General features: G+C 47.8%; 49 protein-coding genes (1 of these 49 cut by a window edge). 30 read left to right on the top strand and 19 right to left on the bottom strand.

Annotated elements, in window-relative coordinates; all coding sequences use genetic code 11:
• The 5 genes from RN22_RS14720 to htpX form a co-directional block, all read right to left on the bottom strand.
• Positions 1–1,274, bottom strand: the 5' portion of a protein-coding gene (locus RN22_RS14720) for a DUF1501 domain-containing protein (RefSeq protein WP_046305494.1). Its footprint begins 31 nt before the window's first position; only the first 1,274 of its 1,305 coding nucleotides appear in the window; its start codon is at positions 1,272–1,274; its stop codon lies beyond the left edge, outside the window.
• Positions 1,271–2,797 (bottom strand): DUF1800 family protein, encoded by a 1,527-nt coding sequence (locus RN22_RS14725; protein ID WP_046305495.1) that lies wholly within the window; start codon positions 2,795–2,797, stop codon positions 1,271–1,273. Before RN22_RS14725 ends, RN22_RS14720 begins: the two co-directional genes overlap by 4 nt.
• 410 nt (positions 2,798–3,207) lie before the next feature.
• Positions 3,208–5,517, bottom strand: coding sequence for a penicillin acylase family protein (locus RN22_RS14730; protein WP_046305496.1), 2,310 nt, complete (start codon positions 5,515–5,517; stop codon positions 3,208–3,210).
• Between the two features lie 183 nt (positions 5,518–5,700).
• Positions 5,701–6,018: a VOC family protein gene (locus tag RN22_RS14735; RefSeq protein WP_046305497.1), complete on the bottom strand. Its 318-nt coding sequence runs from the start codon at positions 6,016–6,018 to the stop codon at positions 5,701–5,703.
• A gap of 158 nt (positions 6,019–6,176) precedes the next feature.
• Entirely contained in the window at positions 6,177–7,058 is an 882-nt protein-coding gene (gene htpX / locus RN22_RS14740; protein WP_046305498.1) for a protease HtpX, read from the bottom strand.
• Between the two features lie 535 nt (positions 7,059–7,593).
• Here htpX and RN22_RS25160 point away from each other — a divergent pair.
• Positions 7,594–7,770, top strand: coding sequence for a hypothetical protein (locus RN22_RS25160; protein WP_002535055.1), 177 nt, complete (start codon positions 7,594–7,596; stop codon positions 7,768–7,770).
• Positions 7,771–7,821: 51 nt separating this feature from the next.
• Here the strand turns inward: RN22_RS25160 and bioD are convergent, their stop codons facing one another.
• Genes bioD through bioB form a run of 4 tightly spaced genes read right to left on the bottom strand, consistent with a single transcriptional unit; the run spans position 7,822 to position 11,541 of the window.
• Positions 7,822–8,502, bottom strand: a complete 681-nt coding sequence (gene bioD / locus RN22_RS14750) for a dethiobiotin synthase (protein WP_046305499.1) — start codon at positions 8,500–8,502, stop codon at positions 7,822–7,824.
• Positions 8,495–9,310, bottom strand: coding sequence for a malonyl-ACP O-methyltransferase BioC (gene bioC / locus RN22_RS14755; protein WP_046305500.1), 816 nt, complete (start codon positions 9,308–9,310; stop codon positions 8,495–8,497). The genes bioD and bioC overlap by 8 nt, the downstream gene beginning before the upstream one ends.
• A complete protein-coding gene (gene bioF / locus RN22_RS14760) occupies positions 9,307–10,473 on the bottom strand; it encodes an 8-amino-7-oxononanoate synthase (protein ID WP_046305501.1) in 1,167 nt (388 codons plus the stop codon). The genes bioC and bioF overlap by 4 nt, the downstream gene beginning before the upstream one ends.
• Positions 10,474–10,488: 15 nt before the next feature.
• Positions 10,489–11,541, bottom strand: a complete 1,053-nt coding sequence (gene bioB, locus RN22_RS14765) for a biotin synthase BioB (protein WP_002535049.1) — start codon at positions 11,539–11,541, stop codon at positions 10,489–10,491.
• A 108-nt stretch (positions 11,542–11,649) separates the two neighbouring features.
• Here bioB and bioA point away from each other — a divergent pair, with 108 nt between their 5' ends.
• From bioA to RN22_RS14805, 8 genes are all read left to right on the top strand, one after another.
• Positions 11,650–12,930 carry an adenosylmethionine--8-amino-7-oxononanoate transaminase gene (bioA, locus tag RN22_RS14770; protein WP_046305502.1) on the top strand — a complete coding sequence of 427 codons (1,281 nt, stop codon included), beginning with the start codon at positions 11,650–11,652 and terminating at the stop codon, positions 12,928–12,930.
• Positions 12,931–12,992: 62 nt separating this feature from the next.
• On the top strand, positions 12,993–13,544 hold the full coding sequence (locus tag RN22_RS14775) for an LON peptidase substrate-binding domain-containing protein (protein WP_046305503.1): 552 nt from the start codon (positions 12,993–12,995) through the stop codon (positions 13,542–13,544).
• Positions 13,545–13,612: 68 nt separating this feature from the next.
• Complete coding sequence (locus RN22_RS14780) at positions 13,613–14,245, top strand: sigma-70 family RNA polymerase sigma factor (protein WP_002535045.1); 633 nt, start codon at positions 13,613–13,615, stop codon at positions 14,243–14,245.
• Positions 14,238–14,912 (top strand): ChrR family anti-sigma-E factor, encoded by a 675-nt coding sequence (locus RN22_RS14785; RefSeq protein WP_046305504.1) that lies wholly within the window; start codon positions 14,238–14,240, stop codon positions 14,910–14,912. The genes RN22_RS14780 and RN22_RS14785 overlap by 8 nt, the downstream gene beginning before the upstream one ends.
• 319 nt (positions 14,913–15,231) lie before the next feature.
• Positions 15,232–16,470 carry a serine/threonine transporter SstT gene (gene sstT, locus RN22_RS14790; RefSeq protein WP_046305505.1) on the top strand — a complete coding sequence of 413 codons (1,239 nt, stop codon included), beginning with the start codon at positions 15,232–15,234 and terminating at the stop codon, positions 16,468–16,470.
• A gap of 248 nt (positions 16,471–16,718) precedes the next feature.
• Positions 16,719–17,267 carry an ECF-type riboflavin transporter substrate-binding protein gene (locus tag RN22_RS14795; RefSeq protein ID WP_046305506.1) on the top strand — a complete coding sequence of 183 codons (549 nt, stop codon included), beginning with the start codon at positions 16,719–16,721 and terminating at the stop codon, positions 17,265–17,267.
• A gap of 8 nt (positions 17,268–17,275) precedes the next feature.
• Positions 17,276–18,970 (top strand): ABC transporter ATP-binding protein, encoded by a 1,695-nt coding sequence (locus tag RN22_RS14800; RefSeq protein WP_046305507.1) that lies wholly within the window; start codon positions 17,276–17,278, stop codon positions 18,968–18,970.
• A complete protein-coding gene (locus RN22_RS14805; protein WP_002535039.1) occupies positions 18,967–19,806 on the top strand; it encodes an energy-coupling factor transporter transmembrane protein EcfT in 840 nt (279 codons plus the stop codon). The genes RN22_RS14800 and RN22_RS14805 overlap by 4 nt, the downstream gene beginning before the upstream one ends.
• Before the next feature lie 221 nt (positions 19,807–20,027).
• Here the strand turns inward: RN22_RS14805 and RN22_RS14810 are convergent, their stop codons facing one another.
• On the bottom strand, positions 20,028–21,242 hold the full coding sequence (locus tag RN22_RS14810; protein ID WP_002535038.1) for an ROK family transcriptional regulator: 1,215 nt from the start codon (positions 21,240–21,242) through the stop codon (positions 20,028–20,030).
• 260 nt (positions 21,243–21,502) lie between these two features.
• On the opposite strand from RN22_RS14810, the gene queE reads away from it, so the two are divergent.
• Positions 21,503–22,165, top strand: coding sequence for a 7-carboxy-7-deazaguanine synthase QueE (gene queE / locus RN22_RS14815; protein WP_046305508.1), 663 nt, complete (start codon positions 21,503–21,505; stop codon positions 22,163–22,165).
• A gap of 99 nt (positions 22,166–22,264) precedes the next feature.
• Here queE and queD read toward each other — a convergent pair whose 3' ends face one another.
• Complete coding sequence (gene queD, locus RN22_RS14820; protein ID WP_002535034.1) at positions 22,265–22,627, bottom strand: 6-carboxytetrahydropterin synthase QueD; 363 nt, start codon at positions 22,625–22,627, stop codon at positions 22,265–22,267.
• Positions 22,628–22,853: 226 nt separating this feature from the next.
• On the opposite strand from queD, the gene RN22_RS14825 reads away from it, so the two are divergent.
• The 3 genes from RN22_RS14825 to RN22_RS14835 all read left to right on the top strand — a co-directional run bounded on the left by RN22_RS14825 (position 22,854) and on the right by RN22_RS14835 (position 27,599).
• Positions 22,854–24,458 (top strand): methyl-accepting chemotaxis protein, encoded by a 1,605-nt coding sequence (locus RN22_RS14825; RefSeq protein WP_046305509.1) that lies wholly within the window; start codon positions 22,854–22,856, stop codon positions 24,456–24,458.
• Positions 24,459–24,685: 227 nt separating this feature from the next.
• Positions 24,686–26,086, top strand: a complete 1,401-nt coding sequence (gene asnS / locus RN22_RS14830) for an asparagine--tRNA ligase (RefSeq protein ID WP_046305533.1) — start codon at positions 24,686–24,688, stop codon at positions 26,084–26,086.
• A gap of 319 nt (positions 26,087–26,405) precedes the next feature.
• A complete protein-coding gene (locus RN22_RS14835) occupies positions 26,406–27,599 on the top strand; it encodes an amino acid aminotransferase (RefSeq protein WP_046305510.1) in 1,194 nt (397 codons plus the stop codon).
• A gap of 63 nt (positions 27,600–27,662) precedes the next feature.
• On the opposite strand, the gene folE is transcribed toward RN22_RS14835, so the two are convergent.
• Positions 27,663–28,316, bottom strand: coding sequence for a GTP cyclohydrolase I FolE (gene folE / locus RN22_RS14840; RefSeq protein ID WP_002535026.1), 654 nt, complete (start codon positions 28,314–28,316; stop codon positions 27,663–27,665).
• A 367-nt stretch (positions 28,317–28,683) separates the two neighbouring features.
• Between folE and moeA the strand changes: the two genes are divergently transcribed.
• The 8 genes from moeA to RN22_RS14880 all read left to right on the top strand — a co-directional run bounded on the left by moeA (position 28,684) and on the right by RN22_RS14880 (position 36,915).
• Entirely contained in the window at positions 28,684–29,919 is a 1,236-nt protein-coding gene (gene moeA / locus RN22_RS14845; RefSeq protein ID WP_046305534.1) for a molybdopterin molybdotransferase MoeA, read from the top strand.
• A 7-nt stretch (positions 29,920–29,926) separates the two neighbouring features.
• Entirely contained in the window at positions 29,927–30,676 is a 750-nt protein-coding gene (moeB, locus tag RN22_RS14850; protein WP_046305511.1) for a molybdopterin-synthase adenylyltransferase MoeB, read from the top strand.
• 156 nt (positions 30,677–30,832) lie between these two features.
• Positions 30,833–32,452: a bifunctional diguanylate cyclase/phosphodiesterase gene (locus RN22_RS14855; RefSeq protein ID WP_046305512.1), complete on the top strand. Its 1,620-nt coding sequence runs from the start codon at positions 30,833–30,835 to the stop codon at positions 32,450–32,452.
• Between the two features lie 201 nt (positions 32,453–32,653).
• Positions 32,654–33,475 carry a phosphate ABC transporter substrate-binding protein gene (locus tag RN22_RS14860; RefSeq protein ID WP_046305513.1) on the top strand — a complete coding sequence of 274 codons (822 nt, stop codon included), beginning with the start codon at positions 32,654–32,656 and terminating at the stop codon, positions 33,473–33,475.
• A gap of 91 nt (positions 33,476–33,566) precedes the next feature.
• Entirely contained in the window at positions 33,567–34,478 is a 912-nt protein-coding gene (pstC, locus tag RN22_RS14865; protein WP_046305514.1) for a phosphate ABC transporter permease subunit PstC, read from the top strand.
• Positions 34,479–34,483: 5 nt separating this feature from the next.
• Complete coding sequence (gene pstA / locus RN22_RS14870) at positions 34,484–35,329, top strand: phosphate ABC transporter permease PstA (protein ID WP_046305535.1); 846 nt, start codon at positions 34,484–34,486, stop codon at positions 35,327–35,329.
• 35 nt (positions 35,330–35,364) lie between these two features.
• Positions 35,365–36,129 (top strand): phosphate ABC transporter ATP-binding protein PstB, encoded by a 765-nt coding sequence (pstB, locus tag RN22_RS14875; RefSeq protein ID WP_231590907.1) that lies wholly within the window; start codon positions 35,365–35,367, stop codon positions 36,127–36,129.
• 339 nt (positions 36,130–36,468) lie between these two features.
• Positions 36,469–36,915, top strand: a complete 447-nt coding sequence (locus tag RN22_RS14880; RefSeq protein WP_002535015.1) for an META domain-containing protein — start codon at positions 36,469–36,471, stop codon at positions 36,913–36,915.
• Between the two features lie 40 nt (positions 36,916–36,955).
• Here the strand turns inward: RN22_RS14880 and RN22_RS14885 are convergent, their stop codons facing one another.
• Positions 36,956–38,521 (bottom strand): CHASE domain-containing protein, encoded by a 1,566-nt coding sequence (locus RN22_RS14885; protein WP_231590905.1) that lies wholly within the window; start codon positions 38,519–38,521, stop codon positions 36,956–36,958.
• Between the two features lie 201 nt (positions 38,522–38,722).
• Entirely contained in the window at positions 38,723–40,993 is a 2,271-nt protein-coding gene (gene metE, locus RN22_RS14890; protein ID WP_046305517.1) for a 5-methyltetrahydropteroyltriglutamate--homocysteine S-methyltransferase, read from the bottom strand.
• 106 nt (positions 40,994–41,099) lie between these two features.
• On the opposite strand from metE, the gene metR reads away from it, so the two are divergent.
• A complete protein-coding gene (metR, locus tag RN22_RS14895) occupies positions 41,100–42,011 on the top strand; it encodes an HTH-type transcriptional regulator MetR (RefSeq protein WP_002535010.1) in 912 nt (303 codons plus the stop codon).
• A gap of 25 nt (positions 42,012–42,036) precedes the next feature.
• On the opposite strand, the gene RN22_RS14900 is transcribed toward metR, so the two are convergent.
• Both RN22_RS14900 and RN22_RS14905 read right to left on the bottom strand, forming a co-directional pair.
• Positions 42,037–42,231: a DUF4250 domain-containing protein gene (locus RN22_RS14900; RefSeq protein ID WP_002535009.1), complete on the bottom strand. Its 195-nt coding sequence runs from the start codon at positions 42,229–42,231 to the stop codon at positions 42,037–42,039.
• A gap of 131 nt (positions 42,232–42,362) precedes the next feature.
• Entirely contained in the window at positions 42,363–43,037 is a 675-nt protein-coding gene (locus RN22_RS14905; RefSeq protein ID WP_046305518.1) for a hypothetical protein, read from the bottom strand.
• Positions 43,038–43,331: 294 nt separating this feature from the next.
• Here RN22_RS14905 and RN22_RS14910 point away from each other — a divergent pair, with 294 nt between their 5' ends.
• Positions 43,332–44,504 (top strand): diguanylate cyclase, encoded by a 1,173-nt coding sequence (locus tag RN22_RS14910; RefSeq protein WP_046305519.1) that lies wholly within the window; start codon positions 43,332–43,334, stop codon positions 44,502–44,504.
• Positions 44,505–44,509: 5 nt separating this feature from the next.
• Here RN22_RS14910 and RN22_RS14915 read toward each other — a convergent pair whose 3' ends face one another.
• The gene (locus tag RN22_RS14915; protein WP_046305520.1) at positions 44,510–45,709 is read right to left on the bottom strand and encodes an MFS transporter; all 1,200 of its coding nucleotides are present in this window, start codon (positions 45,707–45,709) and stop codon (positions 44,510–44,512) included.
• 141 nt (positions 45,710–45,850) lie between these two features.
• Here RN22_RS14915 and RN22_RS14920 point away from each other — a divergent pair, with 141 nt between their 5' ends.
• From RN22_RS14920 to RN22_RS14945, 6 genes are all read left to right on the top strand, one after another.
• Positions 45,851–46,720 (top strand): LysR family transcriptional regulator, encoded by an 870-nt coding sequence (locus RN22_RS14920; RefSeq protein WP_002535003.1) that lies wholly within the window; start codon positions 45,851–45,853, stop codon positions 46,718–46,720.
• A gap of 9 nt (positions 46,721–46,729) precedes the next feature.
• Positions 46,730–47,263, top strand: a complete 534-nt coding sequence (locus RN22_RS14925; protein ID WP_046305521.1) for a hypothetical protein — start codon at positions 46,730–46,732, stop codon at positions 47,261–47,263.
• A gap of 163 nt (positions 47,264–47,426) precedes the next feature.
• The gene (locus tag RN22_RS14930; RefSeq protein ID WP_046305522.1) at positions 47,427–48,416 is read left to right on the top strand and encodes a DUF2860 domain-containing protein; all 990 of its coding nucleotides are present in this window, start codon (positions 47,427–47,429) and stop codon (positions 48,414–48,416) included.
• A 1,081-nt stretch (positions 48,417–49,497) separates the two neighbouring features.
• Entirely contained in the window at positions 49,498–51,471 is a 1,974-nt protein-coding gene (locus tag RN22_RS14935; RefSeq protein WP_231590906.1) for an EAL domain-containing protein, read from the top strand.
• Positions 51,472–51,749: 278 nt separating this feature from the next.
• Positions 51,750–52,316 (top strand): porin family protein, encoded by a 567-nt coding sequence (locus RN22_RS14940; RefSeq protein ID WP_052737549.1) that lies wholly within the window; start codon positions 51,750–51,752, stop codon positions 52,314–52,316.
• Positions 52,317–52,551: 235 nt separating this feature from the next.
• Positions 52,552–54,834, top strand: a complete 2,283-nt coding sequence (locus RN22_RS14945) for a YgiQ family radical SAM protein (RefSeq protein ID WP_046305524.1) — start codon at positions 52,552–52,554, stop codon at positions 54,832–54,834.
• Positions 54,835–54,895: 61 nt separating this feature from the next.
• On the opposite strand, the gene RN22_RS25165 is transcribed toward RN22_RS14945, so the two are convergent.
• Positions 54,896–55,051 (bottom strand): hypothetical protein, encoded by a 156-nt coding sequence (locus tag RN22_RS25165; RefSeq protein WP_002534997.1) that lies wholly within the window; start codon positions 55,049–55,051, stop codon positions 54,896–54,898.
• A gap of 334 nt (positions 55,052–55,385) precedes the next feature.
• Between RN22_RS25165 and aqpZ the strand changes: the two genes are divergently transcribed.
• A complete protein-coding gene (gene aqpZ / locus RN22_RS14955) occupies positions 55,386–56,075 on the top strand; it encodes an aquaporin Z (RefSeq protein WP_369700103.1) in 690 nt (229 codons plus the stop codon).
• A gap of 85 nt (positions 56,076–56,160) precedes the next feature.
• Here the strand turns inward: aqpZ and RN22_RS14960 are convergent, their stop codons facing one another.
• Positions 56,161–56,580, bottom strand: a complete 420-nt coding sequence (locus RN22_RS14960) for a VOC family protein (protein ID WP_046305525.1) — start codon at positions 56,578–56,580, stop codon at positions 56,161–56,163.
• Positions 56,581–56,718: the final 138 nt, after the last annotated feature.

The raw sequence follows: 56,718 nt of genomic DNA on the forward strand, positions 1-56,718 counted from the left end.
TTCGGGAACACGGTGGACAATCCCGCATTATTCATTCCCAGCCATTTCACCATGTGCGCAGCATATTGCTCATGGGCGATTTTAGGAATCAAGCGACCTTGACCGTTGTCATCCTGCCCACCGCGGGTGAAGTCTGGGTAAGTGCCGAAGCAAGTCCCCGAAGTAGTGCCACCACCAAACATGAAGTGACCACCACCCCAACCGTGATCGGTTCCCTCACGCGAGTTATCGTGCATCGTGCGGCCAAACTCCGACAAAGTACACGTCAATACGTTATCAGTGAGCCCTTCCTCATCCAATGTGGCATACAGTGCCGCAATCGTCTCAGAAAACTCTCTCATCAGTTCATCCTGGCGACGAACTTGATTGTCATGAGTATCAAAACCACCCAGCGACACATAAAATACCTGGCGGTTATGACCCAATAACTGCGCACCTTCAATCATTTGCTTCACCGCACGCAGCTGCATACCTAGATTGGAGCCCGGAATACGGGTGTCCATAGGGATGGAATCGACAACAGGGCTCATCTGATCCTGCGCGTACATGGCTTGTTTTACCGCTTCGGCATAACCTGCAGTCAGTGGCGAATCATAGTATTGGTTGGCATTGTCTTCGTAACTAGAGCGCATCGCTGCATTTTGAAGCATGTTAAACGACTCAAAACCGTTCTTGTTAACGAAGATCTTGTCAGAATCGTAAGCATCTAACAGGGTATTTGGGCCAGTGTGGAACGCGTTCGGCAAGCCACCATAGCTACGCGACAGTACATCCATTGACATACCCAGCCAACCGTTTTCACTGTAGTCCTGCCCCATCCAACTGTGCTGCCAAACTTCCTGTTGTTTGTTGTGCGCAAACAGGAAAGGAGGAAGCTCTGCGCGGTCTGCTGCTATATCATCCGCAGTAACTGGAGCAAGAAGTGGACCCACATTCAGGGCGATATTCGCTTTGCCTTGGTTAAAGAGGTGCATCAGGGGTGACATCGCTTTGTGCAGACCAAACTGCACACCATTGGCATCCTTGATATTCAAAGGGTTGATCTGGCTACGCGAAACTAATGTGGAGTTACGTGACGACGCGTACTTATTGTAGTTGGTGCTGTCCAGTGGCAGTACCTGGTGGAAAAAATCGTTACCGCCAGCGAGGAAAACGCAAATTAGAGCTTTGTAATCTTCTGCGCCATTCGCTTTTACGCTGAAACTCATTGGAGCGGCAACCGTCGCACCCGCTGCACCCAGAGATTTGATGAAGTGTCTTCTTGTCAGTTTCATGCGCGGTTCTCCTGAACGTGGAAGTATGGTGATGCCAGAGCAATAAACAGTAAACGCTGTACCCATTTGCCCGGGTTCAAGTCCATCCCGTTATAATGTTTACGAAGTTCCTGTTTTAGTCGAGTAGGCATCGCGCCATTGAAAAAGCGTTCTGATGTTTCTTGGATAAAGCCTTCGATATTTTTAGCGGCAATCAATGATTTAAATTCTTCGACATTGATATAAAGCTCTTTAGCTAAAGGCGCGCTTAATTTCTGAAGGTTCAGACGAATAAGACCGTAAATAAAGTTGTGAACATAAATAATATGTGACCAGTCAACGATTTGTAGTTCTGGCGCAACCAAATTATTCTCTTTCACTACGCCTTTAGGTGCATAGTCTGGCAAAAAGAAATTAAATACCGACGGTGAACCCAGTGGATATTGATTACAGGTTTTCAAATAAACCAAATCAGTTTCCACCACTGCACTGCCAGCGCCCGGTTTAACATCCAGGGCTCGATATATAGCCACCAGAGACAACCAAGGCTCACGTACCTTACTCATGGTCGTCGGTGTTGCTGTGTAAACATCAGGGTCTGTCAAAATGGCCCAAACGACCGCTTTTAGGTCACCCGTCACGCCCATACCGTTATCGAGGAACACCTCAGCCACACGGCGAACGTAGTCAGGAGATGGGTTTGAGGTGGTCATTCGTTGAATCAGACCATGACAGATATTAGGTGCAGTCGATGGATGATGAAGCAACATATCCATGACCTGATCCATTTCCTGCTCTGCTGGCATGTCTTTCGGGAAACGATGCCCCAGCACTGATTTTTCACCGCGGTCATGGTCAACAGCGTTATTCACCATCGGCACCATCAGATCCGCATCCGCGTGGTTCCAACCTGTGAAGACGCGTGCCAGTTCTTGAATATCCTTTTCGGTATAACAAGGAATTGGCTTGCCGTTACCATCCAGATAGTAGGTACCGTCCAGATCACGCTCATAAAGTCCGATAGAAAAGAGTTGCATGATCTCGCGGGCGTAGTTTTCATCAGGGCGGCGACCTGAAGCTGGGTCTCCTTTCTTGTTACCGACCATAGACAGGTATTGCCCCATCACCGGTGACACGGATACATCTTTCAGGAGGTCACGGAAGTTACCAAACGCATGTTGGCAAAGAAGATCGTTGTAGTTCGCGATAGCTGGCGCATGGTTGGCCAGATTCGGATCTTGATCCGACGCGACGAAGATTTGTGACAACGCATAGGCGACACGTTGGCGAAGTTGGTCTTTAGAGTAGAATGCGACATCCAGCCAGGCTCTTACACGGGTGGACTTTGAAGGTCTCTTCCCGTAGCCCTGCGCCACAAATTGCTTCTGGCATTGCTCTACGTGGGATGTCGTTGGAAGTGCTACTTGTTCATCAAACCAAGTTTTAGCGCGCTTATTTATTAAAATGTTTGCTTCGCCTTTCTTAGGACCGAAAGTCGCGAGATCCAACCAACGCGAAGCATGTGCAAAAGAATCAAACTGCATATCAAATACCCTCAATTTGCCGAGGCAAACGGACCACTCTCCTTTGAGAGGCTGTCCGACTTTAACACCAGGTGTTATGCAAATGAGAATATTCATACTTTTCTAATCGAAAAATGTTTTGGTCTTAATTCTGGACTACACATTCAGAAAATAAATATTTTCTAAAAAATGAGCCATGCGTTTATTTGATTTTTTACACCAACATGTTCTATGGGGTTTCATTCCCACAACTGGTTGTTGATAACGAATACAATGAATATTATTGATTAAATTCAATTGTTTTTGACGAGAATTAAGTTGTCATTATTTTTTACAGTCAATCAATATTACTTTAATATTCATTTATTTATGTTTGTATTTATCATTAAAAATAGACTAATTAGACATTAATTTTGTCGAATTTCACCGATTCACTGGATCGGAGCCTGAGGTTGAAAAGATATTTGATGGATAGGCGTGGCAGGTAACAGCGGCGTAAATGCATTATTTACATAATTTTCAAAGCCTTCACGATAAAAAGGCGATAATGGATGACCACTTTGCCCTCCTGGAAGCGTCAGAACCCCATTGACTTCATCTCCAGGCTGAACAATAAGACGTTGAGAAGCACCAAAGGCTCTCCCCTGCACCGCAGGCATAAATCGGTCGCCAAACCCTGCCACAGGAGGCATATCTAAAATACCGCCTAAAATCGGGATTTGCTTGCTGAACGGATGCTGCACCTTTAATTGATTAACCTCTCCCCATTTCAATGCTTGCAAAGAGCCATCGGCATGGCCTGTCATTTCAATCATGAGGGCATCACGCATATCCAAGTAGACTTGTGTTAGAAAAGCATTCCAGCTTTCATGACCAGCAGGTAGCCAAGTCGGAGGCTGTTCCATCATCAGTTGCCAAAGTGCTGGTTCAATCTGTCGTTCAATGAGGGAAAGTGAAAGTTGCTGAGATTCAAGCTTGGTTTCAAGGGGGGCAAATAACGCATCAATAAGTGCATCACGGTATTTTCGCACCAAGGTATAACCAACAGAATCTGCACAGGCGCAGTTATTCCATCTGTTAAGCGCAACGATATCTTCCTGAAAAACGCCGGCATCCTGTTCTAGCACTTCAAGCAAGCTTGCATGCCAGCGTTTTAAGAACACGGCCTCATTGTCCAACTGGATGGCGTAGAAATCTTCAATATCGAAAAGATCTTTTTCCATCAATCTTTGTTTTATTTGTGCACTTCTCGCCCCGAGCGCGTATCCACCATTGCCAAAGCGTGGATCCTGCTTGGCACTAACGACACGGCTATTGCCTGTCCAAATTCGATCAGTTTTAGGGTTAATGGAAAAAGGCACATCTGTCGCTTGTTGCCACCAGCGTTGGTCGAATCGCGAAGAGGCTTCCGGCCTCGAGAGCGGTTTGCGTCTATCAGGTAGGGCTCCCGTCGCCTGCCAAGCGATATTGCCGGCAGAGTCCGCCACCACTAGATTCTGTACGGGTATGCCAGTATTTTTGCTGACCCCCACAGCTTCCTGAACCGTTTTTGCCTGTTCCAGTTTCATCAGGTTCAAATTGACGGCATAGTCTCGGTGCGCCACCCAACTCAAGGCATATTTAAGGCCATTTATCACCTTAACTGGCCCATACTGACTTTGCTCAAGTAGGTACTTGTGTTCCCCTTCTTTTAGGGGAATGGTTTCTGTTTCCAGCGTCGTTTTCTCTTTGGGGCTCAACAGATACCAGTCCGCCGTATCCATATATCCATTGGTAAAGCCCCAGGCCACATGACCATTTGTTCCCACCACGACGGCAGGTGCACCCGGTAAACTGACTCCCGTAATTTGGGTTAGGTCATCACCGGACAGGAGATTGATTTGGGTGCGATACCAGATAATGGGCACATTCAAACCGAGGTGCATATCGTCAGAAAGCATGGCTTTGCCATTTCGGGTTAAAGAACCGCGTACCGCCCAGTTATTACTCCCCACCGCCTGCGGCTTTTCTATTGTTACCTTTCCGGCATTTGCCAACAAAGATGGGTTCAAGTCTGGAACAGACAGAGGTCTTATTGCGATGGTTGAGCCATCCAATGCAGCTTGAAACGGCGAAGGTTGAAGAATGAAGCGGGCGATTTCGTCACCAAAATTGTTGTGTAGCGCGTCGATCAGTAGATCCCGTTCAAGGCTTCTTCCCTGCAAGTCCAGATACATACTGAAGATTGCTAATACCGAATCTTCTGGTTTCCATGGCAATGGTTGTGTTTGAGTGACCAGATATTCAAAGGACGGTAGTGAAAGCTGGGCTAATGCATCATTCACGCCATTGGCGTAGGTTTCTAACGTTAGCTGATCTTCTTTTGACAGCTGTTTAAAAGCGGCTTCACTTCGTTTGCGGAACTGATGGAAACGACGGTTTTCATCTATAGGCAATGCCGCCTCTCCAAACAAAGCAGACAATTCCCCTGCTGCGTTTCTTCTGAGCAGATCCATCTGGAAGAAGCGATCTTGCCCATGGGCATATCCAAGCGCATAGGAAGCATCAAGACGGTTCTCGGCGATAATAATAGCAGTGCCCAATTCATCGCGCTGCAGATGAACTGTTTCGCTCACACTGTTTGAAGAGGCAGTACCGGAGAGTGTTGGAAGGCTGAGCGTCAGCGCACCGTAAAACACGGCAGTCGCGAGCAGTGCCAAAACTACAGCACTGTAAGTGACAAATCTAATTGCCTTCAGCATTCGTCTTCCATGAATCCTTAGTTTTTAGAATGTAGTCAACACTGACTGGTTTATTAGACTAATTGAACAGCGTGCAAGCGCATGACTGCCATTTCAACACATTGAGGGCGCTGAAAAAATAACCACCCAAGCAAAAGCGGCCACAAACGTGACCGCCAAGCCGAATTTCTTACAACTTGTCGCTTAACTGTGACTATGTATACCTATCAAGTTTCCTTCACTGTCACGAAGCTTTGCGAAAAAGCCAAAGTTTTCACCAATTGCTGTTTTCGGAACAACGACAGATCCTTCCGTTACACGGCTTAATACATCTTCAATGCTTTCTACCCCAAAGTAGACAGTGGTCGCTGAAGCGCCGGGCTCGCCCAAGATCAATGATCCCGTCGCGCCATAGGCTGTTTCTTTTTCTACGGGGAACCACGCCATTTGCTGCCCGCCCACTTCCTGTTTACTTAGCGTCATACCCAAAGCGGCTTCGTAAAATGCCTTTGCTCTATCCATTTATACCCAAACAACCCAACAGGGTTCATCTTCCTTTCTCCTTCTGTGTTTTCTTGAAATCTAGCTGATGATTATCTTTCTGGCTGAAAAAGAGGGGGATAAAAAAAACGCCCCCTTAAACAAGGAGGCGTTTTTATCAAAGTCAGGACGAATACCTGTTACAGATGATCACCTGTACGCAGTGATGCAATGCGCTTATCCAATGGAGGGTGAGTCATGAACAGTTCGCTCAGCGACTTCTTGCCATTGATACCGAAAGCCATCATAGAACCTTCAAGGCGGCTCTCATGGCTCACTTTCAGGCGCTCCAGCGCTGCAATCATTTTCTCTTTACCTACCAGCTTGGCAGCACCAGCATCCGCTTTGAACTCGCGATGGCGGCTGAACCACATGGTCAGGATGCTTGCCAGCAGGCCAAACACGATTTCCAGAATAGAAGATACGATGAAGTAAGTGATAAAACTGCCGCCACCTTCACCCTCTTCATCACTGTTGTTTACACCACTAATGGCGCCAGCGATAAGGCGGGAAATGAAGATAACGAAGGTGTTCACGACACCTTGCATCAGAGTCATAGTCACCATATCGCCATTTGCGATGTGGCTGACTTCGTGCGCCAGAACTGCTTCTGCTTCATCACGTGTCATGTTTTCCAGCAGGCCGCTGGAAACCGCAACCAGAGAATCATCGCGCTTCGCGCCTGTCGCGAAAGCATTGATGTCGTCCGAGTAATAAACAGCGACAGTTGGCATACCAATGCCTGCTTGCTGTGCCTGACGGCTCACTGTGCTCATCAGCCAGTGCTCAGTTTCGTTACGTGGGTGTTCGATAACTTGGCCGCGCACTGAACGTAGTGCCATAGATTTCGACATCATCAGCGAAATCAGTGAGCCACCAAAACCGAACAATGCTGCCATCACCAATAGTCCAGACAAGCTGCCTGGTTGCAGACCGGTAACGGCATATACGATGTTTAGTACGATGCTGAAGACAAACAGTACAGCAAGGTTTGTCATCAGAAATAATGCGATGCGTTTCATTGCGTCAATATTCTCCGAATCATGAAAGCGTATTACTCAAGCTACCTCAAGTCGCTGATCATAGTGACCTCAGCTAGCTTGGGTATACAGTTCGAATAGTAGGGTCGAAATGTGGAAAAACAAGCCTGTGTAACAATTTAAAACACAAATCACAGAAATTTGTTGTTTTTGTTCTCTTGGTCAGAGGGTTAAAAGAAAAACCATTCACTCTTACGCGGCCTGAAGGCAAAGCATTCATCTATGTCATGTGCTTTGGAATGGGTCAGCTCTGTACACTCTGCTTTGGATTGACATCTCCATCACTCGTTATTTGCGAGGGAGCACAGTTTAAAACGCAAGTTCTTGCAAACATACGCCGTATGCTATTTTTTAAGCGTGCGTAAAACAGGTAACAGATAGAGGATGTTCGACTAGGGTATTAGACTTTTGTCGAGTTGTATTTGTCGCCAGAGAGGAATAACGTACGCATAAGGATGAAATGCCAAAAGGCATACATTGTGGCCCAGCAGGGACGCGATTCTAAGGAGAGAGAATCATGGCTGACAAAGAAAACTATCGTATGGCAATCGATATCCTTTGCTGTCACTTGGGAATGAGCTTCGACGAAGCTTGTGCCGAGTTGGGGCTTGCCGACGATGAGAATCAAAAGCTCAAAGAAGTGTCCGATGTTCAGCAATCGCTGATGGGCTTGCTGCCGGAAGATAGCAAATAAACACAAAACCAAGTTCCAAAAAAGCCAGCTTTAAGCTGGCTTTTCTTTTGGTTACAACCCCAGTGGTGCGATGTCGATGTAACCACTCAAGTCACGCGACTTGATAGATGGCATGTAAGGAATCTCACCCAGCTTAGGCACTTTCAAGTGATGTTCCAGCGTCTTAACGATATCGCCGTAGTGCTCTGTTCCCGGGTTAACGCGGTTCGCGACCCAACCAACGATTTCCATGCCATCTCGCCGAATCGCTTCAGCGGTAAGATAAGCGTGATTTAAACAACCCAACTTAATACCAACAACTAGAATCACGGGTAGCTTCTCACCCACAACCCAGTCTGCCAGCGTAGTGTCATAAGTAACAGGCACTCGCCAGCCGCCAGCACCTTCTACCAATGTGAATTCCGATCTCGCTTGAAGATTCTTCAATCCATCCGTTAGAAGACTAAAGTCGACCGTTTCATTTTCCAATTCAGCAGCAATATGCGGTGAACAAGCCGCATGCAACAGACAAGGATTCACATCCGCGTAGCTAACTTCTACTGTCGTACATTCGCGCAGGCGAATGGCGTCTGAGTTCATTGGGCCTTGTTCTGTTTCCTTACTGCCTGCGGCGACTGGTTTGTATCCAGCCACGCTGTAACCAGCCTTGGAGACAGCCTGCATAACCGCCATTGAAGCGACAGTTTTTCCTACTTCAGTATCCGTACCTGTGACGAAAAAGCTTTTATTCATTTGTTATAGCTCCAAAGCAAACTTGATACGTAGCGGGAACGGTACCATCCGCAAGCCGGTAAACGCCGTAAGCGTTTTCCAATTCGTTGAAGGTACGTTTGCCAACTAGACCCGCACTTCTTCCCTCTTGAAGATGCGTTGCGCCGATCCCTTTTAGGTCTCTCATTAATGCGAACGCTGAGGGGTAATACTCCGTAATCGGCTTACATTCTATGTGGTAGTGGTTGCAGTGAGCTTGAGCGAGCGCAATGTTTACCTGCTTGGGTGATAAAAAGGTATTAACGTGAGACTGCCCGTTCACTTGACGCCATGATTGCTTCAGCTCTTTCAGCGAACCTTCTAACAACGTCGTAAATAGGATTTTCCCCCCCGGCTTCACGACTCTTTTTAGCTCATTCAAAGGTACAGAGAGGTCATGACACCATTGCAACGCTAGCGAACTGAAAGCGATATCAACACTGTTATCTGCCAATGGCAGTGCTTCGGCATCGGCTGAAACATAGTCCACGCTGTCTCCGCAACGTGACCTCGCCTGCTCAAGCATCTTGTCGGAAAGATCGAGCGCAATCATGTTTGCGCCCTGCTCCAGAATTTGTTTGGTGAAATAGCCAGTGCCGCAGCCCAAGTCGAGGACAGTCTTATCTTGCCAATCCGTGGTCATGTCCATCAGCAAATGACCAACACGTCGCTGAAATGAAGCGCTATTGTCATACGTTTTTGCCGCACGGCCGAAGGCGTCCTTGATGGCTTTCTTTTCGTCATTCAGCATGGTGAATGCGCCTTGCTGAAAATCGATAGCCTGACTCATGATGCCTCCTGCAAAATCTGGCTCAGTGTCGCTGCTAACTCTTTCACTTGCGATTCGCTTTGGTTGACTGACAACGTGATTCGAAGACGGGAAGAGTTTGCTGGCACTGCCGGTGGACGAATCGCCCCCGTCCAAAACCCGGATGCTTTAAGGGATGTTGCTGCAATTTGCATACGTTCTACACCGCCTAGCAAAACAGGTTTGATAGGCGTTATCGTAGGAATGACTTCTGGAACGTCAGCTAGCAAAGAATGATAAAGCTCAGAGAGCGATGCGAGTTTTTCACGACGCCAGGATTGTGCGCTGATGATCTCCACCGCCTTTGTTAAAGCATGTGCCTGAGCAGGCGGCATCGCGGTTGAATACACGTAGTGACGGGCAAACTGTGTCAAATAATCATGGACACTCTCGCTGCAAAGTACAGCCGCGCCCATCATCCCGAAGGCTTTACCAAAGGTCACGATCAGTATGTCAGGTTTAATACCTGCATGATCACAACTACCCCGACCATCTTTTCCAAGAATCCCACAGCCATGGGCATCGTCCACCATCAGCCATGAACCGTGAGCTTCACATTGTGCTTTCACATCAGCCAGTGGTGACAAGTCACCATCCATACTGAATACGCCTTCTGTGACAGTCAGCGTTGGGCTGTCTGCTTTCTGTAGAAGCGCGCCAAGTTTAGTCACATCGTTATGGGGAAAGCGTTTCATTGTGGCTTCAGACAGCATCCCAGCTTCCATTAAAGAGGCATGATTAAGCTTGTCTTGAAGCAGCAAATCTCCCTTTTCTAGCAAAGAGAAAATCACCGCCTGATTGGCAGAGAAACCACTGTTAAACAATATCGCCCGATCAAAGCCCAGCCAATCGCAAAGCTGGTCTTCCAAGAACTGGTGAGCTTTAGAGAAGCCGGTTACCAACGGAGAAGCTGTGCTTCCCGCGCCATAAAGGGAAAGCCCTTCTTGCCAGGCTTTGATGAGGGATGCGTCCTGAGCGAGGCCAAGATAATCGTTGCCCGAGAAATTAGCGAACTGGCGGTTGCCGCTGTCCGTTATCAGTCCGTCTTGGTGGCTGAATGCAGCCACCTGACGGTGAAGGCGTTGTTGCCGCCGCGCTTCGAGCCTCTGCTCGATACGGCTTTGCAGCTGGCATTGTTCACGCATTGTCGAAGCGCGCTCCTAAACGTTCGCTTCGTAGAAGAGATCGTCTTTGCCCGGACGAGAAGCTACGCGTTCTGCTACTTGAGTCAGCAGCGTTTCTTCCTGAACCTGATCCGGTTTTTGGACAGCCTGCTCGCTGTTAATGCCCAGCTTCTTAAAGAGCATCATATCTGAGTCTTCATCTGGATTTGGCGTGGTCAGTAGCTTACATCCATAGAAAATCGAGTTCGCACCCGCCATAAAACACATGGCTTGCATCTGTTCATTCATGTTTTCGCGACCTGCTGAGAGACGAACAGCAGACTTCGGCATCATAATGCGTGCTACAGCGATAATACGAACGAAGTCAAAAGGCTCAACGTCGTCGACACTTTCCATTGGCGTGCCTTTGACCTTAACAAGCATGTTAATTGGCACACTTTCTGGGTGATGTGGAAGGTTCGCCAGCTCGACAAGCAGACCAGCGCGGTCTTGTTTGCTCTCGCCAAGGCCGATGATGCCGCCGGAACACACCTTCATGCCCGCTCCGCGAACATGAGATAACGTGTCCAGACGATCCTGGAATGTACGGGTAGTAATTATGTTGCCGTAGTGCTCGCGTGAGGTATCCAGGTTGTGGTTGTAGTAATCCAAACCCGCTCCCGCAAGTTCGTTCGCTTGGTCCGGACTCAGCATGCCAAGTGTCATACAGGTTTCAAGGCCCATACCCTTCACACCTTTGATCATGTCTTTCAGATACGGCATGTCACGCTCTTTAGGGTTTTTCCACGCTGCACCCATGCAGAAACGCGTCGCACCTGAGTTCTTCGCTTTTTGCGCTGCATCCAGAACACGCTCTACCTCCAACAGACGTTCTTTCTCTACGTCGGTGCGGTAATGTGCGCTCTGGGGGCAGTACTTACAGTCTTCAGGACACGCACCAGTCTTAATGGAAAGCAGTGTGCTGACTTGCACTTGGTTAGCGGGTTGGTACTGTCGGTGAATCTGTTGCGCTTCAAACATCAGATCCATAAAAGGTTTTTCAAAAAGGGCCTGTACTTCCTCGACAGTCCAGTTATGGCGAACGTCCACCTGTCTTTCCTCAAATTGATTAAACGATAACTTGTCCAGTCTAAGGTCGCACTTTACAATGTCAACAGCAAACACTTTCTATGGTTTACATCTGGATATTTTTTGAGCATGGATATCGCATTCGATCGCAATCACATTTGGCACCCTTATACATCCACCATTAACCCGTTGACGTGTTATCCCGTTAGCCGGGCGGAAGGCGTTCACATTTATCTGGAAGATGGCACCGAGCTTATTGACGGTATGTCGTCTTGGTGGGCAGCGATTCACGGCTACAATCATCCTGCATTGAATGAAGCTGTTACTTCTCAGCTCGCCAACATGTCTCACGTGATGTTTGGCGGCATCACTCACGAGCCAGCGATCGAATTGTGTAAAAAGCTGGTATCCATGACACCGCCTTCGCTAGAGAAAGTATTTCTGTGTGATTCAGGCTCTATTTCTGTGGAAGTCGCACTCAAAATGGCGCTGCAGTATTGGCATTCAAAAGGGGAAAGCCGAGCGAAGTTTTTGACACTTCGCCACGGGTATCACGGCGACAGTTTTGCAGCGATGTCAGTGACAGACCCAGATAACTCAATGCACAAGCTCTATAAAGGCTTTTTACCGGAACATATTTTCGCGGACTCACCGCAATGCGGTTTCCACGATGAGTGGGACGAAAATGACATTGCCGATTTCAAAGACAAGTTAAAAAGCAATGCAAAGCAAATAGCAGCAGTGATCCTCGAACCTATCGTTCAAGGTGCGGGTGGAATGCGGATTTATCACCCAATCTTTCTAAAGCGCGTCAGAGAACTGTGCGACGAGTTCGGTATTCTTTTAATCTGTGATGAAATCGCTACTGGCTTTGGCCGTACAGGCAAGCTTTTCGCCTGCGAACACGCCGATATCGAACCTGACATTCTCTGTTTGGGTAAAGCTTTAACGGGCGGCTATATGACCATGGCAGCCACCATCACCTCTAAGCATCTAGCAGACACAGTGTGTAGCGGGGAAGCAGGTTGCTTTATGCATGGCCCAACCTTTATGGGAAACCCTCTCGCTAGTGCTGTGGCCAACGCCAGCCTTCAATTACTCCAAGACACGCCCTGGCAGGAAAAAGTGCTCGGTATTGAAGCAAAGCTGGCTGAATTACTTCCAACATTGCTTGAAATGCCGCACGTAAAGGATGTGCGTTGGCTCGGTGCGATTGGTGTGGTGGAAACGCACTCACCCGTCGATGTCGATACCATTCAAAAACACTTCATAAAGAAAGGTGTATGGATTCGTCCGTTTGGCCGATTAGTTTATATCATGCCGCCATACGACATGAGCAGCGAGCAACTTAAGCAACTGGTTGATGCCATTCAAAGCGGACTTGCCGACTATTTCGAGAGTAAAGAGTAAGCGAAGGTGATCTCACACACTGATCTCTCCGTAAATTTCTACGTGATTTTATGGAGGTTTCAATGCACTTAGGTCTTTTTCCGTTACCCCTCTTTTTACTGCCTGGCGGTGTTACCAAGCTAAGGATTTTTGAACCACGCTATGTGCGCTTGGTGAAGGAATCAATGGCGAGCGACAGCGGTTTTGTGCTGGCAATGAAGGACGGAGACGCAATTTGTCGCTTCGGCACACATGTAAAGATCGTCGATTTTGAAACCTTATCAGACGGTTTACTTGGCATCACCATCCGAGGTATCTCCCGTGTCGCTCTGGACAATATCGGCCAGGAAGAAGACGGACTTTGGATCGGCGATGCCGAAGCGCTTGAGAATTGGGATGAAATCGAAGGCGCTGGCCTCCTAGGTGAAGCGTTGGAAAACGTTTTCGAAGCCCACCCTGAACATGCTTCGCAATACCACGATGAACAGCACTTCGACGATATGCTTTGGGTATGCCAACGCTGGTTAGAAATCCTTCCGCTCGCCAATAACCAAAGACAATGGTTCTTGTCCCAAAAGGATTTAGAAGAAGCCAAACAATTCATCTCTTTGCTGCTCACCGAAGAAAAAATTTGATGTACAAGTGATCCAAATTTGAATTTCATTCGTTTCGACTGGTAAGACATTTAAAGGACACAATCATCATGGAACTGGTCGAAAGCACTTATAATTCAATCAACCAGAAACGATCAAACAGTCGGTCATCTATGTCTACACCCACCCCTGAACATTTGGCGGAGCTTTTAACTCGCGTTGCGAACGACAGAGACGACAAAGCTTTTTCAAGCTTGTTCAGTCACTTCGCACCCAAAATTCGTGCCTACGGCCTTCGCCATTTGAGAGCAGACGGTCAAGCGATGGAGTTGGTTCAGGAAACCATGATTCTGGTGTGGCGAAAAGCCCATCTGTATGACGGGTCTAAAGGGGGCGCGTCGACTTGGGTGTTCACAATCATGCGTAACGTCAGCTTTGACATGCTGAGAAAAGTGAAGAGCAATAGAGAAGATTGTTTGAGTGGCGATATTTGGCCGCTTATTGATGGTGAAGTTGGCGATCAAGAAGACGAAGCATTGCAAGATCAAATCCAGACGCAATTGCTTTCTTACATTGATTTGTTACCTGACTTACAACAGCAGGTCGTCAGAGGTGTCTATCTGAAACAGCTGACTCATCAAGAGCTCGCAGACCAACTCAACGTGCCCCTGGGCACCATCAAATCTAGGTTGAGATTGGGCCTTCAAAAACTGCGTACTCATCTGGAGGTAAATAATGATTAAGTACCATCCGTCTGAAGCACTGCTTGAGGCACATGCAGCGGGTGAATTGCCGGCATCAATGTCCATTGCCGTCGCTGCCCACTGTGAACTGTGTTCATGCTGCGCAGATAAGCTTGCGCACTACGAAGCGAAAGCGGCTGAATCAGCCTTCAGTGAAGAAAGCGTCAACGACACAGAAACTCACGCAGCGCAAGAAGCGCTTTTCGCTGACATGATGGCATCCATCATCAGCGGAGAGAGCGTGCCAATGACAAAAGTATCTGCCTCCCCTTCTACAGAGATTGAAGTGGCGGGTGAACGATACAACCTACCGACCGCACTGCGGCGATACCACCATTTAGGGTGGAGCTCAATTGGTGCAATCAGCCGAGCAAGGTTGCCTCTCAATGAAGGCGATACCAGAGCGAGTCTGCTTCATATTGGTATGAATGGCAGTGTTCCTAGTCATACTCACAAGGGCATGGAAGTGACGCTATTACTGAGTGGTCATTTCGAAGACGAACATGACAAGTACGTGCCTGGCGATTTCATTGTGTTGGACGGCTCAAACCATCACACGCCGCAAACACACGATGGCTGCCTATGCTACACAGTCGCGGACGCTCCGCTCCACTTCACAAAAGGTGTGAGTCAGTTGCTTAACACTATTGGACGCGTTATTTATTAGTCCGATACGCACCAAGCTCAGTATGATTTTTACCACCAAAGCGCCCTCTAGGGCGCTTTTTTATTATGCCAATTAACAACTAAACAACAGTTATTTATCCAACACATTACATCACCATATCCACATATAACGTTATATAATCACGCATATGCGATCTGATTGTATATTTTGTGTCATTTATCCCTTTACAGGATGCCAGCCGTCCTGATTTAATCCAATCGCTAACCTCGTGTTAACAGTTTTACCTCAAGCGTGATGACGTTTGAGGCTTTGTCGGTTATGGGGCCCCAAGACCCTTACACAGTGAAGTGAGAATATAATGAAGCAAACACAATCTCCTCTCGCTCGCATTGCCAATACCAGTCTGGTTGTCCAGATTCTGGTCGGTATTATTGCGGGTGTCGCGTTGGCAAGTTTTTCGCCAGAAAGTGCAAAATCCGTCGGTTTCCTCGGTGGGCTTTTCGTCAGTGCGTTAAAAGCCGTTGCTCCGATTCTGGTCTTTATACTGGTCGCAGCATCTATCGCTAATCAACGCAAAGGCCAACACACACATCTTCGTCCTATCGTTATCCTTTACCTTGTTGGTACTTTTGCCGCCGCGCTGACCGCGGTGACGATGAGCTTCCTGTTCCCAACAGAACTGACGCTGACAACCTCTGAAACCGCAGTTGCACCACCAGAAGGTATTGGCCAGGTGATTACTACCCTGCTGTTCAGCATTGTAGATAACCCAATCCATGCTCTGATGAACGGTAACTTTATCGGCATTCTGGCTTGGGCAATCGGCCTGGGCATTGCCCTTCACCACGCCAATGACACCACCAAAACGGTATTTGGTGACGTTGCAGAAAGCGTCTCTTTCATCGTTCGCAACATCATTAAACTGGCGCCATTGGGTATCTTTGGTCTGGTGGCAAAAACCTTCGCAGAAACTGGCTTTGAAGCACTAATGGGCTATGCGCACTTGCTGGCTGTGCTGTTGGGTAGCATGGCAATTATCGCGCTGGTCGTTAACCCTATTATTGTGTACTTCAAAACCCGCTCAAACCCTTACCCATTGGTGTTCCAGTGCCTGCGTGAAAGCGGCATGACCGCCTTCTTTACGCGAAGCTCCGCTGCCAACATCCCTGTGAACATGCAGCTATGTAACCGTTTGAAGTTGGATAAAGACACTTACTCCGTTTCAATCCCTCTGGGTGCGACCATCAACATGGGCGGTGCGGCAATTACAATCACCGTTCTGACACTGGCTGCCGTTAATACACTGGGTATTCAGGTAGATTTGGCCACCGCACTTCTTCTCAGCATCGTTGCCGCGGTTTCTGCATGTGGTGCATCTGGCGTAGCGGGTGGCTCACTGCTGCTGATTCCTCTGGCTTGTAATCTGTTTGGCATTCCTAATGATGTGGCGATGCAAGTTGTCGCGGTAGGCTTCATTATCGGCGTGGTTCAGGATTCAGCTGAAACCGCACTGAACAGCTCAACAGACGTGGTGTTCACTGCCGCAGCATGTCGTGAAGTTGAACGCAAAGCGGTACTGGAGAAGCTGGCGAAATAGCCTCCAATTCTCTCCCTTTGAGAAAGGCGCTTCGGCGCCTTTTTTGTTGGTTCTCAACTTCGTTTCGGTCAAAGCTTCATCAAGCGTCTATCTTGGTTTACAGAAAGGTTTAGACGTCTAGATAGATAGCTTTCCTTTCCCGAAAATTATCCCTATAATCCCGCCTCATTTTTTGCGAGCCACTTAAAGAATTTGCATCACGAAGCGTCCTGGCTCGCCTTCGATCAGCCGGGCGTGAAAGGTTATCTATGAATCTCTCTGCAAAAACAGTCGTTATTATTGCCATTGGTGCCGCTCTTTACGGCATCGGTGGCTTGCCCATGTTTGGTATTCCGGTTTTTGCCAACACCACTTTGAAACCTGCCATGGCGATTTTGGCACTTTTCGCTGTGCTGTTTGGCCCAGGCGTTGGCTTTTTCGTTGGTTTCATCGGCCACTGGGTGACTGACCTTTTCGCAGGATGGGGCGTATGGCTGACCTGGGTATTAGGCTCAGGCATTGTGGGCATGATCATCGGGTTATTCCCACTGTTAACCAAAAAACGCCTCAAGTACGGCCATTTCAAACTGCCAGATGTCTTATTGTTTGCGCTTTTAGCATTGCTCGGCAATGTGATTGGCTACGGCTGCTCAGCCTTCCTTGATACTATTTTGTATGCAGAACCTTTCACCAAGGTGTTTATCCAGCTTTGCATCATTGCCGCAGGTAACGCTTTGCTCGTGTCAGTGGTCGGCTACTTCATCCTGCAATCTGTCGCCAAGCGCAACAGCCAGTGTCGTAATCTGACTGAGGCCTGACCATTTCCATGACCATAGAATTTAAAAACTTCAGCTTCCGTTACGATGCTTTGGTGAACCAAACGCTCAAAGGCATCAACCTTCGCATTGAGAAAGGTGAAAAAGTCCTGATCATCGGGCCAAGTGGCAGCGGTAAATCCACGCTGGGTCAGTGCATCAACGGTTTGATTCCTCATTCCGTAGAAGGCGATGTGTTAGGTGAGCTTTTCATCGGCGGCCAAAACGCCAGTTCAATGTCACTGGTTCAGTACACAGAACAAGTCGGCACCGTTTTACAGGATACCGACAGCCAGTTTGTTGGCCTAACCGTAGGTGAAGACATCGCTTTTGCTCTGGAAAACCAACAGGTTCCAGTTGCTGACATGTATCCGGTTGTGAAAGCCACTGCCAAGATGGTTGAACTGGAAGCCCTGCTCAACCACGCACCTCATGATTTGTCAGGCGGCCAGAAGCAACGTGTCTCTCTGGCTGGCGTGCTGGTCGACGATGTCGATGTGCTGTTGTTCGATGAGCCCCTTGCCGCACTTGATCCGAAGACGGGCAAACGCACCATTGAAATCATTGATCAGCTGCACAGTGATACCGGCAAAACCATCATCATCATTGAGCATCGTCTGGAAGATGTGCTGACCAAGCATGTTGACCGCGTCATTCTGATGGATAACGGCACCATAGTGGCAGACACCACACCAAATGCGCTGATGATGTCCGGTCTGCTGGAAACACACGGAATTCGCCAACCATTGTATTTCTCTGCGCTCAAACATGCGGGTTGTGAGCTGGCGGAATCAGATTCTCCTGCCTATCTGTCTGCGCTACCCGTCGAGAAGTTCAAAGAGTCGCTCCAACATTGGGCAACAGTGAACAGCTCTTCTGCTCGCACAGAAAATCAGCAACCTTTGCTAACCGTGGAAGGTCTCACCTACTCCTATGACGGTGAGAAAAATGCTCTTGAAGACGTTTCCTTCACTGTTAACCGCGGCGAATTGGTATCCATTCTCGGTAAAAACGGTTCGGGTAAGTCCACCATAACCAAACTGATCATGGGCGTGTTGGAACCAGATGCAGGTAGCATCAGCTTCGACGGTCAGGATTTCAATCAGCTGTCGATTTTTGAGCGAAGCAAGAAAGTCGGTGTGGTGATGCAAAACCCTAATCACATGATCTCCCACCATATGATCATGGATGAAGTGGCATTCGGCCTGAAAAACCAAGGTTTGGATGACAAAGAGCTCGAACGACGCTGTCTTGAAGTGCTTGAATTCTGTGGTCTGAGTAAATATCGCCATTGGCCAGTCGATGCACTGAGCTATGGTCAGAAAAAACGTGTCACCATCGCTTCAATTCTGGTGATGGAACCGGAACTGCTGATTCTGGACGAGCCAACTGCTGGTCAGGATTATCGAAATTACACCGCGATGCTTTCTTTCATCAAACGATTGAATAAAGAACGTGGTGTGACCGTGATGATTATTTCTCATGACCTTCATCTGGTGCTTGAAAACACCACCCGTTCTATCGTGATTGCTGACAGTAAATTGATCGCTGATGCGCCGATGACTGACGTCTTCAGCCAGCCAACACTTTTAGATGCAGCTAACCTGACCACCACCAGCCTATACGAACTGGCAGAGCGGGCAGGTATCACTGACATCAACGGTTTTATGAAGCAGTTTATTGAGACAGAGAACAACGCCAAATGAAAGCATCGAAAATGAAGTTTGGTATCAACTACATTGATACCCAATCCCCGCTTCATGCGCTAAATGGCATCACCAAATTTGCCCTGTTTATGGCTTGGGTCACTGTGGTTCTCACGACCTTCGACCTGCGTATTATTGTTGCAATGGTGCTGCTCGGCCTAGCCTTGCTGAAGATGACGGGCGTGGCTTTTCAGGTTTATAAACCACTTTTGCTGGGTACATTGAGCGTACTCGGCATGAATGCCGTGTTCATGTTTCTGGTTGCGCCCCAACAAGGTTCAGAATGGACAAACACGGCAACTGAGATCATTGCGTTACCGGGTAACTATTCGCTTACTCAGGAAACCCTGTTTTACCTACTCACGGTCACGTTGAAATACTTCAGCATGTTCCCTATCGCACTGGTGTTTGTGTTTACCACTCACCCAACGGAGTTTGCCTCTAGCCTGAATCGCATTGGTGTACCCTACAAGATTGCTTATGCGGTCAGCCTCACGCTTCGTTATCTGCCAGAAGTGAAGAATGATTTCGTCAATATCATGCATGCACAGCAAGCTCGCGGTGTGGATTTCTCAAAGAACGCACCGCTGATGACACGTTTTCGTGGTGTGGCAAAGATTCTGATCCCACTGATTTTTTCCAGCCTGGATCGTGCAGACGAAATCTCTAATGCCATGACACTTCGAGGCTTCGGACGAAATAAATCACGCACTTGGTATAACGAGCGCCCGCTGGCTCTGAAAGACTGGAGTATGCTGGCACTTATTGCTATCTGTGTTGCGCTGGCGCTGACGAAACGCTCGCTCGACAATGGTGTTGTCTGGTACCCGCTATAATACCAATCGTAGTAAATATCTGCTCATCCTAGCTTGTTAAAATGCTCGATAACTGCGTTGAAAAATTTGATTGTAGAATAACTACTTATCGAAATTTTTCGCCTTGTTCTCGAGCATTTTTCCTGCGCTATTTCTGATCACCTACTTACTGTGATTGGTATAAACAACAAAAGGAGCCAATGGCTCCTTCCTTCATTGTCACTCTTAGGGGCTGTCGATCTTTACCCTTCCAGCACCTTCATCAGCAAATAGCCGTCATACATGGCGCGTTTCACCAGTGCAGCACCTGGCATGGTTGCCTGAGTATAGAAATGGCTTTCTTCCAGCACCAAGTTCTCAAAGTAATGTGGAAGCGTTTGGTTTTGAATGCGTTCCATAATGGCTGGGTACAACACAGATTTTGCCTGGTTGAATTCACCGCCAATCAAAATTCGCTCTGGGTTGAACAAGTTCACCACGATGGCAATTGCCTGACCTAGATTGTGACCGAGCTCAGTGATCACTTTTACCGCAACACCGTCACCCGCTACTGCCGCAGCACAGAGAGAATCAATCGTCAGCGGTTTGTCCTGCAACACGCTTTCATGACCTTGATCCAGCAGTACCTGCGCATCTTCGAGCACTGCTTGTAAACTGGCCACCGTTTCCAGACAACCACTGTTTCCGCAATAGCAGCGTTTGCCGAAAGGCTTAATCTGAATATGGCCTAGTTCGCCAATGTTACCCACTTGGCCTTCAAGCACTTTGCCGTCAATCATGATGCCAGCGCCGACACCGTGGTGGATCGAAATCAGTACTGAGTTTTCAACATCACGCGCATTCCCGAACAACTTTTCCGCCAAAGCCCATGAACGAGTGTCATTACCGATAAAAACAGGCAAGCCTGTCGCACGGTGAATGGCAGGACCCAAAGGCATGTTGTGCACATCATAGTGCGGCATTTGAATCACAATACCTTGCGTACTGTTCACCAAACCGGGCAGGGACACGGCAATGGCAGTGACACGGTCAACCACCTCAGAGTGGGTGGAGAAGAACTGGTTGATATGCTGCTGAATCAGTTCGAGCAGTAAGTCTTGTTCAAGCACCAGAATGTCGTGGCGTTCTTCCACCAAAATGTCACCACCCAACTCGTGGAGTGCCAATGTCAGGTAGCCACGTCCAAGACGGATAGAAAGGAATTGCCAGCCTTCATTGTTTAACACCAATCCGATAGCAGGACGTCCTCGGCTAACTGGCTCACCGTACTCGGTCTCTTTGACCAAATGGGCTTCAATTAGCTCACGGGTGATTTTGGTAATACTGGCAGGCGCTAACTGGCTGCGCTTAGAGAGTTCAATTCGGGAGATTGGCCCTAGCTGATCGATCAACTTATATACTGCTCCAGCGTTGTTACGCTTGATGTGATCTATATGTCCTGGCTGGGCGAGGATCATCCCATACTCCCTGTAAAATTCTTGAATAATGAATTTTTTTACTTTGCGAAGTAATTGTGAAGCGTCATGAGATAATGTCGTGAAGCTCGTCACGAGCTAATTAATTTACCGCATAGATAAAAAGCTCAGATTCCTAAAATCAATAAGTTAGCGCCATTTCAAACGGTAAGAGATGTATCTGTTTATTTCGGGTCAAGACAGTTGCCCCCGAAACTGACATAATCTGCCCCCTTCTTTGAACCAGTGACTGTTTTAGCGGTATGTACAACGTCAACGAAATATTCGAAACCATTCAGGGCGAAGGCACCTTCACCGGCGTACCTTCTGTCTTTGTTCGTCTTCAAGGCTGTCCGGTAGGCTGCCCTTGGTGTGATACGCGCCAGACATGGGACACTCTGCCAGCCGATGAACGTGATTTTGGAACCATTATCGCGAAAAATGGCGATAGCCCATTGTGGACGAAAGTCACTGCAGAAGAGATTCTGACTCACCTGCAAAGCAGTTATCACGCCAAACATGTGGTGATTACTGGCGGCGAGCCATGTATGTTTGATCTGCTACCTTTGACTTCACTATTAGAATCAAATGGTTATCACTGTCAGATCGAAACCAGCGGCACCTATGCAGTAAAAGCCACCTCCAATACTTGGGTCACTGTTTCCCCTAAGATCAACATGCGAGGAAAACTGCCAGTTTTGGGAGAAGCCTTAGCGCGTGCCAATGAGATAAAGCACCCAGTGGGTACAGAAAGTGATATTGAAAAGCTCGAAGAACTACTGAAAGACGTTGATTTATCAAACAAAGAAGTTGCACTTCAACCGATCAGCCAAAAAGAACGCGCAACTAAGCTATGTATTGAAACCTGCATCAAGAAAAACTGGCGTCTTTCGATTCAAACACACAAGTATCTGGAAATTGCCTGATATTACTCTCTGAAAAAGGCAGGCAGACTGCTTATTTTTCAAGGCACGAAAAAAGGGCCAATTCGGCCCTTTTTTTATTCCGCGGTTAAAGCAAACTGCTTACTCGCCAGTGTAAATACAGCCCGCTGTACAGGTTTCTTTAATCATAACCTTACTAAGGATTGGCAATTCTGGTTTTAGCTGATCCCAAATCCACTTCGCCAGCACTTCACTGGTTGGGTTTTCCAGACCTTCAATATCATTCAGGTAGTAATGGTCCAGACGATCATAGATAGGTTTGAATGCTTGTTTGATCTCAGAAAAATCAATCACCCAGCCAGTATGCGGATCCACTTCACCGGCCACATAAATTCGAACCAGGAAAGAGTGGCCATGCAGACGACCGCACTTATGTCCTTCTGGGACATTCGGCAGTCGGTGTGCCGCTTCAAACATGAATTCTTTAAACAGTTCGGTATGCATTTTTAGCGTTCCTGTGATCGAGTGTTTTTACATTGCGCGGCGATGCTACTCAATAATTGCGTTGAGCTCAAACTGATTCGGCTGCAATAACAATTTCCAAGCGTGCGAGACGACCCATAAATTTTTGTGTTGCAACAATCACACATTAACATCATGGTTAATACTTATTCACATTGTTGCAGCTAAACTATTGATAATAATAACTACATGGAAGTCATCGTTAACAATGCGCCTACCAATAGCAGTAAAAATACTCTTCGTCTTGCTCGGTATATTTTCTGTCGTATTAGCTGTTTCCCTGATCTACCAAACTAATCACCAGAAAACATTTGTTACTAATATTGTCGGAGAGCAAACCTTAGATAAAGCCAGCAATTATTTCGATAGCCTGAACATGATGATGCTGACCGGCACCATCCATCAAAAGGAAGCACTGAGAAATAAAGTACTGGAACAGAATGGTATTGAAGATGCCCGCGTTATCCGTGCCGATGGCATTACAAGCATCTTCGGCCCCGGAAATCCCAATCAAGCAATTCTCGATAACATAGACCAACGTGCGGTAGCGGGAGAAACCATTGTAGAGCGTGTTACCCGTGATTATGGTCCCGGTATTGTGGTCGCTCTGCCAATGAAAGCCAGCGCAAACTATCGCGGCACCAATTGTATGCAGTGCCACATCGTTCCAGAGGACACCGTTCTTGGGGTCGTGAGGCTGGAATATAACCTGTCCGAACTCTATGAAAGTATCAACGGGGATATGTGGGTCACGGCGGGCATCATGGGAGCCATTACCCTAGGCGGTTTTGCACTGACCTTCGGCTTTGTTCGCGTCAGTTTGGTTTCGCCTTTGAAGCGAATCTCCCATTTCATGCATCGTTGCAGCGAAGAAAAAAACCTCAGCCAACGTTTGGCCATGCATCGGGACGATGAAATCGGCCAATTGGCAGCCAGTTGCGATACCTTACTCGACAGCTTTTCTAGCAGTCTGAACCGCGTGAAAGGCACTGCCACGACGTTGCTTGAGGAAGCCACAGTGCTGACTAATGTCTCCAGTGAAACCAATCATCTGGTTGAGAATCAACGCAGGGAAACGCAAGAGATGTCTTCGTCTATTGATGAAGTTCAACATCATCAGCATATCGTGGAAGAGAAAACCACGGAGGCAGCAGAACTGAGCCAAAACCTGGCCGAGAGCGCACAACAAGGTCGCAACGTCGCGAATGTTGCAGCGGAGCAGATCCAGCAGTTGGTTCAGGAAGTCGATCAGGTTCGTCATCAAATCCTTGCTGTGAACCAGCAAAGCAAGGAAGTGAACAGCATTCTGGAAGTCATTCGCGGAATTGCAGAACAAACCAACCTTCTAGCCCTTAACGCTGCGATCGAAGCAGCCCGAGCTGGCGAGCAAGGTCGCGGATTTGCTGTTGTCGCTGACGAAGTAAGAAGCCTTGCCAGTCGCACCCATGATGCGACAGGCGATATTCAGAGCATCATCGAGCAACTGACAGCCGATGCCGAGCGTTCAGCTTCAGCCATCGAGACCACGTGCGAAAACACGGCTCAGCGCTCTGATACCGTCATGCAACTGTCTAACTCATTGGCTCAGATCGCCGAGGAAATCCTGATTGTGAATGCGAACGCCAAAGAGATCAGTCAGGATACGGTGCACCAGGCTGAAATGGCCGATAACCTTCGTGAACAGGTGGTGACCATTCAGTCCCATGCGGAAGACACGTCAACCAACGCCAACCAAACACAGGCCATCAGCGCGAAGCTGAAAAACCTCGCCGATCAACTCGAGCAACTGATAGATCAGTTCAAATTGGCTTAAGTTGGGTACTAATACATCACTTCTAGGAGGCTGCCCGCCTCCTTTTTCTTTCTAGTTATCGAAATTTGCTGGTTTTTTCTTCGATCTCATCGCACCATGAAGCCTCGCTATTACTGCATCTTGAGGTAGCTCAGGTATGCGGGTAAACTTGCCAGTCCTAGTGCGAATTATCCTAGTCCGACGACTCTGAATCGTCGGATATTCTTCAACGGAGTTAGATGCAAATTATGAACTATGTGCCTGTAGCAGACGTCCTGCACGGCAAAGCGGCAGTAGACACAGAAGTCACTGTTCGCGGTTGGATCCGCACACGTCGTGATTCAAAAGCCGGTATTTCTTTCCTTGCCATTTATGACGGCTCTTGTTTTGACCCTATCCAGGCGGTTGTTCCTAATGAGCTGAATAATTACCAGGAAGAAGTATTGCGTCTTACCACAGGCTGCTCTGTAGAAGTTACCGGTAAAGTGGTAGAAAGCCCGGGGCAAGGTCAGGCATACGAACTGCAAGCAACTCACGTTAAAGTGGTTGGTTGGGTTGAAGATGCAGACACGTACCCAATGGCGAAAACCCGCCACTCGATTGAGTACCTGCGTGAAGTAGCTCACCTGCGCCCACGCACCAACGTCATTGGCGCGGTAGCACGTGTACGTAACTGTCTGGCACAAGCGATTCACCGCTTCTACCACGAGCAAGGTTACTTCTGGGTATCTGCTCCACTAATCACTGCGTCTGACGCTGAAGGTGCTGGTGAAATGTTCCGCGTTTCTACGCTGGACATGGAAAACCTGCCTCGCACTGACAAAGGCGACGTTGATTACAACGAAGATTTCTTCGGTAAAGAAACCTTCCTGACCGTATCAGGTCAGTTGAACGCAGAAGCTTACGCTTGTGCGATCAGCAAGGTTTACACCTTCGGTCCTACTTTCCGTGCTGAAAACTCAAACACCAGCCGCCACCTGGCGGAATTCTGGATGGTTGAGCCAGAAGTCGCGTTTGCAGAGCTGGACGATGTCGCGAAGCTTGCAGAAGACATGCTGAAGTTTGTGTTCAAAGCCGTGCTTGAAGAGCGCCGTGACGATATGGAGTTCTTTGCTCAGCGTATCGACAAAGAAGCGATCACCCGTCTGGAGAAGTTTGTTGATTCTGACTTCGCTCAGGTGGATTACACCGATGCTATCGACATCTTGATCAAATCTGGCAAGAAGTTCGAATTCCCTGTTGAGTGGGGTATCGATCTGGCTTCTGAGCACGAGCGCTTCCTGGCTGAAGAACACTTCAACGCGCCAGTTATCGTTAAAAACTACCCGAAAGACATCAAAGCTTTCTACATGCGTTTGAACGACGACGGTAAAACTGTAGCTGCGATGGACGTTCTGGCACCTGGCATCGGTGAAATCATCGGTGGTGCACAGCGTGAAGAACGTCTGGATGTGCTTGACGAGCGTATGCGCGCGATGAACATCGACCCAGAGCACATGAACTGGTATCGCGATCTGCGCCGTTACGGCACCGTGCCACACGCTGGTTTCGGTCTGGGCTTCGAACGTCTGGTTTCTTACGTAACGGGTATGGGCAACGTTCGTGACGTTATCCCATTCCCACGTACGCCACGTAGCGCAAACTTCTAATCCTATTTGGATGATAAAAAGGTCGCGAAAGCGGCCTTTTTTGTCGGTAAATTTTCTCCAAGACAACGTGAAGCTTGTCTTTTTCTCACCGAGTGGAATCCCCCAGCCAATCAACGCTGCAAAGAATATACGATTCGCCTGAAAGCCCCATATTTGGCAAGTAGTCCTATGACCAAAGTTATGGAAATGAAGGTTTAGGAAGCGTCAAACCTCCAACCAGTTGGTATGGATTAAAAATCCTCAAATTTCCGTTTTATTACGAACCTGCAAATGATATAAAAACCGGAGTGATTTATAACAACGCCATGGATGAACGAAGATGTTTGAAAAAATTGCCGCAGCCCCCGCCGACCCTATTCTAGGCCTCACTGAAGAGTTCAAGGCCGACACCCGCGCTGAGAAAATCAATCTGGGTGTAGGTATCTACAAGAACGAAGCTGGAAATACCCCTGTTCTGGCAACCGTTAAGAAAGCAGAAGCTGTTCTGCTGGAAAACGAAACCACCAAATCTTATCTTGCGATTCCAGGTACCCCTGAATACGGTCTGGCAGTTCAAAAACTGCTGTTCGGCGCTGACGCTCCAGTAATTGCAGACAAACGTGCTCAAACTGCACAAGCTCCTGGTGGTACAGGTGCACTTCGTCTGGCGGCAGAATTCATTAAACGCCAACTTGGCGACGTGAAAGTTTGGGTGAGCAACCCAACTTGGGCAAACCACAATGGCGTATTCGCCGCAGCAGGTCTGGAAGTCGCGCAATACAGCTACTACAACGCAGAAACTAAAGACATGGACTTCGATGCCATGCTGGCAGATCTCCAAACTGCAAGCGCTGGTGATGTTGTCCTTCTGCACGGTTGCTGCCACAACCCAACCGGTATCGACCCAGATGCAGGCCAATGGCAACAACTCGCAGCACTGGTAAAAGAGAAAGGTCTTCTGCCACTGTTTGACTTCGCATACCAAGGTTTTGCGAAAGGCGTTGAAGAAGATGCCGCAGGTCTGCGTATTTTCACTGAAAGCTGTTCAGAGCTTCTGGTCGCAAGTTCATTCTCGAAAAACTTCGGTCTTTACAATGAGCGTGTTGGTGCGTTCACACTGGTCGGTCAATCTGCCGAGCAAGCTGCAACTGCATTTAGCCAAGTGAAGAGCATTGCGCGTGTTATCTACTCTAACCCACCAGCACACGGTGCTGCGGTTGTGACTGTTATCCTGAACGATGCGGCACTGCGCGCAGAGTGGGAGCAAGAAGTGGCTGACATGCGTGTTCGCATTCAGGCGATGCGCGAGCTGTTCGTAGCAACGTTGAAAGAAGAAGGCGTTGACCGTGACTTCAGCTTTATCGAGCGTCAAAACGGCATGTTCTCTTTCTCTGGCCTGACCAAAGAGCAGGTAAACCAACTGAAAGAAGAGTTCGGTGTTTACATTGTTGGTTCTGGCCGAATCAGCGTTGCCGGCATGACACGTTCAAACATGGGTCCACTGTGTAAAGCTATTGCCGCTGTTTTGAAGTAATTCGAAATTGCAGCCAAGAAAAAAGCGCCTTTCCGGCGCTTTTTTTGTGTTCGTCATTCAGTGTTAAATGCCATGCAGAAATTCTGCACGCGTCGCTGAGTTGGATTTGAAGATACCACCCAATGCAGTGGTTGTCGTTTCACTCGTCGCATCCATCACACCACGTGCTTTCACGCAGTAATGTGTCGCATTCATATGAACTGCCACATTATCGGTTTCCAGTAGCGTTTGTAGGGCCACGAGGATTTGGCGCGTTAAGCGCTCCTGAACCTGCGGACGTTGAGAGAAGAACCTTACGATACGGTTAATCTTAGACAAACCAATAATTTTGTTCTTTGGCAGATAAGCCACAGTACACTGCCCATCGATGGTCACCAAGTGGTGCTCGCAGGTGCTGGTCAACGTAATGTTTTTCACTCTTACCATTTCATCACAGCCCATTTTGTTATCAATAACTGTGATTTTTGGGAAGTTAGCGTAATCCAGGCCAGAAAAGACTTCATCAACATACATTTTCGCAATGCGCATTGGTGTTTCAGTCAGGCTATCATCTTCCAAATCGAGATCCATCGCCGTCAGGATTTCGCGCATGTGGTATTCGATTTTCTCTTTCTTCTCTTGGGCGGTCATCGGCGACCCAGCCTGCATCGGCGTCTCAATGCCACGTGCTATCAGCGCCTCACGGACTCGTTTTGCAGAATCGCTCAATGCTGTCATAGTCATTCCTCGGATCGTTCCAATGTTATAGTTTTATTTATTACTCGCCTTTTGAGGACAAGGATCAATGTGCTGTCAGAATTTTGAAGCATAACGTTAATAGTAGGAAAATTACACCTCGAAATGCGTGTGGGCATTAGTTTCCGGCTACAAAGTTTGCGATAATACCTTCTTTCTTCTACGAGTTGAGCAGAATACCTCATCATTACAAAGATGCTTGGTTCGTTCTTAACGCTCTGTCATCAATCTCGTTGCACCGATTGTGTCCGCTCTGTATAGAGATCATAGGCTAAGCATGAAAGTCACGTCACATGACCTGACTAACGCAATCGGCTACAGTATTCAAAAAACGAATGAGAGTCTTTATATGGGTTGCTGCGACACGCCGGGATTGATGCCCGTTTCTGAGGCTATTTCTACCCTTCTTGAGAACACAACGCCACTCACTGAAACAGAAATGGTTTCTCTTGTTAATGCGCAAAACCGCATCACTGCGGAAGATATCCGCTCACCGCTAAACGTGCCACCTTTCGCTAACTCAGCAATGGATGGTTACGCCCTTCGCACCAGCGATTTGGCCGCGTCTAACACGTTAAGACTGGCTGGGAAATCATTTGCCGGTGTGCCATTTGAAGGCGAATGGCCAACAGGCAGTTGTATCCGCATTATGACTGGTGCAGAAGTACCAGAAGGTGCGGACGCCGTTATCATGCAAGAACAAACGACAGTTGAAGGCGACCAGATCACTTTCACCGCATCAGCCCAGCCACAACAAAACATCCGCCCGATCGGCGATGATGTAAAAGCGGGTGACGTTGTTATTCCAAAAGGCACGCTACTAACACCACGCGAAGTGCCAATGCTGGCGACACTGGGCATTGCCGAAGTTACCGTCATACGTCGCCCAAAAGTCGCCTTTTTCTCGACAGGTGATGAATTACGTCAGGTGGGTGAAACACTGGGCAAAGGTGAAATCTACGACAGCAACCGCTATACCATTCGCGCCATGCTCGAGAAGATGCATTGTGAAGCCATTGACCTCGGCGTGATTCCTGATTGTCCCGACCAACTTCGCGAGGCTTTCCTCAAAGCAGCAACTGAAGCCGATGTAATCGTGACTTCTGGTGGCGTCAGCGTGGGTGAAGCCGATTACACCAAAGACATTCTGGATCAGGAAGGCGAAGTCGGATTCTGGAAAATCGCCATTAAACCTGGGAAACCTTTTGCATTTGGTAAAGTGAAAGGCGCCCTCTTCTGTGGCCTTCCGGGCAACCCTGTTTCAGTGCTTGTGACACTGCATGTGTTAGTTCAGCCACTGCTGGCGAAGCTATCCGGTCACACGCAGTGGCAACCTTCAATTACGCTAAAAGCCAAAGCCGAAACCCGCTTCAAGAAAGCACTAGGCCGTGCAGATTATCAACGTGCAATTTATCGCACGGATGAAAATGGCGATTTATTGGTTTCAACAACGGGCAACCAAGGTTCAGGTGCATTCAGTTCTCTATCTCTGGCGAACTGCTTCGCGGTGCTTGAACAAAACCGTGGTCATGTCGAAGTGGGCGAAACTGTCACCATTGAACCTTTTAATACTGTGTTGAACTGAGGAAAGCGTGGATATTCTCTCTCCTGAAGAAGAACTCAGATATAACCGTCAGATCATTCTGCGTCAGTTTGATTTTGACGGTCAGGAAGCGCTTAAGGAAGGCAGTATTCTGGTATTGGGTGCAGGCGGCCTTGGCTGTGCTGCAACTCAATATCTTGCAGCTGCAGGGGTCGGGAAACTGACCCTGATAGATGACGACGTCGTTGAACTGTCTAACCTGCAACGCCAAGTCCTCCACAGTGACAGCACTATCGGCGAGCTCAAAGTTGAGTCAGCGGCATCCAGCCTTCGTCAACTTAACCCGCATGTTGTGATTAATACCATCGCCAAGCGATTAGATGACGACTCGCTTCGACAATTGATTGCACAACATCATTTGGTACTGGATTGCTCTGACAATGTCGAAACGCGCAACCAGTTGAACCGCCTTTGTTTTGAAGTAAAAAAGCCATTAGTCAGTGGTGCTGCTATTCGTCTTGAAGGACAAGTTGCCGTGTTCACTTACGGTGAGCAAGAACCCTGTTATCAGTGCCTCAGCGCCCTGTTCGGTGAGCAAGCTTTAAGTTGCGTTGAAGCGGGGATTTTGAGCCCTGTGGTAGGCATTATCGGTGCTTGCCAGGCACTGGAAGCGATAAAACTGTTATCAGGGTTTGCATCTGCCCCAACAGGCAAGGTAATGCTGTATGACGCCATGAGCAGCGAATGGCGCAACTTCAATTTGCCCAAGTATCCAACCTGTACTGTCTGCAATAATTAACACCACCACCTTGATTTGCTGACACTTTTCTCAATATCGACAAATCTCTACTACATTTATAACAGTTTATGCTGCCTTGGCATATTGAGGCAGCCCTAACTCCCTTTCAAGGGTCTGTTGACCTTAGTATTTCACCGCGGGCGAAGTGATAGGACGATGATTACGACCGTCTCAATAGTGCTTGTCATACTTGGAATGCTCGCCCTCATATCGGCGCTGAAATCCTCGATCATTCTGTATCGTCGAGACCGCCGCCCAGCTACGTTTAGTTTTATTCCGGTCATGCTCGGCTTTGTGCTGGGGTATGCGACCTTTGCAGCCTACCTCTCCACGAAAGCGGATGCGTCGACAATTGAATTTATCGTCTCGATGGTCTTTTTCGGCGGAGGGATATTCTGCGTCATGATTTTCAGTGTGATATCAAGCAGCATGGAACGCATTGCCTATGCGGAATTTCAACAACGCCACAACGAGTCTCATGACAACCTGACAGGACTACCCAACCGGAAGTTTCTGCTGAGCAGCATTTCCACACAGATTGTCGACTACAACATTTCCCAGCAACACTTCGCATTGATCACGATTGATATCAATAACTTCAACAATATCAACGAAGTATTCAGCCATCAAAAAGGGGATGTGTTGCTCGCACAGTTTTCGGCTCGACTGAAAGAGTTTGTGGATGAAGACATTTTTCTCGCGCGCTCCAGCGGCAACCGCTTCACCATGATTTTGAATGATCCTGAAAACATCAATATTGCTCAGTACATTGAGGGCATTCAGAGCTATCTGGACCACCCACTAACGATTAATGACCACGATGTGAATCTCACCAATACGGTTGGCGTGGCACTTTTCCCAGAACATGGCAGTAACGCCGAAGAAATCCTCAAACGAGCGGAAGTGGCCATGTACAACGCCAAACGGATTCAGGCGCCCTACGCTATTTACGAGCCTGCGGCATCCAGCCACTTCTACGATAAAACGGAATTGGCCGCCATGCTTCACAACGCGCTTGAAACCATGGATTTTGAGCTCAATTTCCAACCCGTTATGAACGTACACAATCCGAGCAGCACCACCTTTGAAGCCTTAATACGCTGGCCTTTGGCTGACGGTTACAGTGTCAGACCGGATGACTTTATCCCGCTTGCTGAACAAACCAATGCCATACAAAAAATTACCCATTGGGTACTGGAAAGCACAGTCGCCCAGCTCGCCGTATGGCGACAGCAATCTATAACGCCGCAGGTTCAGGTCAACCTTTCGGCAAAAGACATTGAAGATGACTCACTCGAACCTTACCTGTCCAAGCTACTCAGCCGTTATGCCATCAACCCTGCCCAACTGACGCTGGAAATCACGGAAACCAGTATGATGCAGAATCCGGCCAAAGCGCGGGCTGTACTGGAGAAAATTAAGAAGTTGGGTGTATCACTGAGTATTGATGATTTCGGAACTGGCTTTTCATCACTGTCGATCCTGAGCAATATGCCGATAGACGAAATCAAAATTGACCGCAGTTTTGTGACCGATCTTCTTTACAGTAGCAACCATGAAGCCATCGTCAGATCAACCATTTACCTTGCCCATAGTCTGGATTGCCGCGTGGTTGCTGAGGGTGTGGAAACCGAAGCCTTGGGTCAATATCTCGTCTCTATTGGTTGCGACAAAATACAGGGCTACTGGTACGGCCGCCCAATGAACCTTGCTCAGACCGATGCCTGGCTAAACGAAGCCTTACTTATCAACTCCCGCGTTGCCAGCCAAAACTAACCGATATTTCTTTCTCTAGAGCCCCAAACCTATTCACCCCAAACATGCCTATCTACTGAATCATACGACTCATATCTAACCCCTTGTCTCGTCATTAATGCTTAATTTTGCTGAAACATGAGTGTCATAAAAGAGACCTAAAGTTGCAATCGTTGACTCATACACGACCTTCGAGAAAGGCAACGATTAAGGAAATCTATAATGAAATCAAAAGTATTCACCGCACTTTGTATGGCTGGCGCACTCGTTGCTCACACTGCTACCGCTCAAGAAACCATCACAGTATCTGGTTCAACGTCTGTAACAGAAGTGATGGAGGTTTTGGCTGAGACTTACCAAACCCAGAACAACAACACCTTTATCGAAGTACAGGGAACAGGCTCTTCTGCTGGCGTAAAAGCCGCCAAGAACGGAACGTCAATGTTCGGCATGGCATCCCGTGAGCTGAAAGATTCAGAAAAAGAATCATCACTGAAAGAAACCGTGATTGCGCGTGACGGTATCGCCGTTGTGGTTAACAACGCAAACACGCTGGACGATCTGACTATCGAAGACATCGCAAAAATCTACCGCGGGGAAGTGCAAAACTGGTCTCAGGTTGGCGGCGAGAACAAGCCAATCGTGGTTGTTACCCGTGACACAGCATCAGGCACCCGTGGCGCATTCGAAGACATCATGGGTCTGAAACGCAAAGTTAACGGCATTAGTGTTTCTGCTATCTCGCAGCGCGCTCAGGTAGGTAACGGTAACGGCGTGATCAAAACCATCGTCGCGAACAACCCATTCGCCATCGGTTATATCTCTCTGGGTTCGATCGATGAATCACTGAAAGCCGTCAAAGTGAACGGCGTTGCGCCAACTTCTGAAGCAGTCGCAGCCGGCGATTACAAAGTAGCCCGTCCTTTCCTGGTTCTCAGCAAAGATGGCAAACCTTCACCAGCAGCAGATGAATTCCTGAAGTGGGTCGTTTCTTCTGAAGGCCAGAAAATCGTTTCAAACCAAGGCTACGTGCCAGTTAAATGATACCCCTTGGCCTGATGGTTTTCATCAGGCCGCTTTTTCAAGAAGTTAAGCATTTCCCTACTGTCATCATGTGACACAAAGGACAGCAATTATGACCATCGCAACCGAACAATCTATCCAAATCCCCGCTGGTAAGCTGGGAACAGGCAAACGCCGAGACTGGCGTGAAGACATCTTCCGCACACTATTCCTGACAGCCGCCGCGCTGGGCGTGTTGTCTCTCGCGACTATCGGCTTCTTTATTTTCCGTGAAGGCCTCCCTGCTATTCAGGAAGCCGGTGTTACCGGTATCGTCACGGGTTCAGAATGGCTGCCACCCGCCCTTTACGGCATTGCGCCAATGATTGTGGCATCGCTGGCATCAACCGCAGGCGCTGTAGCGCTGGGCGTGCCAGTCGCGGTTTTAACCGCCGTATTTATCGCTGAAGTTGCCCCAAAATGGCTGGCAAACATCATCCGTCCAGCCGTTGAACTTTTGGCAGGTATCCCTTCTGTGGTATACGGCTTCTTCGGTCTGGTGATTATCGTTCCAATGATTCAGGACATCTTCAACGTTCCAGCGGGTAACACACTTCTGGCAGGTATCATCGTTCTTGCCGTCATGATTCTGCCAACGGTTATCGCTGTCTCTGAAACGTCGCTGCGCGCAGTACCAAAGGCCTATAAAGAAGGCTCTCTGGCACTTGGTGCTTCGCCGATGTTCACCACTTTCAAATTGCTGGTGCCTGCTGCACGTTCAGGCATCATGACAGGCGTCATCCTTGGTATCGCCCGCGCTTTGGGTGAGACCATGGCCATTATCATGGTGATGGGTAATGCACCTGCTATGCCCAACGGTCTGCTCGAATCAGCACGTACCCTGACCGCCAACATCGCACTGGAAATGTCATACGCATCAGGTGTCCACGCCAGCGCTCTCTACGCAACAGGTATCGTCCTTCTGGTCTTCATCATGATCCTGAACGCGTCCCTGCTTTACCTTAACCGCGAAAAAGCGAGGTAATGACCATGTTGACCCGTCAAATGAAAGACAAAATTTCACTGGTTACCGTTTGGGCCGCAGCAGCAATGACCGTCGGTTTCCTGTTCTGGATTATCTGGTACATCCTGAGTAATGGCCTGCAATACGTCGATTGGTCATTCATAACCAGCGATTACACCCGTATTGGAGAGCAATCAGGTATCTGGCCGATGATTGTTTCAACCATCTACATGGTGATCGCATCTATCTCTATCGCAGCGCCTATCGGCATCATGACGGCAATCTACCTGACCGAATACGCAAAAGTAGGAAGTCGTCTGGTGAAAGTGATTCGATTTTGTACTGAATCACTGGCGGGTATCCCGTCTATCATTTTCGGCTTGTTCGGTATGACATTCTTTGTCGCCGTGCTTGGCCTTGGTTTCTCTATCCTCTCTGGTGCACTGACGCTGAGCATTCTCATCCTGCCAGTGATTATCCGTACCACTGAGGAAGCGCTAATGGCGGTGCCTCAAACCTATCGAGAAGGCTCGTATGGTCTGGGTGCATCGAAAATCTACACCATCTGGAAACTGATTTTGCCAAGTGCCATGCCAGGCATCGTGACTTCCATCATTTTGAGTGTAGGTCGCGTCATTGGCGAATCTGCACCGGTATTTCTGACAGCAGGCATGGTCGCACGTATCCCAGAAAGCGTGTTGGATTCAGGCCGTACACTGACCGTACACCTCTACAAATTAACCCAGGAGCTCTACACCATTCACGAATGGAACCAGGCATATGCCACCGCGACAGTGCTGATTGTTGTCGTGCTGTTTATCAACATGCTGACCAAGATTATCGCCAGCAAATTTAGCAAAGCCACTTACTGAGCCCGGGAGAGAACACAATGATGACTGCAACTGCAATGAACACAGCAAACAAATTCGATATTGAAAACCTGAACCTGTTTTATAACAACGGCGCTAACCACGCACTGAAAGACATCACCCTGCCGATCCCAAGCAAGAAAGTAACGGCCCTGATAGGTCCTTCAGGCTGCGGTAAATCTACCCTGCTACGTTGCCTGAACCGCATGAATGACCTGATTGAAGGGGTTAAAATCAACGGTCGCTTGGAGATGGACCGAGAGAACGTTTACGGTAACATCGACATCGCCAACCTTCGTATCAAGGTGGGCATGGTCTTCCAAAAGCCAAACCCTTTCCCAATGAGCATCTACGACAATGTGGCTTATGGCCTGCGTGCACAAGGCGTGACTGACAAGAAAAAGCTGGATGAAGTGGTAGAGAAAAGCCTGCGTGGTGCAGCGCTTTGGGAAGAAGTAAAAGATCGCCTGAAATCTCACGCTTTCGGTCTGTCTGGCGGCCAGCAGCAACGTCTGTGTATCGCCCGTACCATTGCCATGGAGCCAGAAGTGATTCTGATGGACGAACCGACTTCTGCACTTGACCCGATCGCCACCAAGAAAATCGAAGATTTGATGGAAGAGCTCAAGAAGAACTACACCATCGTCATCGTCACGCACTCTATGCAACAAGCACGTCGTATTTCAGACCGCACCGCCTTCTTCCTGATGGGCGAATTGGTGGAACATGATGAAACTGCCAACCTGTTTGCCAACCCACGTGACGATCGTACCCGTGGTTATGTGAACGGAGATTTTGGTTAAAAACCAACCGTTCAGTACAAGAGCTTCTCATTACTACTATAACAATCGCGATGGATTATTTTGCCCCCGTCTCCCGGGGGCTTTTTTCGTAATGCCCTAAAAAGCACCCTCTCATAACCTCATGATATTTATAAAATATCGACACTTTGGTTAACGGTTCGTTGAGACAATTCTTAAAACGAACAAACCCTGTCCAAGTTCCGCAATTTAATACCAAATTGACAGATTTCTGACTTGCTAAGCGACTAAGATTCATAATAATCATTGAACCAAGCCAATCAGGCGCTGTCTCTACGTGACGAAATGTAGAAACACTCAGAGATCAATCTGGAGTTAATAATGAAAAAGATGGCAATCGCAATGCTGGTCGCTCCTGCAATTCTGGCAGGCTGTGCAACCAGCACTTCAGGCAAAGGTGACGCAATGGAAGTGTCTCAAGCAAACATGCAGCACCACAACTGGGTTTTGGAAAGCGTTGATGGTCAACCACTGAGCCTGCCAGAAGGTTTTGCAGCACCAAGCTTAGAAATTGGTGAGTCATTCACAGCAAACGGCCATGGCGGCTGTAACCGTTACTTCGGTCAAGGTGAGCTGAAAGGCAGCAAATTCCGCATCGACAAAATGGCTAGCACCATGATGGCGTGTCCTGAGCCTGCGATGAAGCTGGAAGGTGTGATGACCAATGTGCTGAGCGATTGGAGTGATGTCACACTAACCAAACAGACACTGGTTCTTGAGAACGGCGAGCACGTTCTGACTTTCCAACTGCGTGATTGGGTAAACTAAACCCACACGAAGTGATGAGGACACCTGAAGTCAGGTGTTTCTAACAGCCTCCTCCGGGAGGCTGAATTGTTTCTGGCACATACACCCAGTTATATGTTCCCCTGCCTTCGGCAACAACCTTACCCAGCGCCACCTCTCCGTAAGCCAACACTTTCGCTGCATCGAGAGACTTCGCTTCCTGAACAGTCACACCACCGATAGAAATCGATATGGTTGCCGGGCCTTCCTCTTTGTCAAAAGGCAATCTCAGCTTCTGCACCGCTTCAATACAGGCTTCCGCCATTGGCGCACCGTCCTTTGTGTTGGGCAAAAGAACCGCAAAGGTTTCACCGCTGTAACGTGCCAGCAAATCACCAGGGCGCTTGAGGGTATCTGATATCGCAGCGCCAATCAGCCGGATAGCCTTATCTCCCGCTACCCTGCCATGTTTAGTGTTGTACTTAGACATTTGATCGATTTCGATGATCATCAGACTGATAAACAGATTGTCTCGCTGACTTCGTCGCACTTCGGCTTCCACAATCAATTTGAAGTAATCCCGGTTGTAATACCCCGTCAGACCATCACTTTTAGAAAGCTTTTCCAGTTTCTTGTTCGCATCACGAAGTTCCCGCGTTTTTTCGTCGACCCGTCTTTGAATCGTCATCGCACGGTATTGCAGCATGTAGAGAAGATAAGCAAGTAAAGAGAAAATCAGTACGCCGATAAAGAAAATCAGATGCGGAACAATACTCATCCGGGAATGAACATAAGACGCCGATGGCGTGCCTCGCAACAACCATTCCCTTCCGGCAAAGAAGATAGGTTCAGACTCATAACGCAGCGCTTCAACGGGCGGTTGGGCCAAATCAACCACGTTGCTGTAAATCACACCGCTTTGCTCAGAAAGCCCTTTGTCCACCAACTCAAGGTTGATCGACTCTTTCACTGTGTTGTTAATGGCCAGATTAAAAATATCGGAGACATCAAACAGTGCCACTAAAAAGCCGCGCAGTGCTTCCTCCCTGTCGGCATCCGTCTCCGGATCGCCAAAAAACACCGGTAACAGCATTAGAAATCCGCTGTGATCTTCAAACTCGCGCTTCAAGCGAATCGCTGGCGTAGCGATGGGGACACCGCGATACCAGCTCATTTCCAGTGCATCTTTCATTAACGGGCGGGAAGCAAGATCGAAACCCATGACATTTTGGTTGTTTTCGTAAGGATGAACATAACGAACAGGAAAGTAGCGGCTGCGACTTACCGCAGACACCAGATTACCCTCTTCACTGAGCTCGACAATCTCAAACAAAGCGAATTCTAATGCCGCTTCTGCTTCATAGAGTTCACGGTCATTTTCGTTGACCACTTCCGCCCACTCCATTGCGTGGATATTGGGGTGTCTGTCCATGACGGCTTGGGAAAGATTGATGAAGGCATTTTCATTGATGTCTTCATTCATCAGCAATTGATTTCGGAGGGCGTACATGAGCTCAATGCCGATGTTTAACTCGCGCCCGAGAGAGAGCGCCGCATTCTCGACATCTTTCTGAATTTCATGCTCGATTGATTGCTGTTCAGACTGGTAAAGAGACATGGCGGCCAGGAACGAAAAAAACAGCCCCACAAAGACTGTAAGTATCGTTGAATATAAAACCCGCTTCGCCATCCCTTCATTGCCCTTTTCAATATGTTAACTAATTGTTGGACATAATCTTAGATCCCGCCAGCATTGGGCAGTCGATACAGCGTAACCGCACGTTGAAATACAATAACGCCCGGACCTTTAAAAAGACCCAGGCGCTTTGTTAATGTTCCGTAAACTTTTCTACTCTGTTGCAGAGCGCAACGTTTTCGCTGCTTCCACCAAGTTAGTCAATGCCGCTTCTACTTCCGTCCAGTTGCGGGTTTTCAAGCCACAGTCTGGGTTGACCCACAAACGTGCATCCGGAATGGTTTTACGCGCTTTTTCTAGCAATCCAATGATGCTTTCCACTGAAGGAATGTTTGGTGAATGTATGTCGTAAACGCCAGGACCAATTTCATTTGGATACGCAAAGTCTTCAAATGCTCCAAGCAACTCCATGTCAGAACGAGAGGTTTCGATGGTGATGACATCAGCATCCAGCGCCGCCACAGAATCAATGATGTCGTTGAATTCGCTGTAACACATATGGGTGTGAATTTGGGTGTCAGACACCGCACTGGAGGCTGAGATCTTAAACGCGTTGACCGCCCAATCCAGATAGGTTTGCCACTCACTGGCTTTCAGCGGCATCCCTTCGCGAATAGCAGGCTCATCTATCTGGATGATCTTGATACCTGCTTCCTGTAGGTCAGTCACTTCATCACGCAAGGCCAGTGCGATTTGCTCTGCAATTTGCTGACGTGAAAGATCTTCGCGTGGGAACGTCCAACCCAGAATCGTCACCGGTCCTGTCAGCATGCCTTTGACGGGTTTTTCTGATAATGACTGTGCGTAGGCCGCCCATTCAACAGTGATCGGTGATTCACGGGAAATATCGCCAACGATCACCGCTGGTTTCACGCAACGCGAACCATAACTTTGTACCCAACCAAATCGTGTCGCTGCGAAGCCATCGAGATTTTCGGCAAAGTATTCCACCATGTCGTTCCGTTCAGGCTCTCCGTGAACCAAGACATCCAGCCCCAGTTTTTCCTGACGCTCAATGGCATCTTTGATGTGTTCTTGCATTGCCGCGACGTATTCCGTCTCGGAAAGGGTTCCGGTTTTATAGCCACGACGCTGTTGGCGGATTTCGCCAGTTTGCGGGAAAGAACCGATGGTGGTGGTTGGGAACTGGGGAAGATTCAGTGCCGCCTTCTGTGCTTTGGCGCGTTCCACGTAATTCTCTTCACGCTCAGCCAATGCTGCCGTTATTCCGTTTACACGTGCCTGTACATCAGGTTTGTTCACCCGCGTGCTCGTCGCTCTGGCTTCAATAGCCGCACTGTATTCACGACATTGTGCAATGGCTGACTCGTGACCATTCAGAGCATCAGCAAGCAAAGTCACTTCGTGGGTTTTCTGCTTGGCAAAAGCCAGCCAGGATTGCACTTCCGGATCGAGATCGGTTTCCTGATCTAAATCTACCGGTGTGTGCAGCAACGAGCAGCTTGTCGAAACCCACGCCCTGTCTCCCAGCTTTTCAACCACAGGAGACAGCGAATTAAGCCAGGTATTCAGGTTCGCCTTCCACACATTCCGGCCGTTGATGGCTCCTAAAGAGATGATCCAGTCTTGCGGCACCTGGTTGATGACAGCATTGAGCTGTTGTGGTACCACACTCAAATCGATATGAAGACCATTCACTTTCAGCTCGGAAATAATGTCCAGCTGCTGTTCTACAGATTCAAAGTAAGTCGTCAGCAACAGCTTCACATCACCTGCAATCACCTGATACGCGAGTTTATAGGCTTTTCGCCAAGACTCAGGCAGCTCTAATGCCAGAATTGGCTCATCAATTTGCACCCATTCAACGCCTTGTGCTTTGAATTTGGCAAAGATTTGTTGGTAGACAGAAAGCAGACGTGGCAACAGATCTAAGCGGTTAAAACCGGCTTCTTTTTCTTTGCCCAAGTAGAGGTAAGAGATGGGTCCCAGAATGACTGGTTTAACAGTGTGCCCCGCCTTTTGCGCCTCGTTAACCTCATCGAAAATTTGGTTCCAGCTCAGGTTAAACTCATCATCCTTGGTGAATTCAGGAACTATATAGTGGTAATTGGTGTTAAACCATTTCGTCATGTCTGACGCCGCGCAACTGCATCCTGTCGGTGCTTTCCCGCGGGCAATACGAAACAAGGTATCCAAATCTGGATGGCCGCTGCGATGACGTTTCGGGATATGGCCTAAAGTCAGGCTGGTTTGTAGCACCTGATCGTACCAAGCGAAATCACCGACAGTGACAAAAGAAAGGCCCGCGTCCTTTTGTACCTGCCAGTTGTGATGGCGAATTGTCGCGCCAACATCCAGCAATCCTTGTTGATTGATTTCACCTTGCCAGTATTGTTCGAGTGCAAATTTCAGTTCGCGTTTGTTACCGATGCGAGGGTAACCAAGAATATGCGTTGTGGTCATGACTCTTTCCTTATTTTTAGCCGTCCAGATGTTTACATGTCCACATTGATTCATTAGAGTGCATAAAACAAACTCAAATTACTCAAACGGATGTTGAGAAAAATTCATGCTAGAAGTGAAACACTTACGTACGTTGGCGGTACTCAGAGACACGGGCTCATTGACCTCAACCGCCACACAATTGTGCTTGACTCAATCCGCATTGAGTCATCAACTCAAAGACTTAGAACAGCGTATCGGCGCGCCTCTGTTTCTTCGTAAAACCCGCCCTGTGCGCTTTACCGCTGAAGGTCAGGTACTTCTGAAACTGGCGGATGATGTGCTGCCAAGACTCGCTCAAGCAGAAACTGAGTTGGCCGCTTTGAAGGAAGACGCGCAAGGACGCCTGCACATGGCTATCGAGTGCCATTCCTGTTTCCAATGGCTGATGCCAGCACTAAAAGAGTACAAAATCAGCTGGCCCTTGGTCACACTGGATTTCTCTTCAGGATTTGGCTTTGAACCATTACCAGCGCTGGCCGGTGGTGAACTGGATTTGGTGATCACTTCTGACATTGCGCCTCGCAGCGAAATTCATTACGAAGCGTTGTTTGATTTCGAGATGCGTTTAGTGCTGGCTGACAACCACCCATTGGCGAGTAAAAAGTCCATTGAGCCGGAAGACTTGGCTAACGAAACCTTGCTGACCTATCCGGTTCAGCGTCAGCGAATGGATGTGATTAAGCATTTCCTGCAACCCGCAGGTATCGAGCCCGCGCACTTCAAATCGGCTGACAACACCTTAATGCTTATCCAAATGGTGACCGCAGGCCTTGGTGTAGCAGCACTTCCTAATTGGGCAATCAGCGAGTTTTCTCGGCAAGGCTTGGTTGTAGACAGACCTTTAGGGAAGGGATTATGGCGACGCTTATTTGCGGCGGTCAGAAACCAGGAGGCACAACGTCCGTACCTTCAAGCTTTCTTTTCCACCGCCCGTAACCAATGCCACACACACTTGGAAGGCATTAAGCGCGTGTAACTTTAGGGTCTGCTGACCTTTGGGACTATTTTTGACGAAGCTGGTTCACCAGTGGATCGTAATAGCACCCCATGGCGTCGATTTTGGCCTGGAACTCTTGTAAATCTAGGTCGAATTGCGACGCCAAATCATCCAGTGAAGAACATTCAAGACGAAGCTTTTCATTCACGATGCCATACATGATGGCGCTATCGAGGTGATCAAGGTTATGTATTTCCATGATGGCAATCCTACACGCGGACACATACTTAAAGCATAGTTCGGCTGCCGTCCTGCCAGTGTGAATCAAACAACAAAAAAGGCACTTCACGTGCCTTTTTATTGCTGCTGAGACAGGGATTCCTGAAACGGCTAGATAACGCTCGACAAAGCCACACCGGATGCGCATCCGATCACCAGCAAGGTGACACAAAGCTGTGCCAGATGAGGGGTGGTCTGTCGAACTAAGTGGGAAGTCCACACAATGACACCGGCAATCGCCAGACCTAGGCTGATTACGACTGTCGACACCAGCGATTGAGCCGCTTCCGGCTCCAACATCATGCTTGCCACAGCCAGTGTCACGGCGGTCAACATCACTGCGACAACGCCAATCACGGGCAAAATACGGTGGAACGCCTGCAGACGAGAACGCGCTCTAACCAGCAAACAGTGTGCGGTGATTGCCCCTACCAGAAGTACCTGCGATATCATCAATAACGTGGTGATCACGCCCTGCTCAACACTGGTCATCAAAAGTGCCAGCACGCCAAAGGCATTTGAAAGATGCAATAACGGCACGGGTCCCGTTTGACGTGTTTTGCCTGATTTAGATCGCAGCGAGAAAATGCCGAGGGTAATAAAAGGCAGCGCTGAAAATGGCGAGAAAGGAACAGTTAGCGCCCAGCCAACAACCAAGAACCAGAAAGCTTTGTGTAAACGCCCACGCTGCCCCGGACAAATGTCCCCTTTCAGCAGGACTAAGGTTAAAACAGCTTGTGCTCCCAGCACACCCGCAAGCGTCACTGCGCTAAAAATTTCGTACATCTTTTCTTACCCAGATCAATTGAACACCGATTATATACCGAATAAAAGCGATATACCCAAATGATCTGAATGAAGCGTCTTCAGATTTTTTCGGTCTAAAACCACACTAAAAGTGTGTAACAACGTTGAGGCGCTCACAGTTATTGACGATTATTTTGCAATCAGTCGCATGGATATGTAACTGTTTTTATATCAAGACTGCAAATGTGAACACGCTTCAAAAAAATGACCTAGTGAAGAGTAAAAATCTAGGTGTATTGATGATTTCAACTAACAGGATGACAAGTGCGGGATATGGAATTGTCCTTATCACAGTACAAAACCCAAGTGTTAGAGCTGCTGACTGACCGAACACATGCTGCAGCGTTCAACACAACACGCGCCACCTACCTTCGCACCCGTATTATGGCGCTTTGCTATATTTGGGCGGCGCTCTGTCTGCTTTGGATCCCCATTGACGCGATACTTCTTGAAGACGCAGCTGGCTCCATAGCCATCCTGAGACTGAAGCTTTCTGCTGTGTTGATATTTATTGGCTGGATGACCAGTCTACGCAGCACATTAAGCGCCTGTAGAAATGGCATATTTGCGCTGGTCTTCAGCCTGAACATGTTTTACGTGCTAGCAAACCATATCCTTGGCTACCCACATAGTATTGATGCTTTCAGCTACTGCTATAACCTACTGCCATTCGTGTATGTGATGATCCTGACTATTCTTCCCCTAACCGTGAAAGAATCTGTCAGTGTCATGCTAATGACGGTGGTTTCACAAATATATGTCGATGTGCAAAGTGGCGCGTTACTCTCTTTCGAAACGCTGGGGCTCTATTGGTTGCAAACCGTAGTCGGCTTCCTGGTGATTTGGGCACAGACCTCCAAGCTTCACATGATGCTAAGACTCTACCGTCACGCCACGCTCGACCCGCTAACAGGTGTCTACAACCGCCGCATGTTGTTGACGCTTGCCCGTCGGGATTTCGAAAACACCCGTACAAAATCACGCCCCTACTCCGTGCTTCTGATGGATTTGGACAGGTTCAAGCGCGTCAATGACAGATACGGACATCACGCGGGTGACATGGTGCTTCAGGCATTCACCCAGGCCGTGCAGGAAACCCAACGTAAGAGTGATATTTTTGGTCGGTTTGGCGGTGAAGAGTTTATTTTGTTCCTACCACGCTGCAGTGCAGACAACGCACAGTTGGTGGCGGACCGTATTATGACAAGAGTTCGTGATATGGGTATCAAGGTCGATGGTTTTCCTGAACCTTTGAAGGTCACCACCTCTATCGGGATCAGCACCAGCCAGTGTAAAGATGATGACCTCTCCATGATTCTCGAACAGGCAGACCTCGCGCTCTATCAAGCAAAGAATGCTGGCCGTGATCAGAGCAGCACGTTTGATGAGGTGAACGAAGCAGTCGAAGACGGGATGAAGCGCCCGTGGTTGGAATTAGTCAACTAACCCTATTAACAAGGTTCCTGAACAGGGACCTTTTTGTTTTTGGCACCAAGCAGTTGAATCAAAACAATGTTTGCGAACGCGAGTGACAAAGCACCAAAAGTCACAGCGTGCCAACCTCCGATTTCCCAACACCCAATAAGATAGAACCCGCCGAGACTGCCACCCACGTAGTAATGAACCAGATACAATGCCGTTGCAGTCGCTTTCCCCTGTTGCGCTCGACGACTGACCCAACCATAAGCCAGTGAATGGGTGAAAAACGCACCGCCACTGACCACAAGTAAGCCAATCACCACCGCAGCCTGATGCTCAATATTGGCAATCAGAACACCCGTTAATGTCACCAAGGTACCAAACGTCATGCCCGAAATGGGTGAATATCGGTTTGCCCAGCGGCCGCTCAATCTCGAAGTTAGGGTTCCTGCCAGATAACAGATAAAAATGGCGGAAGCGACACTAACCGGGAGGTTGAAAGGCGCGGCAAGCAGACGAAACGTGGTCACAGAGTAGATATTCACGAACACGGCAAAGTTGATACCGCCGATAACCATCGCCATCCACAAAATCGGATTTCTGATGTGCCTACCTACCATTCTGAATTGTTTGAAAAAGGAATCGTTTGAGGGCACAAACTCACGCTGAGGAGGCAACAGACAATACACCAATGCCATCCCCAAGACAGTGAATGTCGCCATGGCAGCCACTGCCCCTTGCCATCCATAGAAGTCAGCTAACATACCGCCGGAAAGGCGTCCAAAAATGCCACCTAAAGAGTTGGCACTGATATAGGCCCCCACTGCAACCACCAAAGCAGTCGGACTGAATTCATCCGCCATATAAGCAACAGCAACAGCCGCATAACCAGCCAGCGCAATACCCATTAATCCCCGGATAGCAACCAAGCCCCAAAAAGATTCAATCAGAAGCGATAACACGCCCACCAATGGCATTAACACCAAACTGAACAGCATCACTGGTCGTCGACCGATTTTTTCTGAAATCACCGCCCATGGAATCAAGCTGACAGACAAACCCAAAGTAGATGATGCCAACAACCAATTTGCTTTGGTGGCTGTCACTTCAAACGCATTGGCAAAAACAGGCAACAAGGGTTGAAACAGATAGAGATTACAGAACACAAGAAAAGAGCCAAATGACAAGGCAAAGGCAGCTTTTCGATAGGCGGGTGTCTGTAATTCAATCATGATGTTATTCACTGTTTTTCTCTGGATATACAGTGAATTTAGCAACGCCCTCATGATAAAAGAAGTATATTAAATATATAGAAGTAAGATCTTTTATTTATACCTACCACGTCTTTCTATGCGGGAACGATAGGAATCGAAATGGATATTCGTCAGTTACGCTACTTCGTCTGCGTTGCAGAACAACAGAATTTCACACGTGCCGCAAGGCAACTCAATATTGCACAACCCGCATTGAGTATCGCCATCAAAAAGCTGGAGCAGAGTATTGGCCTGCCCTTGTTTGATCGGAATGAGCGTCAAGTTCATTTAACCCACGAGGGTGAGATTCTGTTGCCTCATGCTTATCGGGTGCTTCAACAGGTCAAAGACGCCAACACTGCGATGGCAGAGCTTCGCGGGCTACAAAAGGGAGAAGTTCGCGTCGGCGTTCCTGGCATGCTGGGTTCTTATTTCTTCCCTTCGATTCTGATGGGCTTCAAAAGCCGCTACCCAGATCTCAAACTCAGCGTGGTGGAAGCAGGAACACAGTCCATTCGTCAGATGTTATTAGATGGCGACTTGGATATTGGCGTGATACACAATCAAGATGTTCCGTCAGCGCTGGAAACCACTCATCTGATTTCCTCGCAAATGGTGGCGGTCACTTCAACTGACCATCCGTTGGCAGAGCGCGAGTCGATCAGCTTTCAAGAGTTCTTTAATGAAGAGCTGGTGATGTTCAAAAAGGGATACTTTCACCGCGAATTTGTCGACCGGATTTGTGCCAGCCATAAAATCTCACCGCATCTTTCGTTCGAAACGAACCTGTTAGCCATGATCCTCAATATCGTCCGGCATGGATTTGCCATCACGGCACTGCTGGAAATGGTGACAGAACACGAAACGGGGTTGAAACCCATTCCTTTTGAAGAACCAGTCACACTGGACATTGCGATGGCGTGGCGTAAACATGGCTACCTTTCCTTGGCCGACCGCGCCTTTATCGACTTTGTGCAGAATAACAAATAGGAAATCAATGTGAGTCACTATGCCTTTGGCGACAGCAACGCAAGCCTCCATGTCTATATTGAAAAAGCGCCGCCATCTGAAGAACTGTGGGGAGAGGCTCCAGCAAATAGCCACGTTAAAGCCCTTCATGAAGGTGACATCAAATCCCTTGGCAATATAGGCGGTAATGGCTGGCGAAAAGTGTTCAATGTCTACGCCAAGTTGTTGTTCGCTTTTCCAGAGTGTTCCCCATTTAAACCGAGCGGCTTCTCAAGCTGGCAAGATTTCAGAGACCAAGCGCTTTTGCAATCTCAAAGCGGAACGTCACTTCTGTTCGGAGATTGGGATGTCGAGAGAAACGCGAGACAAGGCGGTATCCATATTATTGCCGGGAGAACACATGCCCTGAAATTGGGTCTCTCTGAACAATGTGTCTGGCTGGATAATGAATTTGCCAAACATGCCACCTTGCCTATCTTTATTTGCCCATATTTTGATTATCGCCAACTATCAAACGTGAAAATTGAACGGCTTGTTGGGCTAATTGAAGGTTCACAGAGGTGATCCTTACTGATAGGCATACCGTATTTATTATTCGTAACTTATAGATATTAAATTGTTTTTTAAGTTTCCCAGTCTGTTAACATAATCAAACAACCTTACGACGCAAGACTCAGGTTGTTGAGTTATCCATGCACCGCACAACACCTCAGGGACAGAATAATCGATGAAAACAACGACCCCTCTTCTTACAGCCATTGCACTTTTGCCGTTTGTTGCTCATGCAGGTCTCGCTGAAAAAGGCGGATTGAGTGGTGAAATTTCCGTTATTGCCGGCGCGACATCAACAAATTCTAATCTTTCAACCAAAGGCAATGCGGTTAAAAACGCGCCTTTGAATTCCGAAGGCGAGCAAGAGACAAGCTCTATCGTGGGTGCGCTGGGTAGCGTGGCATATACCTTTGGTCAGAGCTTGGATAAGCAAATTTTCGTCGGTACGTCCCGTGAAGATATCGCCATCGGTACCATTGCACTGGAGCTTGGCTACCAACAAGAGTTTGAATCTGGCACCCGGGTTTCCTTGTCATACCTTCCAACGGTGCTTGCAGAAGATGTATGGACAGATCCTTTCACACTGGGGGCTGCCAGAAGCGAAACGGAAAAATCCGGAGACGCTTACCGACTCCAGTTGGATCGCATTGGCGGCTCTATGCTCTCGCTCGATTTGGCCTACGCTCAAACTGAGGTCGATCTTGAACAAAGCGGCAGCACGCTGGGGCTTTCACCTGCCCAGCAACAAAGTCTGGACCGCAGTGGAGACACCTTCTACTCCAAAGTCAGTTATCGCCAATTTCTTGGCCGCGGATTAGGTGTTTCACCTGCATTCGTGTACATGAAAAACGAATCTGACGGCGATGCCATGTCACACCAAACCTACGGTGGCGAACTCAGCTATTTCAGCTTTGCAGGCCGAAACAAAGTGGTACTGACCGGTAAATACCATTACCGCGATTACGATGCCGTGCATCCGGTGTTTGGCGAAGTGAGAAACGATCAAGAATTCAGCGCATTCCTAGCATACGAATATGCACATTTCTTCGAAGTTCATCCGCTCTCGTTTGTCACACTTGCGGGTTATAACAACACTGACTCAAACATCGACTTCTACAACGCCAGTGAGTTCTTTGGTTCAGTTGGCGTGACCTACCGCTTCTAAACTTCACTTCAAACACGCTCAAATTGACGCCGTCTTGCTATTGGCTAAGACGGCGTTTCTTTTCGTGTCAGAAAATCCTAGCAAATCCATCTTTAAAGCAAATGTTTGAATTAACTGCAATTCACCTCATCAATAGTCCGGTTATTCATTTGCATTCTGAAAATCATTTTGCGAAAAGACAACAAACTTAGGCATCCACCATTTATGTTAACAGAAGAAGATTAACCTATTGATATCTTGATTATTTGGATGCTTCTTAAAAAAGTTGGCCTGTAGGTTGCTTTAGGGAAATAACAGTACGACGTAGAGTAACGAGAGGTCTAAAACAAAAACGAATGGATACTGTTAGCGTGCAAAAAGCAATTAAAAGAGTTTGTTGAGGAGCTTTGTATGATTTGCATGAACAAACACGGTGAGCTAATCCAGCTGCAATACCATAAAAAATGCCCAGTTAAAGGGTCGGTATACGTGAAATATTTGGATGGATTGAAAAAAGGGAATTTTTACATTGAGTTAGAACCTGATTCACTCGTGAAAGTGACGGTTCATTGAACATTGACGCTGTTTTCCTTTAATCGCCGCTGTATCGCGATTGCCTTAACAACAAACCGGGCCTTGAATATCTTCGCCTTTTCACTCTCAAGGCCCAACTCGTTAGCACGATTCGATATCATCAAACTTATCACCATTTATCTCTGAGCTTATCTTTCCTATCAAGGCTTTTTCCTGTCCTAATAGTCCGGGGCGCGCACTTTCCGAGTGGTTTAGATCTTCTAGTCATCGGCCAAATTTCTCCCCCTTTATTCTATCCACAGCTTCTCGCCACATACGATTTGTCCAACATTTTAAATACCAATGAATTAATTGTGTAAATAATTCATACACAAGTGACTCACATTTAACTCGAACCCGTTAAATAGTCCGATACTCACTTCATTAATGACACATCACAATCAAAGCTAAGTCTATCTACTGCCAATTAACAGGTCGTTACAGCGTCCAAAGACAGGATTATTGGCTTAATTGTTTTGGGGAAAGCAACGTGGACAACATAAAAAGATTGAGAAGAGACGTGTTTTTTATGGCCATTAAGGAGTCATTTATAAGCACGGTTCCTTACTTGGTTTTATCTTCCGTTATTGTGCTAATCAACCAGCTTCTGATTTTAACGGATTTCACCACTCCCTATTTGAACAGCATTGTACTCACCAAAATCATTGGTTACATGAGCGACTTTTTCCCCGTCATACTAATGACTTCAATCGCGTTCCACTTTTCAAAACGCAATAATATCAATAATATATTTATCATCACCTTATCTTTCGCGATTTTCATCACCATTGAGTCCATGATAAATGCACACAAAGCTCAATGGTTACTTCATGATGCTGGCGTCTCCTTCTTTGTCCTTATCATTCCCATAGTGTCCGTTGCGCTATTCAACATCCTTCCTCGATTCGAAAAAGACCTGAAGCTATCCAATGGTCAACTTAGCCACGTTTTCTTCCACCTCAAATCTTTTATCCTTATCTATTTTGTCTCGATTGTGGCCTATTTACTGATGATCAAAGGATTGGAGGTCATTGCCAGCAATATCAGTTTCGGCTTTCTGGACTTGGATCTTTTTTCCATCATGACGCTCAGAACGCTTGCGTCACAGTGTCTTTGGTTTTTAGGTGTACATGGCCCCAACACCCTCTCAATAATTGCACCCAGTGGAAGCCTCTCTTTCCCTATCATCAACGATATTTCTTACAAAGCTTTTTATGACGTGTTTGTCATATATGGCGGCTCAGGATCAGGTTTATCATTAATTTTTGCGGCACTTATTTATTCAAAGAGCAAGCACATCAATAAGGTGTCAAAGATCTCTCTTCCTTTCGCGATCTTTAACGTCAACGAAACACTCATCTACGGCTTGCCCATCGTCCTAAACAAGTACCTGCTTGCCCCATTTGTTTTCATTCCTGTATTCAACATCGTCATCGCCTACTTTTACGTTGATTTTTTTGATATTTCCTTCATCAACAATCAGGTTTCCTGGATAACCCCTATATTTATCAACGCCTTTATCGCGACCGATGGACATGGTGGAGCCCTTTTGTTGCAGCTCCTACTGGTCGTTGTAGGCACCTTCATTTACGCACCATTTATCAAGCGGTATTCACTGGCACAGTCTTCTTCCAACCATCTGGAAAACCTGAAAAATAATCTAGAGATGATTGAGTTAATGGAGTCAAACGAAGGCATTAAATCCAATGCTGCAGAATCGAAAATCATCAAATCCAATCAAGAAGTCGACAAAATCATCAAGTTCATCAGCTCAAATAAGCTCGAAGTTCACTACCAACCCAAAGTAGACATTATCGAAGGACGCTGCAGTGCCTACGAAGCCCTACTCAGAATTAGGAGGGACGACGGTACCATCTCAGGCCCATTTTTCCTTGAGTCTCTCGAACTCGCAGGTTTAGCAAGCGTCATTGATCTGTGGGTATGCAAGGAAGTGAGAAAACACTTCCAGATTTGGCGTCTTGGAGGATTCGACCCCAAAATCGCTGTCAACATCCATCCTGACACGCTCACCGATAACAAAACCATTGAGCTAATTATCAGAGAACTAAAAGGACTGAGTGTCGAGTTTGAAATTATTGAGCGTGATTCTATCAAAAGCCCCAGTTCTATCGCCAATATTATGCGGCTTCATGACAACGGATTTGGTATTTCACTTGACGACTTCGGCGTTGGCTACAGCTCATTTGAAACGCTGACCTTCCTGCCAATCAATACAATAAAAATCGATAAGTCTCTGATTGACAACATCGAATCAGAAAAGGGGTATCACATTTGTAAGAACATTTTTACCCTATGCAATGACCTAGGTCTCCACTGCGTGGCTGAAGGGGTTGAGAAAGACATCCAATATTTAAAATTGAAAACGATGGGAGTGAGATACATCCAAGGTTTTTACTTTGAGAGAGCAATTCCTTTTGATCATATTGATAGATTTAAACCTCGATTCAAAGATCACGAGTCTTATCAGAAAGTTGCGACATAGTTGTCTCTCACCTCCTCACAGGATGGAGTTCTACAACCCTTTAAATACTCCAGCAAGAAAGTCACCTAATCGCTACAAGTGTTGGTAAATATGGTGTGAATGGTTAAAAATTCACGCCATTTCTCTCCCAATATAATATTGCGAAAATTTCTCCGTGCTCGAAACACAGTTGATAACAATCTTTAGCCGTCTTCAAACGGACAGAACCAATTAGAACTAATCAATTAAATTGAAGCTTTCAACTGTGCTGCCTCTTTTTTAATCTTTGGAGAAATAATATGAAAAAATCAATGCTGGCATTAGCTGTGGTATTTGCTTCTTTTGGCGCCCAAGCAAATGACTTTAGTGGTTCTCGTATCGGTGCAGGCTACAATCTAACAGCCGGAACCTATGTCTCATATGAGCTGAAAGGAATTAATTACGGCCACAACAGTACAGGTGACGGTTTCAATCTCACTTACGGTTACGACTTCAACCAAATGGTTGGACTTAATATCAGCTATTACGAAACCAGTGGTGACAAGCGTAGATATGATCACTACGAATTTGAGGGTTCAAGCTTTCTCGTAGATGCTGATATTGGCTGGACATTCGACATGGGTGGTTGGAGTATTAAACCTTACGGCGCTGTTGGCCTTGGCTACCATAAAATGGATGTTACAAGAACTAGCCCAAGCGAAACCGTAAAATCTGATTCATTCAGTGAGACTGGCTTCCTTTTCGGTGTCGGTGCCCGCGCCCAATTCAATAATGGCGCGTATCTCGAAGTCCGCGAAGACATCTTGATTGGTGTTGATCATACTGATAGCTCGCGTTTTGCCTTGATTGCCGGTTACAAGTTTTAACGCCGACCCAGCACCTACCTCGAGCAAACCTTGCGAGACTGCAAGACACTGATACTTTAGGGGGTTGTTTAAACAACCCCCTTAGTTTTTCGTTATTCACCAATTTGTCTCCGCATTAATCAATGCCTGCTGGGATATTCAAGCCAAATCCCTTTCAAATTTACGGATTTATTCGATCTGGCTCTCACCTGCGCAAGCCGCTATAATTCACGCCTCGCGAGAAAGAGGTTAAAAAATGCGCAATTCTGTAACTCCGATTTTCGATTACCCGAAATACTGGGCTGAGTGTTTTGGTCCTGCTCCTTTTCTGCCTACCAGCAGAGAAGAAATGGACATGCTCGGCTGGGATAGCTGTGACATCATCATTGTTACCGGCGATGCCTATGTCGACCATCCTAGCTTTGGTATGGCAGTTATCGGTCGTACGCTTGAGGCGCAAGGCTTCCGCGTAGGCATTATCTCGCAGCCAGAATGGCAGGATAAGAAAGCCTTTATGGCACTTGGCCAGCCTAACCTCTTCTTCGGTGTAACAGCCGGTAACATGGACTCCATGATTAACCGCTACACCGCTGACCGTAAACCTCGCCATGATGACGCCTACACAGCAGGTAATGCTGGCGGAAAGCGTCCGGATCGTGCTGTATTGGTTTACTCGCAACGCTGTAAAGAAGCATACAAAGACACCCCTATCGTACTGGGCGGTATCGAAGCCAGCCTTCGTCGTCTTGCGCATTACGATTACTGGTCAGACAAAGTTCGTCGTTCAGTCCTGTGCGATGCCAAAGCTGACATTTTATTGTTCGGTAACGCAGAGCGTGCGCTGGTTGACGTGGCACACCGCCTTTCTCGTGGCGAAAATATCGCGGATATGACCCGTATTCCTGGCACCGCAGTGATGCTGAAAAAAGTGCCGGAAGACATGAAGGAAATCGACAGCTCACGTATCGATAAGCCAGGCAAAGCGATGGTGATGCCAAACCCATACGCAACAGAAACTGCCTGCGCAACCGATAAAAGTGAAGTAAAAGAAGAAGCGCCGAAGCCTGTGATGGTTCGCCCTTCCCGCCACGATGCGGAAAATAGCTTCGTTCGTCTGCCTTCTTACGAAAAGCTTCTGAATGACCGCATTCTGTATGCGCACGCAAGCCGCGTGATGCATTTGGAAACCAACCCTTATTCCGCACGTGCGCTGGTGCAAAAGCACGGCGAGCGTGAACTTTGGGTCAACACGCCGCCTATTCCTCTGACAACAGAAGAAATGGACTATGTATTCGGCTTGCCGTTTGCACGTGTTCCTCACCCTAGCTATGGCGATGCGAAAATCCCTGCGTATGAGATGATCAAAACCTCGGTCAACATCATGCGTGGTTGTTTTGGTGGTTGTTCTTTCTGTTCGATTACCGAGCACGAAGGCCGCATCATCCAGAACCGTTCAAAGGATTCCATCCTCAACGAGATCAAAGAAATCAAAGAAAAGGTACCGGGCTTTACCGGTGTGATTTCTGACTTGGGTGGTCCAACCGCAAACATGTACCGTTTGGGCTGTTCAGACCCACGCGCAGAGAAGAACTGTCGTCGTCCTTCCTGTGTCTTCCCGAAAATCTGTGAAAAGCTGGACACCGACCACAAACACACTATCGACCTCTACCGCGAAGCGCGCGAGCTTGAAGGTGTGAAGAAAGTGGTTATCGCATCCGGTGTTCGTTATGACCTGGCGATTGAATCGCCTGAGTACGTGAAAGAGTTGGTCACTCACCACGTGGGTGGTTATCTGAAAATCGCGCCTGAGCACACAGAGAAAGGCACACTGGATCTGATGATGAAGCCGGGCATGGGCACCTATGACCGCTTTAAAGAGCTGTTCGAGAAATACTCGAAAGAAGCGGGTAAGAAACAGTACCTGATCCCTTACTTCATCGCAGCGCACCCTGGCTGTACTGATGAAGACATGATGAATCTGGCACTGTGGCTGAAAGAAAACGATTTCCGTTGTGACCAGGTACAGAACTTCTACCCATCACCGATGTGTAATGCAACGGCGATGTACCATGCGGAAACTAACCCGCTGAAACGCGTGAAGTATAAGAAGCGTGAAGACTTGTTCGTCGCCAAAGGTGAGCGCCAGCGTCGTCTGCATAAAGCCTTCCTGCGCTACCACGATCCAGCAAACTGGCCTTTACTGCGTGAAGCATTGATCACTATGGGCAAACGCCACCTGATTGGTGACCGTCCGGGCTGTCTGGTACCTCGCGAAGGCACAGAAGCGGAAATGACACCGGCACAACGTCGTGGTTCAAGCCGTCATGGCGCTAAACGCTTTGCAACTAAACACCCGAACCAGCCAGATATTCGTAAGCCTAACCAGCGTAGCGGCAAACCAGCAGGCAAGAAACCAACCAATGGCAAAGCAACGCCACAAGGTGGTAAGCCAAAAGCACATTCAAATGCTGGCGGTAAACCAGCACAAGGTGGAAAGAAACGCCCTGCTGGAAACAGAAGCCGTCAGGCGGTGAGATAATCTTCTAACAAAAAAGCGAACCATCCGGTTCGCTTTTTTTATTCCGTTTAACGTTAAACGTTTAACGCATTAATTCTGAAATCACCAACAACACCACAGCCAATGCGACTGTAGAAACAGCGCCAATCAAAAACTTCTTCTGGGACTTTTCATCGAGGAACTTGGCAACCAAAACGCCAATAATGATCAGGCCAACAATAAATCCAATTTTAATCATTCTGATACCTCTGAATGAGATAGTTCAGATCGTCTCTTACAACCATCCATTTGATTTTTAAAGCTAACACATATCGGTTCCCAGCGTAACAACTACCCAATTGTAAATTACACCCCCCTTAAAGCCGCTGAATTGTGACACTCGAACCAGCATACAGGTCATAGGTACGTTTGATGGCACGTTGGGGTATCAAATTATGAATAACACTCTAAATAAAGCATAGAGTGCTACTTTTAAGCATGTACCCAGATCTAAATAACTCAGATGGCAAGGTAGTCATGAGTATGGTTTTCTCACGTGCCGTCCTAAATACAACTAGGGAGATCGTGAAATGTTGAAGAAATTGACAGCAGAGTTTATTGGCACCTTTTGGTTGGTGCTTGGGGGTTGCGGTAGTGCTGTATTCGCAGCCGCTTTTCCGGAACTTGGTATAGGCTTCTTGGGCGTCGCCCTCGCCTTCGGTTTAACCGTGGTGACCATGGCTTACGCCATTGGCCATATTTCCGGTTGTCACCTCAACCCAGCCGTATCCTTTGGCCTATGGGCCGGCGGACGCTTTCCTACCGCTGAGCTGATTCCCTATATGCTGGTTCAGGTCGCTGGGGGTATTGTCGGCGCCTATGTTGTTTATATTATTGCCAGCGGCGCACCGGGTTTTGACTTAGCAGGTGGCTTGGCATCAAATGGCTATGGTGACCATTCACCAGGCGGCTATGACATGCTTTCCGGCTTTATCACCGAAGTGCTGATGACCTTTATGTTCCTGATCGTCATCATGGGGGCGACCCACAAACTGGCAAGTCCAGGCATGGCGGGATTGGCGATTGGTCTTGCCCTGACTTTGATCCACCTCATCAGTATTCCAATCACAAACACGTCAGTGAACCCTGCACGAAGCACGGGGCCTGCACTGCTTGTTGGTGACTGGGCAATGGCACAACTTTGGATGTTCTGGGTGGCCCCATTGATTGGTGCTTTCATCGCCGGTGTGGTTTACCGCTGGCTGAGTCCGAACGAAGATTAAATACTCCATGAAAAAGCCCCGACAATTCGGGGCTTTTTTATACCTAAACAACCTGAAAATGCTGGATTCAGGCTGTTTAGGTATACTAAATCTCTACGTGTTCGGCGGGACAACTCAGCATCCACCTTATCCCGTACTTGTCCGTCACCATACCAAAGCGCACTTTCCAAAACGTGTAATCCAACGGCATCACAATTTGCCCCATTTCAGAAAGCGCCATAAAGACTTGGTTCTGTCTTTTCTCATCCTCAAAACTGACATGGAACGCAACATCGCCAGAGCCTTGCGCCAACGAATCGTCTAACCCATCGGACGCATAGAAGCTCACTTCCGGCGATTCGAATTCCGCATGCATGACTCTACTGAGTAAATGATTGGGAAACTCCACCGGAGATTCGTCAAATGTCGCGATTGTCTTAATTTCCCCGTTAAGTGCCTGACTGTAAAAGCCAAGAGCCTCTCTACATACACCATGGAACGTCACATGTGGCTTAATCTTGCTCATGTCTGACTCCTTTCCATCTATCTATGAATCAGACTATCAGGTGCCACTTTACGCCCCGCCTAATAATTAAGACGTTTGAAGATTTATACCAATCACAGTAAGTAGATGATCAGAGATAGCGCAGGAAAAATGCTCGAG

Source organism: Grimontia sp. AD028 (genome assembly GCF_000973155.1).
In the GTDB taxonomy this organism is placed as follows: Bacteria; Pseudomonadota; Gammaproteobacteria; order Enterobacterales; family Vibrionaceae; genus Enterovibrio; species Enterovibrio indicus.

What these genes read in the sequence shown, in the direction of transcription:
- RN22_RS14725 (WP_046305495.1), bottom strand. Translation starts at nt 2,797, where the DNA reads ATGCAGTTTGATTCTTTTGCACATGCTTCGCGTTGGTTGGATCTCGCG.
- RN22_RS14730 (WP_046305496.1), bottom strand. Translation starts at nt 5,517, where the DNA reads ATGCTGAAGGCAATTAGATTTGTCACTTACAGTGCTGTAGTTTTGGCA.
- RN22_RS14735 (WP_046305497.1), bottom strand. Translation starts at nt 6,018, where the DNA reads ATGGATAGAGCAAAGGCATTTTACGAAGCCGCTTTGGGTATGACGCTA.
- htpX (WP_046305498.1), bottom strand. Translation starts at nt 7,058, where the DNA reads ATGAAACGCATCGCATTATTTCTGATGACAAACCTTGCTGTACTGTTT.
- RN22_RS25160 (WP_002535055.1), top strand. Translation starts at nt 7,594, where the DNA reads ATGGCTGACAAAGAAAACTATCGTATGGCAATCGATATCCTTTGCTGT.
- bioD (WP_046305499.1), bottom strand. Translation starts at nt 8,502, where the DNA reads ATGAATAAAAGCTTTTTCGTCACAGGTACGGATACTGAAGTAGGAAAA.
- bioC (WP_046305500.1), bottom strand. Translation starts at nt 9,310, where the DNA reads ATGAGTCAGGCTATCGATTTTCAGCAAGGCGCATTCACCATGCTGAAT.
- bioF (WP_046305501.1), bottom strand. Translation starts at nt 10,473, where the DNA reads ATGCGTGAACAATGCCAGCTGCAAAGCCGTATCGAGCAGAGGCTCGAA.
- bioA (WP_046305502.1), top strand. Translation starts at nt 11,650, where the DNA reads ATGGATATCGCATTCGATCGCAATCACATTTGGCACCCTTATACATCC.
- RN22_RS14775 (WP_046305503.1), top strand. Translation starts at nt 12,993, where the DNA reads ATGCACTTAGGTCTTTTTCCGTTACCCCTCTTTTTACTGCCTGGCGGT.
- RN22_RS14780 (WP_002535045.1), top strand. Translation starts at nt 13,613, where the DNA reads ATGGAACTGGTCGAAAGCACTTATAATTCAATCAACCAGAAACGATCA.
- RN22_RS14785 (WP_046305504.1), top strand. Translation starts at nt 14,238, where the DNA reads ATGATTAAGTACCATCCGTCTGAAGCACTGCTTGAGGCACATGCAGCG.
- sstT (WP_046305505.1), top strand. Translation starts at nt 15,232, where the DNA reads ATGAAGCAAACACAATCTCCTCTCGCTCGCATTGCCAATACCAGTCTG.
- RN22_RS14795 (WP_046305506.1), top strand. Translation starts at nt 16,719, where the DNA reads ATGAATCTCTCTGCAAAAACAGTCGTTATTATTGCCATTGGTGCCGCT.
- RN22_RS14800 (WP_046305507.1), top strand. Translation starts at nt 17,276, where the DNA reads ATGACCATAGAATTTAAAAACTTCAGCTTCCGTTACGATGCTTTGGTG.
- RN22_RS14805 (WP_002535039.1), top strand. Translation starts at nt 18,967, where the DNA reads ATGAAAGCATCGAAAATGAAGTTTGGTATCAACTACATTGATACCCAA.
- RN22_RS14810 (WP_002535038.1), bottom strand. Translation starts at nt 21,242, where the DNA reads ATGATCCTCGCCCAGCCAGGACATATAGATCACATCAAGCGTAACAAC.
- queE (WP_046305508.1), top strand. Translation starts at nt 21,503, where the DNA reads ATGTACAACGTCAACGAAATATTCGAAACCATTCAGGGCGAAGGCACC.
- queD (WP_002535034.1), bottom strand. Translation starts at nt 22,627, where the DNA reads ATGCATACCGAACTGTTTAAAGAATTCATGTTTGAAGCGGCACACCGA.
- RN22_RS14825 (WP_046305509.1), top strand. Translation starts at nt 22,854, where the DNA reads ATGCGCCTACCAATAGCAGTAAAAATACTCTTCGTCTTGCTCGGTATA.
- asnS (WP_046305533.1), top strand. Translation starts at nt 24,686, where the DNA reads ATGAACTATGTGCCTGTAGCAGACGTCCTGCACGGCAAAGCGGCAGTA.
- RN22_RS14835 (WP_046305510.1), top strand. Translation starts at nt 26,406, where the DNA reads ATGTTTGAAAAAATTGCCGCAGCCCCCGCCGACCCTATTCTAGGCCTC.
- folE (WP_002535026.1), bottom strand. Translation starts at nt 28,316, where the DNA reads ATGACAGCATTGAGCGATTCTGCAAAACGAGTCCGTGAGGCGCTGATA.
- moeA (WP_046305534.1), top strand. Translation starts at nt 28,684, where the DNA reads ATGGGTTGCTGCGACACGCCGGGATTGATGCCCGTTTCTGAGGCTATT.
- RN22_RS14855 (WP_046305512.1), top strand. Translation starts at nt 30,833, where the DNA reads ATGATTACGACCGTCTCAATAGTGCTTGTCATACTTGGAATGCTCGCC.
- RN22_RS14860 (WP_046305513.1), top strand. Translation starts at nt 32,654, where the DNA reads ATGAAATCAAAAGTATTCACCGCACTTTGTATGGCTGGCGCACTCGTT.
- pstC (WP_046305514.1), top strand. Translation starts at nt 33,567, where the DNA reads ATGACCATCGCAACCGAACAATCTATCCAAATCCCCGCTGGTAAGCTG.
- pstA (WP_046305535.1), top strand. Translation starts at nt 34,484, where the DNA reads ATGTTGACCCGTCAAATGAAAGACAAAATTTCACTGGTTACCGTTTGG.
- pstB (WP_231590907.1), top strand. Translation starts at nt 35,365, where the DNA reads ATGAACACAGCAAACAAATTCGATATTGAAAACCTGAACCTGTTTTAT.
- RN22_RS14880 (WP_002535015.1), top strand. Translation starts at nt 36,469, where the DNA reads ATGAAAAAGATGGCAATCGCAATGCTGGTCGCTCCTGCAATTCTGGCA.
- metE (WP_046305517.1), bottom strand. Translation starts at nt 40,993, where the DNA reads ATGACCACAACGCATATTCTTGGTTACCCTCGCATCGGTAACAAACGC.
- metR (WP_002535010.1), top strand. Translation starts at nt 41,100, where the DNA reads ATGCTAGAAGTGAAACACTTACGTACGTTGGCGGTACTCAGAGACACG.
- RN22_RS14900 (WP_002535009.1), bottom strand. Translation starts at nt 42,231, where the DNA reads ATGGAAATACATAACCTTGATCACCTCGATAGCGCCATCATGTATGGC.
- RN22_RS14905 (WP_046305518.1), bottom strand. Translation starts at nt 43,037, where the DNA reads ATGTACGAAATTTTTAGCGCAGTGACGCTTGCGGGTGTGCTGGGAGCA.
- RN22_RS14910 (WP_046305519.1), top strand. Translation starts at nt 43,332, where the DNA reads ATGGAATTGTCCTTATCACAGTACAAAACCCAAGTGTTAGAGCTGCTG.
- RN22_RS14915 (WP_046305520.1), bottom strand. Translation starts at nt 45,709, where the DNA reads ATGATTGAATTACAGACACCCGCCTATCGAAAAGCTGCCTTTGCCTTG.
- RN22_RS14920 (WP_002535003.1), top strand. Translation starts at nt 45,851, where the DNA reads ATGGATATTCGTCAGTTACGCTACTTCGTCTGCGTTGCAGAACAACAG.
- RN22_RS14930 (WP_046305522.1), top strand. Translation starts at nt 47,427, where the DNA reads ATGAAAACAACGACCCCTCTTCTTACAGCCATTGCACTTTTGCCGTTT.
- RN22_RS14935 (WP_231590906.1), top strand. Translation starts at nt 49,498, where the DNA reads ATGGCCATTAAGGAGTCATTTATAAGCACGGTTCCTTACTTGGTTTTA.
- RN22_RS14940 (WP_052737549.1), top strand. Translation starts at nt 51,750, where the DNA reads ATGAAAAAATCAATGCTGGCATTAGCTGTGGTATTTGCTTCTTTTGGC.
- RN22_RS14945 (WP_046305524.1), top strand. Translation starts at nt 52,552, where the DNA reads ATGCGCAATTCTGTAACTCCGATTTTCGATTACCCGAAATACTGGGCT.
- RN22_RS25165 (WP_002534997.1), bottom strand. Translation starts at nt 55,051, where the DNA reads ATGATTAAAATTGGATTTATTGTTGGCCTGATCATTATTGGCGTTTTG.
- RN22_RS14960 (WP_046305525.1), bottom strand. Translation starts at nt 56,580, where the DNA reads ATGAGCAAGATTAAGCCACATGTGACGTTCCATGGTGTATGTAGAGAG.